Source organism: Nitrospira tepida (assembly GCF_947241125.1).
Lineage (GTDB): Bacteria > Nitrospirota > Nitrospiria > Nitrospirales > Nitrospiraceae > Nitrospira_G > Nitrospira_G tepida.
Genome location: NZ_OX365700.1, coordinates 1,080,814 through 1,138,484, shown reverse-complemented (window position 1 = coordinate 1,138,484; position 57,671 = coordinate 1,080,814). Strand labels below are relative to the sequence as shown.

General features: G+C 61.9%; 52 protein-coding genes and 1 pseudogene (2 of these 53 only partly in view). 17 read left to right on the top strand and 36 right to left on the bottom strand.

The genetic code is table 11. From position 1 onward, the window contains the following. From sucD to QWI75_RS05320, 11 genes are all read right to left on the bottom strand, one after another. Nucleotides 1-99, bottom strand: the beginning of a protein-coding gene (gene sucD / locus QWI75_RS05370) for a succinate--CoA ligase subunit alpha (protein WP_289267666.1). Its footprint begins 774 nt before the window's first position; 99 of the gene's 873 nt are visible here — the first part of the coding sequence; it begins with the start codon at nt 97-99; its stop codon lies beyond the left edge, outside the window. 15 nt (nt 100-114) lie between these two features. After that, on the bottom strand, nt 115-639 hold the full coding sequence (locus QWI75_RS05365; RefSeq protein WP_289267665.1) for a hypothetical protein: 525 nt from the start codon (nt 637-639) through the stop codon (nt 115-117). 262 nt (nt 640-901) lie between these two features. Then, nucleotides 902-2,080 carry an ADP-forming succinate--CoA ligase subunit beta gene (gene sucC, locus QWI75_RS05360; RefSeq protein WP_289267664.1) on the bottom strand — a complete coding sequence of 393 codons (1,179 nt, stop codon included), beginning with the start codon at nt 2,078-2,080 and terminating at the stop codon, nt 902-904. 63 nt (nt 2,081-2,143) lie between these two features. After that, nucleotides 2,144-3,730 (bottom strand): FAD-dependent oxidoreductase, encoded by a 1,587-nt coding sequence (locus QWI75_RS05355; RefSeq protein ID WP_289267663.1) that lies wholly within the window; start codon nt 3,728-3,730, stop codon nt 2,144-2,146. Nucleotides 3,731-3,835: 105 nt separating this feature from the next. Next, nucleotides 3,836-4,555, bottom strand: coding sequence for a 2Fe-2S iron-sulfur cluster-binding protein (locus QWI75_RS05350; RefSeq protein ID WP_289267662.1), 720 nt, complete (start codon nt 4,553-4,555; stop codon nt 3,836-3,838). A 105-nt stretch (nt 4,556-4,660) separates the two neighbouring features. Continuing rightward, nucleotides 4,661-6,892 (bottom strand): NADP-dependent isocitrate dehydrogenase, encoded by a 2,232-nt coding sequence (locus tag QWI75_RS05345; RefSeq protein WP_289267661.1) that lies wholly within the window; start codon nt 6,890-6,892, stop codon nt 4,661-4,663. A gap of 30 nt (nt 6,893-6,922) precedes the next feature. Further along, a complete protein-coding gene (locus QWI75_RS05340) occupies nt 6,923-9,169 on the bottom strand; it encodes an aconitate hydratase (RefSeq protein ID WP_289267660.1) in 2,247 nt (748 codons plus the stop codon). 114 nt (nt 9,170-9,283) lie between these two features. Beyond that, on the bottom strand, nt 9,284-11,110 hold the full coding sequence (locus tag QWI75_RS05335) for a citrate/2-methylcitrate synthase (RefSeq protein ID WP_289267659.1): 1,827 nt from the start codon (nt 11,108-11,110) through the stop codon (nt 9,284-9,286). A 238-nt stretch (nt 11,111-11,348) separates the two neighbouring features. Continuing rightward, entirely contained in the window at nt 11,349-12,548 is a 1,200-nt protein-coding gene (locus tag QWI75_RS05330; RefSeq protein ID WP_289267658.1) for an ATP citrate lyase citrate-binding domain-containing protein, read from the bottom strand. A gap of 219 nt (nt 12,549-12,767) precedes the next feature. After that, complete coding sequence (gene mutM, locus QWI75_RS05325; RefSeq protein ID WP_289267657.1) at nt 12,768-13,595, bottom strand: bifunctional DNA-formamidopyrimidine glycosylase/DNA-(apurinic or apyrimidinic site) lyase; 828 nt, start codon at nt 13,593-13,595, stop codon at nt 12,768-12,770. Nucleotides 13,596-13,825: 230 nt separating this feature from the next. Beyond that, nucleotides 13,826-14,305 carry a dual specificity protein phosphatase family protein gene (locus QWI75_RS05320; RefSeq protein WP_289267656.1) on the bottom strand — a complete coding sequence of 160 codons (480 nt, stop codon included), beginning with the start codon at nt 14,303-14,305 and terminating at the stop codon, nt 13,826-13,828. 213 nt (nt 14,306-14,518) lie between these two features. On the opposite strand from QWI75_RS05320, the gene QWI75_RS05315 reads away from it, so the two are divergent. Beyond that, nucleotides 14,519-14,878, top strand: coding sequence for a hypothetical protein (locus tag QWI75_RS05315; RefSeq protein WP_289267655.1), 360 nt, complete (start codon nt 14,519-14,521; stop codon nt 14,876-14,878). 239 nt (nt 14,879-15,117) lie between these two features. Here QWI75_RS05315 and QWI75_RS05310 read toward each other — a convergent pair whose 3' ends face one another. Next, nucleotides 15,118-16,314, bottom strand: coding sequence for a small ribosomal subunit Rsm22 family protein (locus QWI75_RS05310; RefSeq protein WP_289267654.1), 1,197 nt, complete (start codon nt 16,312-16,314; stop codon nt 15,118-15,120). 73 nt (nt 16,315-16,387) lie between these two features. Here QWI75_RS05310 and QWI75_RS05305 point away from each other — a divergent pair, with 73 nt between their 5' ends. Beyond that, the gene (locus tag QWI75_RS05305; protein WP_289267653.1) at nt 16,388-16,636 is read left to right on the top strand and encodes a hypothetical protein; all 249 of its coding nucleotides are present in this window, start codon (nt 16,388-16,390) and stop codon (nt 16,634-16,636) included. 141 nt (nt 16,637-16,777) lie between these two features. Here QWI75_RS05305 and QWI75_RS05300 read toward each other — a convergent pair whose 3' ends face one another. The 5 genes from QWI75_RS05300 to QWI75_RS05280 all read right to left on the bottom strand — a co-directional run bounded on the left by QWI75_RS05300 (nt 16,778) and on the right by QWI75_RS05280 (nt 20,988). Next, complete coding sequence (locus QWI75_RS05300) at nt 16,778-18,130, bottom strand: transketolase C-terminal domain-containing protein (RefSeq protein WP_289267652.1); 1,353 nt, start codon at nt 18,128-18,130, stop codon at nt 16,778-16,780. A gap of 45 nt (nt 18,131-18,175) precedes the next feature. Next, entirely contained in the window at nt 18,176-18,937 is a 762-nt protein-coding gene (locus QWI75_RS05295) for a carbon monoxide dehydrogenase beta subunit family protein (RefSeq protein ID WP_289267651.1), read from the bottom strand. 19 nt (nt 18,938-18,956) lie between these two features. Continuing rightward, nucleotides 18,957-19,280 (bottom strand): pyruvate ferredoxin oxidoreductase, encoded by a 324-nt coding sequence (locus tag QWI75_RS05290; RefSeq protein ID WP_289267650.1) that lies wholly within the window; start codon nt 19,278-19,280, stop codon nt 18,957-18,959. A 17-nt stretch (nt 19,281-19,297) separates the two neighbouring features. Further along, nucleotides 19,298-20,020 carry a 2-oxoacid:ferredoxin oxidoreductase subunit gamma family protein gene (locus QWI75_RS05285; protein ID WP_289267649.1) on the bottom strand — a complete coding sequence of 241 codons (723 nt, stop codon included), beginning with the start codon at nt 20,018-20,020 and terminating at the stop codon, nt 19,298-19,300. Between the two features lie 77 nt (nt 20,021-20,097). Continuing rightward, a complete protein-coding gene (locus QWI75_RS05280) occupies nt 20,098-20,988 on the bottom strand; it encodes a thiamine pyrophosphate-dependent enzyme (protein ID WP_289267648.1) in 891 nt (296 codons plus the stop codon). A 470-nt stretch (nt 20,989-21,458) separates the two neighbouring features. Between QWI75_RS05280 and QWI75_RS05275 the strand changes: the two genes are divergently transcribed. The 9 genes from QWI75_RS05275 (at nt 21,459) to QWI75_RS05235 (ending at nt 35,886) form a co-directional block, all read left to right on the top strand. Next, nucleotides 21,459-21,707, top strand: coding sequence for a methylenetetrahydrofolate reductase C-terminal domain-containing protein (locus QWI75_RS05275; protein WP_289267647.1), 249 nt, complete (start codon nt 21,459-21,461; stop codon nt 21,705-21,707). Continuing rightward, entirely contained in the window at nt 21,704-22,111 is a 408-nt protein-coding gene (queF, locus tag QWI75_RS05270) for a preQ(1) synthase (RefSeq protein WP_289267646.1), read from the top strand. The genes QWI75_RS05275 and queF overlap by 4 nt, the downstream gene beginning before the upstream one ends. Before the next feature lie 66 nt (nt 22,112-22,177). Continuing rightward, entirely contained in the window at nt 22,178-24,676 is a 2,499-nt protein-coding gene (locus QWI75_RS05265) for a hybrid sensor histidine kinase/response regulator (protein WP_289267645.1), read from the top strand. A 188-nt stretch (nt 24,677-24,864) separates the two neighbouring features. Beyond that, nucleotides 24,865-28,224, top strand: a complete 3,360-nt coding sequence (locus QWI75_RS05260; protein ID WP_289267644.1) for a hybrid sensor histidine kinase/response regulator — start codon at nt 24,865-24,867, stop codon at nt 28,222-28,224. A gap of 14 nt (nt 28,225-28,238) precedes the next feature. Continuing rightward, nucleotides 28,239-30,356 carry a putative bifunctional diguanylate cyclase/phosphodiesterase gene (locus QWI75_RS05255; RefSeq protein ID WP_289267643.1) on the top strand — a complete coding sequence of 706 codons (2,118 nt, stop codon included), beginning with the start codon at nt 28,239-28,241 and terminating at the stop codon, nt 30,354-30,356. A gap of 51 nt (nt 30,357-30,407) precedes the next feature. Continuing rightward, nucleotides 30,408-32,558: a putative bifunctional diguanylate cyclase/phosphodiesterase gene (locus QWI75_RS05250; protein WP_289267642.1), complete on the top strand. Its 2,151-nt coding sequence runs from the start codon at nt 30,408-30,410 to the stop codon at nt 32,556-32,558. Nucleotides 32,559-33,024: 466 nt separating this feature from the next. Then, nucleotides 33,025-33,855 (top strand): symmetrical bis(5'-nucleosyl)-tetraphosphatase, encoded by an 831-nt coding sequence (locus QWI75_RS05245; protein ID WP_289267641.1) that lies wholly within the window; start codon nt 33,025-33,027, stop codon nt 33,853-33,855. Nucleotides 33,856-34,048: 193 nt separating this feature from the next. After that, entirely contained in the window at nt 34,049-34,693 is a 645-nt protein-coding gene (locus QWI75_RS05240; RefSeq protein ID WP_289267640.1) for a PDC sensor domain-containing protein, read from the top strand. 419 nt (nt 34,694-35,112) lie between these two features. Then, nucleotides 35,113-35,886 (top strand): IS5 family transposase, encoded by a 774-nt coding sequence (locus tag QWI75_RS05235; protein ID WP_289267639.1) that lies wholly within the window; start codon nt 35,113-35,115, stop codon nt 35,884-35,886. Nucleotides 35,887-36,597: 711 nt separating this feature from the next. Here the strand turns inward: QWI75_RS05235 and QWI75_RS05230 are convergent. Next, nucleotides 36,598-37,551, bottom strand: a pseudogene (locus QWI75_RS05230) (IS5 family transposase). A gap of 193 nt (nt 37,552-37,744) precedes the next feature. Here QWI75_RS05230 and QWI75_RS05225 point away from each other — a divergent pair. Both QWI75_RS05225 and QWI75_RS05220 read left to right on the top strand, forming a co-directional pair. After that, nucleotides 37,745-37,966, top strand: a complete 222-nt coding sequence (locus tag QWI75_RS05225) for an antitoxin MazE family protein (protein ID WP_289267638.1) — start codon at nt 37,745-37,747, stop codon at nt 37,964-37,966. Then, nucleotides 37,963-38,289: a type II toxin-antitoxin system PemK/MazF family toxin gene (locus QWI75_RS05220; RefSeq protein WP_289267637.1), complete on the top strand. Its 327-nt coding sequence runs from the start codon at nt 37,963-37,965 to the stop codon at nt 38,287-38,289. The genes QWI75_RS05225 and QWI75_RS05220 overlap by 4 nt, the downstream gene beginning before the upstream one ends. 35 nt (nt 38,290-38,324) lie before the next feature. On the opposite strand, the gene QWI75_RS05215 is transcribed toward QWI75_RS05220, so the two are convergent. The 4 genes from QWI75_RS05215 to folD form a co-directional block, all read right to left on the bottom strand. After that, nucleotides 38,325-38,477, bottom strand: a complete 153-nt coding sequence (locus tag QWI75_RS05215; RefSeq protein WP_289267636.1) for a hypothetical protein — start codon at nt 38,475-38,477, stop codon at nt 38,325-38,327. Between the two features lie 280 nt (nt 38,478-38,757). Further along, on the bottom strand, nt 38,758-39,546 hold the full coding sequence (panB, locus tag QWI75_RS05210) for a 3-methyl-2-oxobutanoate hydroxymethyltransferase (RefSeq protein ID WP_289267635.1): 789 nt from the start codon (nt 39,544-39,546) through the stop codon (nt 38,758-38,760). Next, nucleotides 39,546-40,436: a methylenetetrahydrofolate reductase gene (locus QWI75_RS05205; protein WP_289267634.1), complete on the bottom strand. Its 891-nt coding sequence runs from the start codon at nt 40,434-40,436 to the stop codon at nt 39,546-39,548. The genes panB and QWI75_RS05205 overlap by 1 nt, the downstream gene beginning before the upstream one ends. Before the next feature lie 27 nt (nt 40,437-40,463). Next, on the bottom strand, nt 40,464-41,324 hold the full coding sequence (gene folD / locus QWI75_RS05200) for a bifunctional methylenetetrahydrofolate dehydrogenase/methenyltetrahydrofolate cyclohydrolase FolD (protein ID WP_289267633.1): 861 nt from the start codon (nt 41,322-41,324) through the stop codon (nt 40,464-40,466). Between the two features lie 258 nt (nt 41,325-41,582). On the opposite strand from folD, the gene QWI75_RS05195 reads away from it, so the two are divergent. From QWI75_RS05195 to QWI75_RS05185, 3 genes are all read left to right on the top strand, one after another. Then, on the top strand, nt 41,583-42,620 hold the full coding sequence (locus QWI75_RS05195) for an NHL repeat-containing protein (RefSeq protein ID WP_289267632.1): 1,038 nt from the start codon (nt 41,583-41,585) through the stop codon (nt 42,618-42,620). Continuing rightward, nucleotides 42,617-43,318 carry a hypothetical protein gene (locus QWI75_RS05190; RefSeq protein WP_289267631.1) on the top strand — a complete coding sequence of 234 codons (702 nt, stop codon included), beginning with the start codon at nt 42,617-42,619 and terminating at the stop codon, nt 43,316-43,318. Before QWI75_RS05195 ends, QWI75_RS05190 begins: the two co-directional genes overlap by 4 nt. Before the next feature lie 88 nt (nt 43,319-43,406). Continuing rightward, complete coding sequence (locus QWI75_RS05185) at nt 43,407-43,988, top strand: hypothetical protein (RefSeq protein ID WP_289267630.1); 582 nt, start codon at nt 43,407-43,409, stop codon at nt 43,986-43,988. A 31-nt stretch (nt 43,989-44,019) separates the two neighbouring features. Here QWI75_RS05185 and QWI75_RS05180 read toward each other — a convergent pair whose 3' ends face one another. The 14 genes from QWI75_RS05180 to rpsF form a co-directional block, all read right to left on the bottom strand. Beyond that, nucleotides 44,020-44,631, bottom strand: coding sequence for a peptidylprolyl isomerase (locus QWI75_RS05180; protein ID WP_289267629.1), 612 nt, complete (start codon nt 44,629-44,631; stop codon nt 44,020-44,022). Nucleotides 44,632-44,664: 33 nt separating this feature from the next. Next, nucleotides 44,665-45,390 (bottom strand): ribonuclease III, encoded by a 726-nt coding sequence (rnc, locus tag QWI75_RS05175; protein ID WP_289267628.1) that lies wholly within the window; start codon nt 45,388-45,390, stop codon nt 44,665-44,667. A gap of 39 nt (nt 45,391-45,429) precedes the next feature. Then, the gene (gene fabF, locus QWI75_RS05170; RefSeq protein WP_370693550.1) at nt 45,430-46,683 is read right to left on the bottom strand and encodes a beta-ketoacyl-ACP synthase II; all 1,254 of its coding nucleotides are present in this window, start codon (nt 46,681-46,683) and stop codon (nt 45,430-45,432) included. A 29-nt stretch (nt 46,684-46,712) separates the two neighbouring features. Then, a complete protein-coding gene (gene acpP, locus QWI75_RS05165) occupies nt 46,713-46,967 on the bottom strand; it encodes an acyl carrier protein (protein WP_289267626.1) in 255 nt (84 codons plus the stop codon). Between the two features lie 82 nt (nt 46,968-47,049). After that, nucleotides 47,050-47,796: a 3-oxoacyl-[acyl-carrier-protein] reductase gene (gene fabG, locus QWI75_RS05160; protein WP_289267625.1), complete on the bottom strand. Its 747-nt coding sequence runs from the start codon at nt 47,794-47,796 to the stop codon at nt 47,050-47,052. Between the two features lie 79 nt (nt 47,797-47,875). Next, complete coding sequence (gene fabD, locus QWI75_RS05155) at nt 47,876-48,826, bottom strand: ACP S-malonyltransferase (RefSeq protein WP_289267624.1); 951 nt, start codon at nt 48,824-48,826, stop codon at nt 47,876-47,878. Between the two features lie 105 nt (nt 48,827-48,931). Then, a complete protein-coding gene (locus tag QWI75_RS05150; RefSeq protein ID WP_289266904.1) occupies nt 48,932-49,882 on the bottom strand; it encodes an IS110 family RNA-guided transposase in 951 nt (316 codons plus the stop codon). Between the two features lie 433 nt (nt 49,883-50,315). Continuing rightward, nucleotides 50,316-51,290, bottom strand: a complete 975-nt coding sequence (locus tag QWI75_RS05145; RefSeq protein WP_289267623.1) for a beta-ketoacyl-ACP synthase III — start codon at nt 51,288-51,290, stop codon at nt 50,316-50,318. Next, on the bottom strand, nt 51,287-52,318 hold the full coding sequence (gene plsX, locus QWI75_RS05140; RefSeq protein ID WP_289267622.1) for a phosphate acyltransferase PlsX: 1,032 nt from the start codon (nt 52,316-52,318) through the stop codon (nt 51,287-51,289). The genes QWI75_RS05145 and plsX overlap by 4 nt, the downstream gene beginning before the upstream one ends. Nucleotides 52,319-52,453: 135 nt before the next feature. Next, on the bottom strand, nt 52,454-52,639 hold the full coding sequence (gene rpmF / locus QWI75_RS05135) for a 50S ribosomal protein L32 (protein ID WP_289267621.1): 186 nt from the start codon (nt 52,637-52,639) through the stop codon (nt 52,454-52,456). 94 nt (nt 52,640-52,733) lie between these two features. After that, nucleotides 52,734-53,342, bottom strand: a complete 609-nt coding sequence (locus tag QWI75_RS05130) for a YceD family protein (RefSeq protein ID WP_289271634.1) — start codon at nt 53,340-53,342, stop codon at nt 52,734-52,736. Nucleotides 53,343-53,347: 5 nt separating this feature from the next. After that, nucleotides 53,348-53,575, bottom strand: coding sequence for a 30S ribosomal protein S18 (gene rpsR / locus QWI75_RS05125; protein WP_289267620.1), 228 nt, complete (start codon nt 53,573-53,575; stop codon nt 53,348-53,350). 18 nt (nt 53,576-53,593) lie between these two features. Beyond that, entirely contained in the window at nt 53,594-53,998 is a 405-nt protein-coding gene (locus QWI75_RS05120; RefSeq protein WP_289267619.1) for a single-stranded DNA-binding protein, read from the bottom strand. Continuing rightward, nucleotides 53,985-54,326 (bottom strand): 30S ribosomal protein S6, encoded by a 342-nt coding sequence (rpsF, locus tag QWI75_RS05115; RefSeq protein ID WP_289267618.1) that lies wholly within the window; start codon nt 54,324-54,326, stop codon nt 53,985-53,987. The genes QWI75_RS05120 and rpsF overlap by 14 nt, the downstream gene beginning before the upstream one ends. 335 nt (nt 54,327-54,661) lie before the next feature. On the opposite strand from rpsF, the gene QWI75_RS05110 reads away from it, so the two are divergent. Next, nucleotides 54,662-57,671, top strand: partial view of a DEAD/DEAH box helicase gene (locus QWI75_RS05110; protein ID WP_289267617.1) — the 5' portion only. Its footprint extends 542 nt past the window's final position; only the first 3,010 of its 3,552 coding nucleotides appear in the window; the start codon lies at nt 54,662-54,664; the stop codon falls past the right edge of the window.

Sequence of the window (57,671 nt, the reverse complement as noted above, 5' to 3'; positions counted from 1 at the left end):
CGTGCCGTAGGCCTTGCACTGCGTCGCGTGGAACGAGCCTTCCTTGCCCGTGATCCCCTGCACCACCACCCGCGTATTCTTGTTGACGAGAATGCTCATTTATCCCTCTTATCCCTAAAGACGAATGGGGTCTAGCTGCGCCTTCAAAACCATTCGAATTGCCGACCAGTCATTCCACTCGTAGCCTCCCGCTATCAGCAGAAATTCACCGCTAAAGTCTCCCAACCTCTTATCAATTTCTGGAGCAATGGTGTGTTGCGCAATGTTCAAGATCTCGGAAAGGAAGTTTCTTTCAGGGCAGTAAGTAATTAGGACTCTCAAGCGGCTATTAGTGGAGCAAAGCTTTTTTACTTCCGAAAGTATCGTGGTGTAATCATTCTCGTATTCGATCGCTATTGTCTCACCGGGCTTAGACCATGTTTGGTCAAATCGCTGGCCACCATGAGCCTTATGCTCTGTAACGACTTCATACCCAAGACTCCCGGCAAGTCTTCTCAAGAACTCCCGGAAGCCGTCAGTCCACTGAGAATCCGTGAGCTTTGTCTTGTTTTCTAAAGCCTGGATTTTTCCATCCTTGTAATAGGCCTTGTAGAATTCGCTATACCACTGCGAAGCCGTTACCATTTTCAACCTCGGCATGGCCTGACCTGCAGTCGCTACCTCCGCAGATGCTCGGGCTCTGCAGTCCTTGTACCTTTTCCCCTATCCCACTTTCCTGGCGGGACGGCGCAGGCTACCGCGAGCGACTTTGCCGGAGGAGCGGGGACCCACCGAGGCTCGGCCGAGAAGGAAAGCGGAAACTGACCGAGTCCGCGAGGGAATTTCGGAAGGCTTCCGCTCGGACGAGCCCGGAAGGGTCGCTCCGAGAGGTGTGAAAGCGAGCGGCGGCTTACGCCGTCCCCTACGCCGCCTTTCCGGTCATCCCCACGATCTTCTGCGCCGCCTCCCACAAATCGTCCGCCACGTCCAGCTTCAGACCGGACTCCACCAACAGCTTGCGGCCTTCTTCCGCATTGGTTCCTTGCAATCTCACCACCAGGGGCACCTTGAGCTTGACCTCTTTGGCCGCTTCGATCACCCCATGCGCAATCCGCTCGCAGCGGACGATTCCGCCGAAGATGTTGATGAAGATGCCCTTCACATTCTTGTCCTTGAGCAGGATGCGGAACCCCGCCGCCACGGTCTCTTTCGTGGCCCCGCCGCCGACATCCAAAAAATTGGCCGGTTCGCTGCCCGCCAGCTTGATGACGTCCATCGTCGCCATGGCCAGGCCGGCTCCGTTCACCATGCAGCCGATATTCCCGTCCAGCTTGACGTAGTTGAGGTTGTTCTTCCCGGCTTCGATCTCCAGCGGCTCCTCCTCGTGCAAATCGCGCATCTTCTGCACGTCCGCATGCTTGAAGAGCCCGTTGTCGTCAAAGGACACCTTGCCGTCCAGCGCGATGAGCGTCTTTTCCTTCGTGATGACCAGCGGGTTGATCTCCACCAGGGCGCAATTCTTCTCCATGAACAGCCGGTAGAGATTCCCCAGCATCTGGACGAAGGGATTGATGACGGCCGGCTCGATCTGCTGGAGCCCCAACGCAAAGGCGATGTTGCGGCCGTTGTACCCTTGATAACCGACGGCCGGATCGATCGCCTCCTTGATGATCTTCTCGGGCGTCTTGGCAGCTACCTCCTCGATCTCCATCCCGCCTTCCGTGCTGGCGATAAAGACTACCCAGCCCGTGTCGCGATCGACCAGAAGGCTGAGATACAATTCCTTGGCGATATTGGCTCCTTCCTCGACCAGCAAGCGCCTGACCTTGCGGCCCTTCGGCCCCGTCTGGTGCGTGACCAAGACCTTGCCCAACAGTTCCTTCGCGATCTCGGGGACCTGGCTCTGCTCCTTCACCAATTTGACGCCGCCGGCTTTGCCTCGCCCGCCTGCATGGATCTGCGCCTTCACGACATAGACCGGGGTGTTGAGTTTGGCGGCCCACTGACTTGCAGCCTTCGGAGTTTTGACTTCCTTGCCGCGCAAGACCGGCACCCCGAATTGTGCGAACAACTGCTTGGCTTGAAACTCGTGAACGTTCATGTCGCTCCTTCTATCTTCTCCCGCTTCAGGACAGAGTCGGGAGGGCTGGAGACTGAGCCTCGCCTAGACGACTTTCCTCGCGTATGCGGGCAGAATCATGGGGGACACAACCTCGCTCGACGGCACCCCGTGTTTCCTCGCCTCGTCGCGGAAGCGCCGCACATGATGCAAGGTGAGCTTCCCATACGACATCGATTGTGCGCGTGCAGCCGCGGTCAGCCCGGATCGTTTTCCGAAAACCATCAGATCCAGCAAGGAATTGCCCATCAGTCGATTGCGCCCGTGCAGTCCGCCAGAGGCTTCGCCAGCAACAAAAAGATTGGCGATCCCCGTTTCGGCATTGGTATCGATCTTCACGCCTCCGTTTTGATAGTGCAGCGTCGGATAGATCAACACGGGGTCCTTGCTGATATCGATGCCGAACCGTTCGAACTGCCTGACCATGGCGGGAAAATGCTTCTGCACCGTCCCAGGCCCATGTTCCACGTCCAGCAGCGGCGTGTCGAGCCATACCCCGACTCGCCCGGCCATGGTCCTGATGCCCCGTCCCTCCTCGCATTCCCTGATGATCGAAGACGAGACTACATCTCGCGTGTCGAGTTCGTTGACGAATCGATCGCCTTTGGCATTGACAAGGTGGCCGCCCTCCGAGCGGATCCCTTCCGTGACCAGCGCGCCGATGAGCTGTTCGGGATAGACGGCGCCGGAGGGATGGTACTGGAAGGTGTCGATGTGGACGAGCTTCGCGCCCATCCGATAGGCCAGGCACAAGCCGTCTCCCGTCGCGCCGAAATGATTGCTCGTCGGAAACCCTTGGATGTGCAGCCGGCCGATGCCGCCGGTGGCGAGAATCACCGCCTTGGCCGACACCACGACGAACCGCCCGTTGTCGAGGTCCTTGAATACCGCGCCCGTGCAACGGCCCTGATCGTCGCTCAGCAATTCGACCGCGGCGCAAAACTCCAGCAACTGAATCTTCTGATTCAGCACCTCGTCCTTGAGCACCCGCATGATTTCAAGGCCGGTGTAGTCGGAGCAGGTCAGCAGGCGGGGCTTGGAGCTGCCGCCGCCCTTCTTGACGTGCAGATTCCCGTCCTGGTCCCGGTCGAACAGCACGCCCAGCTTGATCAGCCAGTCGGCGATGGCGGGGCCCTCCTCGACCATCACCTTGAGCAACTGATGGTCGTTGTGCATCAGCCCGCCCTTGAGGGTGTCGAGGAAGTGCGTCACCGGCGAATCTTCAGGGGCCACGGAAATCTGCATGCCGCCCTGGGCCATGACGCTGTTCGAATCGCCGAGTCGCAGCTTCGTCGCCAGGATCACCTTGGCCCCGGCCGCATGGGCATGCAGCGCGGCCGCGCACCCGGCTCCCCCGCCGCCGACCACCAGCACGTCGGTCACATAGGAGGGCGTCAGGTCTAAATCGTCGGGCACCTGGCTCATCCCTTCGAGCAAGGCGGCCAGCTCGACGACGGTCTTGTCGCCGGCGTTCGGTCCGAATCGAATCGTCCGGTAGGCGTGCTCACGAAAATCCGGATGATACTTCTTGATCAGGGTGTCGCGTTCGGCGAGCGACAGCTTGGGGAGGGTCTGTTTGCGACGAGCGTCTCTCGTCTTATGCACGACCTGTTGTAAAACGTGAATGTCCATGGTGTCAGTCGCCGCCAATCGTCAATGGTCGTTCGTCAGGAGCGCACCCGCAAAGACCGGCCTCCGGCTTGATCATGAGCGAGTGATGGGGCACGAACGAGGCTGTCACTTCAGCGTCGCGCAGAGCTCCGTCAGTTCCTTCTGGCTCATCGCGAGGACGCGGTTCCACTCGTCGTCGTACTGGCCTTCCTTGATCTCCTGGATGCGGTGCGCCAGGCCTTGCGGTTTCTCGGTGAAATGGGCGCCTTGCGCCCGGCTGGCGTAGAGGGCCACGAGGTTCGGCGCGATGTCCGCGATACAGACCGGCGCGCACAGCCCGCACATGACGCAATCCATGAACATGTCGGCGACCCCTTTGAAATCGCCGAATGCGGCCTTCCAGACCCCTTCCCGCACGTTGATTTTCTGAGGGCAGGCTTCCGTGCAAGCGTTGCAATTCCGGCAGAGCGGGGCTTCCGGATAGAGATCGAATAGGTCCTGTTTGGGGTCTTTCAGCTCCTGGATCTGGTAGACGGCCTTCCTGGCCGGAAAGGGCGGCATCATCGTGAAGGACATGCCGTCCTGCACCGCCGTCTGACAAGCTAGGCAGGTTTTCACCTTGGGATCGTCCTTCACCCGATAATAGGTCGCGCAGGCGCCGCAGAATCCGCCGAGACAGCCGACGCCGCGGACCACATCCTGTCCGGTGTACCAGAGCGCCTTGATGACCGTAATGCCCTCTGGCACTTCGTACCGTTTCCCCGCGATCTCCACCGTGACCATGCGCGGGCGAAGCACCTCTTCCTGGTCGATTACGTTCTGGGTATCGAAAGTTTCGGTGGTCATGGTTCGCCGTGGACGTGAAATCCAGCGCCTGACGGCCGGGACAGGTCCCGACCATCAGCTCGATTCGTGAGATTTTTTGTGCGCATCAAAGGCGCCGGCCGTCCTTTACGCGATCGCGTCCACGATCGCGTTCAAGGTGGCGCTGGGACGCATCGCCTTCGACGCCTTCTCGTCGTTCGGATGATAATACCCGCCGATATCGACCGGCTTCCCTTGAGCGGCAAGCAGCTCGGCCGAAATCTTCGTTTCATTGTCCGCCAGATCCTTGGCGATCTTGGCAAAGCGCTCGGCCAATTTCTTATCCTGCGTCTGCTGGGCCAAGGCCTGCGCCCAATACAAGGCCAGATAGAAATGGCTGCCGCGATTGTCGATCTCGCCCACCTTGCGGGCCGGCGACTTGTTGCTCTCCAGGAACTTGGCGTTGGCCTGGTCGAGCGTGTCGGCTAAAATTTGCGCGGTCTGGTTGTTGGAGACCTTGGCCAGATGCTCCAAGGAAGCGGCCAGCGCCAGGAACTCGCCGAGCGAATCCCACCGCAGATAGCCTTCCTCCTGGAACTGCTGCACGTGTTTGGGCGCGGAACCTCCCGCCCCGGTCTCGAACAGGCCGCCGCCGTTCAACAGCGGCACGATCGAAAGCATCTTGGCGCTGGTGCCGATTTCCAGAATCGGGAACAGGTCGGTAAGGTAGTCGCGCAACACGTTGCCCGTGACGGAGATCGTATCTTTGCCCTCCTTCATCCGCTCCAGCGAGAAACGACAGGCCTCCGCCGGAGGCATGATGCGGATGTCGAGCCCCGTCGTATCGTGCTTCGGCAGGTACTGGTTGACCTTCTTGATCAGCTCCGCATCGTGAGCCCGGTCCTTGTTCAACCAGAAGACCGCGGGCACGCCCGTGGCCTTCGCGCGATTGACGGCGAGCTTCACCCAATCCTGAATCGGCGCATCCTTCACCTGGCACATGCGCCAGATGTCGCCTTCTTCGACCTGATGCTCGAGCAAGGTTTTTCCGGACGCATCGACGACGCGGATCGTGCCATTGCTTGGGGCCTTGAAGGTCTTGTCGTGCGAGCCGTATTCCTCGGCCGCTTGAGCCATCAACCCGACGTTGGGAATGCTCCCCATGGTTCGCGGATCAAAGGCGCCGTGTTTCTTACAGAACTCCACCACCTCATGGTAGACCGGCGCGTAGCTGGCATCGGGGATGACGCACTTCGTATCCGCCAGCTTGCCGTCCGGCCCCCACATCTTTCCGCCGTCGCGAATGACCGGCGGCATGGACGCATCGATAATGACGTCGCTGGGTACGTGGAGATTGGTGATGCCCTTGTCGGAGTTCACCATCGCCATCGGCGGACGCTTCTGATAGACGGCCTGAATATCCGCTTCGATGGCCTTGCGCTGATCGTCCGGCAGGGCCTTGATCTTGATGTACAAATCGCCGAGGCCGTTGTCCGGATCGACGCCGAGCTTCTGGAACGTGGCGGCGTGCTTCTCGAACACGTCCTTGTAATAGACGGACACGGCATGACCGAAGATCTTCGGGTCCGAGACCTTCATCATCGTGGCCTTCATATGGAGGGAGAACAACACGCCCTGCCGCTTGGCATCCTCGATCTGCTCTTCGAGGAACTGGCGTAAGGCACGCTTGCTCATGAACGTGGCATCGATGACTTCCCCGGCCTGGAGCGCGACCTTGGGCTTGAGCACCGTGGTCTTGCCGTCCTGTCCGACGAACTCGATGCGCGCCTCGGTGGCCGCCGGCACCGTCAGGGACTTTTCGTTGGACCGGAAATCCCCGCCCTTCATATGGGCCACGTGCGTCTTGGAATCCGGGCTCCAGGGCGCCATCTTGTGCGGATGTTTCTTGGCGTAGTTCTTCACCGACAACGGCGCGCGGCGGTCGGAGTTCCCCTCGCGCAGCACGGGATTCACGGCGCTGCCTTTAACCTTGTCGTACCGCGCCTTGATCTCCCTCTCCTTGTCGTCCTTCGGATCCTCTGGATAATCGGGAATCTTGTAGCCCTGGCTTTGCAATTCCTTGATGGCCGCCTTGATCTGCGGAATCGAGGCGCTGATGTTCGGCAGCTTGATGATGTTGGCTTCCGTCGTCTTGGCAAGCTCGCCGAGTTCGCTCAAGGCATCCGACTGCTTTTGTTCCGCCGTCAGATACTCGGGGAACACGGCGAGAATACGTCCCGCCAGGGAGATATCCCGCAATTCAACGGTCACGCCGGCCGCCTTGGTAAAGGCGTTGATGATCGGAAGAAACGAGTACGTCGCCAACATCGGCGCTTCATCGGTCTTGGTATAGATGATTTTGGATGCGTTGGTGGCCATGATTTATCCTCTTCTCTCCGCTGTTCTGATTTAGTTCAGCGCGTTCAACGCCGACCCTGCCTTGAACCATCCGATCTGCTGCTCTGTCATACTATGATTCGCCTGGAGCGTCCAGGTGGAGCCGTCGGCCCTGTGCACCGTCACGGTCACCGGCTTGCCCGGCGCGAGCCCGGCCAGCCCGCCCACGCTGAATCGATCCGTCTGCTCGATCTTGTCGTAATCCTTCGGATCAGCGAAGGTGAGCGGAAGGATGCCCTGTTTCTTCAGATTGGTTTCGTGGATGCGGGCGAAACTTTTCGTCAACACCACCCGCACGTTGAGAAAACGGGGCGACATCGCGGCATGCTCGCGGCTGCTGCCTTCGCCGTAATTCTCGTCGCCCACGACGAAGGAGCCGATGCCCTTGGCCTTGTACCGGCGGGCGATCTGGGCGATCGTCAATCCGGCTTCTCCGGTCAAGACGTCCGTCCCCTTGCCCGGCTCGGTCGAGAAGGCGTTGTTGGCCCCGAGAAACATGTTGTCACTGATCTTGTCGAGATGGCCACGGAACTTGAGCCACGGGCCGGCCGGAGAAATATGGTCGGTCGTGGTCTTTCCCTTCGTCTTGATCAGGAGTGGGAGCTTCTCGAAGTCCTTTCCATCCCACCGGGGGAAGGGTTGCAGCAACTGCAGCCGTTCGCTGGTCGGCGGGATATCGACCGTCAACCCTTCGCCGTTCTCCGCGGGGGGCACGAACCCCTCTTCGCCCTTGGCAAACCCCTTGGCCGGCAACTCCTCGCCTTTCGGCGGCTCCAGCTTGAATTCCTTCCCGTCGGCTCCTTTCAGCGTTTGGTTCACGGGATCAAACCCAAGATCGCCTGTCAGCGCGTAGGCCGTCACGACTTCCGGGCTGGCCAGAAACGACAGGGTCTCGTTGATGCCGTCGTTGCGGCCCGGGAAATTCCGGTTGAAGGAGCTGACGATGGAATCCGCCCGGCCCTTGACCCCGTCGGCCCGCTTCCACTGGCCGATACAGGGACCGCAGGAGTTCGACAGGACCGTGCCGCCGAGTTTCTCAAAGGTGTCCAGGAACCCGTCCCGCTTCATCGTGTGGTAGATCCGCTCGGAGCCGGGGGAAACGAGGAAGGCCGTCTTCGCCTTCAATCCCGCCTTCAATCCCTGCTGGGCGATGTGGGCGGACCGGCTGATGTCCTCATACGACGAATTCGTGCAGCTTCCGATGAGCGCCGCCTTGAGCTCGACCGGATAGCCCTTTTCCTTTGCCTCCGCCGCCAGTTTTGAAATCGGCCTGGCGAGGTCCGGCGTGTGGGGCCCCACCACGTGGGGCTCAAGCATCGACAAGTCGATCTCCACGATCTGATCGTAATACTTTTCCGGCGATTGATAAACCTCGGGATCGGCCACGAGGAGGTCCTTATGCGACTGGGCCAGGTTTGCCAACTCCGCCCGGTCCGTGATGTTCATGTAGGCGACCATCTTCTGATCAAAGGGGAACACGGAGGTGGTGGCGCCGAGTTCCGCGCCCATGTTGCAGATGGTGCCCTTGCCGGTCGCGCTGATCGTCTCCGCGCCTGGGCCGAAATACTCGACGATTTTATTCGTCCCGCCCTTCACGGTCAGGAGCCCGCAGAGGTAGAGGATCACATCCTTCGGCGAGGCCCAGCCACTGAGCTTGCCGGTGAGCCGGACGCCGATCAATTTCGGGTGCAGCACTTCCCAGGGAAGGCCCGCCATGACTTCGCCGGCGTCGGCCCCCCCGACGCCGATCGCGAGCATCCCGAGGCCGCCCCCGTTGGGCGTATGTGAATCGGTCCCGATGATCAGGCCGCAGGGGAAGGCATAGTTTTCCAGCACGACTTGGTGGATGATGCCCGCGCCCGGCTTCCAAAATCCGATTCCGTACTTCTTCGCGGCCGACGCGAGGAAGTTGTAGACTTCCTTGTTCTCGTCCATTGCGCGGAGCAGGTCCTTCTCGGACCCCATCTCGGCGCGAATCAGGTGGTCGCAGTGAATCGTGCTCGGCACGGCCACCTTCTTCTTGCCCGCCTGCATGAACTGCAACATGGCCATCTGGGCCGTCGCGTCCTGCATGGCGACGCGGTCAGGACGGAGCGACAACATCGCCTTGCCCCGCTCCCAGGTCTGCGTATCAAAGTTGTCCGCGTGAGCGACCAGAATTTTTTCGGCCAGCGTCAGGCCGCGGCCGAACTTCTTTCTGGCCTTGGCGAACACTTCCGGCATCTTGGCATACAGCTTCTTGGCAAGGTCTATCGACATGATAATCACTCCTTCAAGTTCTAAGTGCTGGGTGCTGAGTGCGGAGACAAGACCCCCAACTCAGGACTCAGCACTCGTTACCCGGCACTATTTGAGCGGCGGGACTTCCCGCAACTATTTCAACGGCGGGACTTCCCGCCGCTTGGGCGCGGCATAGTTCACCAGGTAATCGAACAGCCGTATCAACCGACTCTCCTGCCGTCTCTGGTCAGTCCAGTGGCCGATCAACCCGATGGTCCGCGACAGGATAAAGAACCCATTCAAACTATCGACCGGGAACCCGATATCGACGAGCACCGCGGCCATGGTGCCGTCCACGTTCAGAATCAAATTATCCTTCTTGGCCGCCGTCACTTTTTCGACTTCGAGCGCGAAGTCGAGGTGCGGCGTCTTGATACCCAGGCTTTTCACGTACCCGACCAATTCCTTGACGCGCTTGTCCGGATTGCGGAGGCTCTTCACGCGGTGACCGATGCCGGGCACCGGTCCGACGTTCTTCTTCATGTATGCCAGGAACTCGTCCACCGACATCTTGTTTTCCACGGCATACTTGAAATACCGGCCCGCGTCGGTGACGGCGCCGCCGAAGCGAGGGCCGATCATGATCAACCCAGCCGCGACGGCCTGCGACATCCCAATTCCGGCGCAGGCGGCGATGATCGTGGTCAAGGCGCCGCTGACGCAGGGACCGTGATCGGCCGAGAGCATCATGATCCGCTTGATGATCTCCGCTTCCTGCTTGGAGATCAGGCGCTTGTCCCAGAGCAATCCGATCACGTGGGGGATGTCGTAGCCCTTGTTGATCAGTTCGGAGGCGGGATAGCCGTCGTAACAGGGTTCGTCGCCTCGGTCGTCGCTGATCGTCGTCTTGATCAGCGGCACGACCTGCACGTCTCCGGTCTTCATGGCCTCATCGACGCTCTTCGGAAGCTTTGGCAGTTCTTCAGGCCGCAGGTCCGCCACCGGAACGATGGCCCCGCTCTTCACCAACTCATCATAGGTTTGCTTGATGGCCGGTCCCAGGGCGCCGAATGTCGGAGGGACGATGGCTCCCGCCTTCTTGAGCGCTTCCGATTTGGAACGGGCCGAGCCTTCGCCCTTCATGCCTTCCTTGGCGCCGGCATGGCCGAACTTCATCCCTTTCGGCAGGCTTTCCTGGCAGAAGCCGGATACCACGCCGATGAGCTTGATCCGGCGCTTCTTGGCCCCGTACCATTCGGCCGCCCGCTCTTCGAGGTCTCCGCCCATCTCGCCGACGATGACGACCGCCTTCGTTTGAGGGTCCTGTTCGAATTTTTCGAGGTAGCTCACGTAATCGGTCCCGGGATAGGCGTCGCCGCCGATGCCGATCGCGGTGGTGATGCCGTCCGCGAACTGCGAACAGAGCCAGATGATCTCGTTGGACAAACCGCCCGATTTGGTGATCACGCCGAACGAGCCCTCGCGATACAGCTTGCACGCCACCAAGTTGTCGTACGCGCCACCGATCACACCGAGCCGGCAGGACCCGGCTGAAATCACGCCGATCGACGAGGGGCCGTTAAAGGTCTTGCCCAGCTTGATGGCATGCCGACTCAGCAGCTTGGCGTCCTTTTCCGGCACGCCCTCAGTGATCATCGACACGACTTGAATCTTGGGATCGTTCAGGGCTTCCATTCCGCCCGCGCAGGCGCGATCCGCTCCGATGTAGACCAGGCTGGTGTTGATCTGGGGATGGTGCGCGGTCGCTTCGGCAATGCTCTTGTAGACGGGAATCTGCATCAGGCTGCCGCCGTAGGGAATCTCGTTGGTCTTGCCGGCGTCGGGCGGATAGACGAAGGCGAGCACATTCAGCGGGCGCTTGATCAGATAGCAGAACTCCGCCATCCGGCGCGCCGCGTTCACGCCAGCCGCGCCGCCCTGGATGACGACATAGGTGTCTTTATTGGCAACAATACTCATCGGGATCCCCTCTCCGTCGTTCCCATCGCGCTGCTTAGCAGGATGTTGAAAAAGTCCGCCAGCTTTCTTCTCGTGTCACTCAGAGGCTCAACGTACGGAAAAGAGTACACTTCGCCTCCTCGCTCGCTGCGGCCGCGCTGGACGACCTTTCTGAACATCCTGCGGCCTATTCTATGTTCGTCAGTACCTACTCGCTGCTTCGTTTTCGCCCTACAAAACTAGTTCGTCATCGCGCTGCTTAGTTGGCCTGAAGTGCTTTGTCGACGATATCGGTCAGCGGCGTGTTGCGGTCGAACACGTGGATGTCAAACCCCTCGTCCTTGAGCGCCCGCATCGCCTCGAGTCCTTCTTTTTCGCGCGGACCGCCGCGCCGCACCCAAATTTTGACGCCGTTCAACTTCCCTTCTGATTTGGCTTTCCGGAAGCCGGCGATGATACCCCCGAAGGTCTTCTTCACGTCCGTAAAGTTGGCGATCGCGCCCCCGACGATGATGTGCTTGATGTCCGGCAGCGAACAGACCTTGTCGGTCAGCACCTCCACGGCCCAATCCGGAGGATCGCCGGAATACTCGGCATAATTGGCGAGCTTGCCGCCTCGTGCGACGACGGCGTCGCAATAGTAGACGCTGGCTCCGCCGCCGGCCGGCAGCATCGCAATCTGCCCGCCGGGAATTTCGATGAGTTTCACCGAGCCTTTGATCTTCGCATCGACCGCCTGCACCTCAAGCTCGCTCTTGGTATAGGCCCGTCCGAACTCCGCGGCAAAGGGGAAATTCCAGTCCGGGTGGCGGAACTTGGCGTCGCCGTCCAGCAGAGTCACCGCATCGAGCGCCACCAATTGCCCATCCCCTTCCCTCGCCACGACGGGATTCACTTCCAGATATTGCGCATCCTCGTTGTCGTAGCAGGCGAACATTTTCCCCGCGAAGTCCGCCATCTGCGCGACCAGATTCCCCGTGAAGCCCGCGTCCTTTGCCAACTTTTCAAGCGCCTCGCGGGTCGGCGCAGCCCCGACCTCGACCGGCAGCTTCTTGACCCGATCCCAATTGGACTCGACCTCAATCCCGCCGCAGTTGGCGACGATGATCTCCGCTCCCTCCCGAGTCGATTTGACCGCGCAATAGTATTCTTCCTTATGCGGCACCATCTCCGAGACGATGACCTGCGACACCGTGATGGAGCCGACTTGGCGTCCCAGCATCTCTTTCGCCGCAGCTTCGGCGCCCTTATGGTCGAGGCCCACCTTGACAAGGCCGAGCTTGAACCGGGAACCAAGCGCCTCATGGGCCTTGACCACCAGCTTGGACTGCTTGAGCCAGTCGTTGGCCGCCGCCAGCTTGCTGAACTCCTCGAGCGACGTCACCACGAGATAGTTCGGAACAGTGATGCCCCATTTTTTCATCAGTCCCATCCCGGGACCTTCCAGCACCTTGGCCATGACAGGCACTCCTTCTGGTGGATTCAGGGAAACGATTGCGATTAAGGGAGCGAAAGATTAGCGGATTCCGGCAAGGACCTCAAGGCCCCAAAGGGCCTAACGATTTTGAGCAGAAGTCCTAACGGAAGGCGGGAATTGGAAGTCCCCCACAGGCGAAAAACATAACCAATTGATTTTAAGAGTATTACGATCCTGGACTCGCAGAGCCTCCCGCTCGCGTTACCGGCTCTGACACAGGGGGCAGTAAAAAGATGTGCGTTCCCCTTTTCTGGTCCGAATGGAACCTCCACAGGCACGCGGACATGGTTCGCCTTCCCGACCATACACCCGATGATCGTGTCTGTAGAGTCCCGGTCTTCCGTCCGGCGCCACAAAGTCCCTTATGCTGGAGCCGCCTTGGGCAATCGCCTGCCCGAGCACGGCCTGCATGGCTTGATAGAGCACCTGCGCCCGCGCTTTCGAGATACGGTTCGCCGGTTGATGGGGATGAAGTCTGGCCGCAAACAGGATCTCGTTCGCGTAGATATTGCCGATGCCTGCGATGACTTGCTGGTGCATGAGCAGCGCCTTGAGGCGGCCGCGGCGGCCATGCAGGATCTGCCAAAAGGACTCCCAGTCCACCGCTAGGGGGTCGCATCCGAAGCGGCGGCTGGTAAATCCGAGCAATCCGGCCTGATCGAGCAGATACAGTCGGCCGAATCGCCGGGCATTCCAGTAGTACAGGCTCGGCTCGCGCCCTCCTTCGAAACAGAGCTTGACGTGGGTGTGCTTGGTTCGGGAGACCACCGCCTCCTCGAACAGTAACAGGCCGGTCATTCCCAGTTCAGCGACGAGGTATCGGTTGTGCTCTTTCCCCGAAAAGGCCAGAACCACGCTCTTCCCCCATCGCTCAACCGATTCCAACGTGGCGCCCCGGTACCAGGGAAAGCTGTTCAGCCCTTCCCGAACGATGTCGTCGCGCAGAACTCGGTAATCGGCCAGTCGTGCTCCGAGCAATCGGTCACGGATGTGCCTGGCGACCACCTCCGCCTCTGGCAGTTCCGGCATGAGCGTAGAACTCCTCGACTCAACAGGTGCTCCACCTTAGTCGATGTGCCAGTCTGAAGGAAAGAGCCACGGATCGACGACAGATAGGACTGGGCCGCGCCACCTCGCCGGGTCAGCAAGCAGGAACAGCAGAGGGTTGCAACTGCTCGGAGGACCGATGAGACGACCAACCATGGGGGATAACCACAGGAGGCGGCGGAAAAGAGCCGTTGGGAGATGGGATGGGGCCGTCAGGCGATCTTCTTGTGCGTTCGGGCCGGTCTGCCGCCCGGCCTGTCCGGGGAATTCGCTTCGTGGGCCAGCGCCGCCTGCTCGGCGCGCAGTTGCTTAACGAGCGCGATGGTTTCCTCCAGAGACGGCAAGGGGAGCGCACCAGGCCGTCTGGCGCTCACCAGCTTGAGCGCTTCGCCGTAGCTCATCCCCTCCACGCAACAGAGGTACGCGATGATGATCGAGGCTGACCGTCCCATGCCCGCCCGGCAACAGACCAGCACCCGGTTGCTGCCGATCTTCCGCTCGATCCATTCGACCGCTTCACGGACCTGTTGCGGGTCAGCCGCCGTGAATTCTTTGAGAGGAATCTTGGCATAATCCACCCAGGATGGCGGCGTGACGTCATATTCTTGCGCCACGAGCAGGAGGGCACCGATCGCCGGATGGACCTCTCGCGCCGCTTCGATGTTGCCGACCAGCAGTTGTTTGGAGATCATGTGCATAGTGTCAGTATAGGGAGGGACCGACAGGGGTCAAGAAAAAACTCTGAGCCCGTGAACAGTCTGCGCGCGAATTGGCCGCAGGCATGGTCGGGGGAATCGCTGGAGCCGATTCGGCGCGTTAGCAATCGGCCTTGTGCACCCTTCGATCCAGCCGGTATACTGTCCTGCACCGGATCATTCATTCATTGTTGTGAACGTGAAACGCGTATGACGCTCCCGGCGGTCGAAACAGTTGAGGCTCGGCTCTCATCGGTTCGCTGCGCCATCTGTAAAGCCAATACGTTTGCCATCGACCGCCGCAGACTCCACGCCGACGGGGAATGGAAAGGGCTGTGCATGAAGTGCCGCTACACCTTCCCGGTCCATGTCGACATGGAGTTTTACCAGCGCACCCAGCCGGATGTGCCCTATTTTCTCCGCTCCGTGCCGTGCCCGAAATGTGCCGCGCGCGGGGTCGCTCTCGACTTCCGGGCAACCCTCTCCGTTCGAGAGGCCTATTATTTCGTCACGTGCCAAACCTGCAAACATTCATTCCCTGAACGAAGCTCATTCGAGGCGTTTGAATAGCCGAACCCAAGCCCTTACGCAACAACGACCATGACCGAACACAAGCCACCGACCCCACCTTCTCCGCCTTCACCACCTTCGTCGGAGGACCAACCGAAGCCGAAGAAGCTGTTGCCGATGGTTTCGGTTCCCGATGATGCCGAGGTCATGGCCGAAGAAATGCAGGAACTGTTCGACGAGGACCGGGTCACGCATCAACACGGCGGAACGGAACCGGAGGCCGACTGACCGGTCGACCGCTATCCCGTCGGTCGCTCGATTGTGATAAGGTCCGAGGTTCGGACACGCAGGACCCGCCCCATTCCCGTTGTGAGCGCGTCGTCGTCGGCCTGTCTCCATCGCATGATCGCGCCGCGCTCGGCTTGATCGAACTCCGCATTGCTCCCCGACCGTTCGCGATCCAGGCGCCCGACTTCCAGGCGGCCCGCCCCGCTGCAGGTCCAGACCCGCGTCTCGCCCTTGAACTCGCGGCGCTCGCTGACGATCCGCAAAAGCTGGCGATCGCGCCGGACGACCGTCCTGCCGTCTTTTCGGAGAATCAAGTAGGAAAACTTCAGCGAGTCTTTGATGAACCCCACCTGCCGGTCCAACCGGCTGATCTCCGCCGGCGGCGACCAGGCGCGTTCTTCATGGCACCAGTCCTCCGGGTGGTGGAGCGCCGGACAGGCATCTTCATGGAGACAGGGGCTATAGATGGTGCAAGCGCTTGTCTTGAGCAAGAGGTCTCGCAACCGGTGCAGGGCCCGCGTGGGATCGCGAAGCGCCGGCTCCATGATGATCAACGATCCGTCCGGACGAAGCACCTCCAGCAGCCGCTGGATCATCTGACAGCGGCGTTCAACGGGGTCTCGCGCATCGTTGAACAGCTCATTAAGGCTGTTGGCCAGGCACACCAGGTGAAAGCGACCCGATTTGCCGGAACAGAGGGCGCGTAGCTCCGCCGTCCGTTCCAGGTTCATCCTCCGGGCGGCCAAACGGGCCGCCCGGACCTGTTGGTGTCGCACATACAGATCCCAGACTGTTCTGGCCTCGGAGAGTGCCGCGGAAGAGTGGTCACAGGCCACCGTCTCCACCTCGACAGCCTCAGCCTTCCTCTCGACAAGCCAATCCAACAAAGCGAGGGACGCGGTGCCGGGACCGGACCCGATATCCAGGAGTCTCAACGGAGCCGCTTCTTGATCCGTCAGAGCATCCCCCGGAAGCTCATCCAGCAGGGACTGCACTTTGGCCAAATTGACCGGCAGATAGTACCTGAGATACGCGGGGAGCAGATCCGGCTGATCGAGATACCGCTGTCCGCAGAGTCGGGGAGCTTTTGTGAAACCTTGGGATAAGGCTGTCACCCCTGCGGCCAGGAGCGCCCTATCCGAGTCCGGCCGTTGGCCGAAAGCCGTCTCGATAGCCCAAAGAACGGCGGTGGAAACGGTCCGCGTCATAGTCCGGCATCACCACGTGTTGACGCTCATTGCTCCCCGGTGTAAGGTGACACAGCGAGTGGAGGAGACCGCCATGACCAACGCCATCATGCAAGCCTATCTGGACGTCGAACAGGCGATGGAGCGCTATAACAAGCTGCTCGTCGAGTACGTGGATTTCCTCCAATCATCCGAAGGGGCCGACGCGGCCAATTTGGAACGGATGACGCATGGAGCCCGAGCCATGCGGGACAGCAGCATCATCTACCTGTCCTATGCCAAGTTCATCGCGTCCGGGATGCCCGAAAGCGAGGAGCTGATTCGCGACGACGTGCAGGGTTGACGGCCGTTCAACGTGAATCGTTAACCGTCAATCCTCCGGAGGCCCCGTCTTCCGTTTAACGAGCAACGACTAACGGCGCTGCAAAAGAAAAGGGCCTGATCCCAGGTTGGGATCAGGCCCTTTCATTTAGGAGCCAGCCGCTCAGATACTGCGCATGAAGTGGGCCATGGCGGAGGGGTCCGTCTCCGCATTGCCCATGACCTGAGACAGCGGCACATTGGTGGACTTCTTACCGGTCAACCCGGACTCGACCTCATCCACAATCAACTCGACCGGCATGGATTGGCCGCCATAGACGTGCGGACCTGCAATGATCTTGGCCTTCGAATGGCCATAGATCGACGCCGCGACATCCTTGGCCAGCCAGCCCACGTAGTTGAACTCCGGGATCACGATCAACTTGGCCTTGGCACAAAGTTTCCTGAGCTCCATCGTGGGGAACGGCCGGAGGGACCGGATCTTAATCAGCCCGACCTTGATGCCTTTCTCCGCGCAGAGACGGATGGCTTCGCGCGACTGGGCCGCAGCGCTGCCGGACGCGACCAGAATCGCGTCTGCATCTTCGACTCCCTCGGCCGTGCACAAGCCGCCCATGTACTTATCAATATACTTCCGCGACCGTTCAACAGCGGCCCACACCTCCTGTTGCCAGACCGCATGGATGTTGTAGGCCATGAAGTTGGACTTCTGAACCGGGGCGTCCCGGGACAACCGGGCCGGCGGGTTTTCCGCATCCAGCACCGGCACGGCCCCGCGCCAAGCCTCCCGAGGAGGAAGTTTGAGACCCCGATCCTGCATGGACACATAGCCTCGGGCGTGGGTCACAAAGAAGCCGTCGCAGCAGACCGCTACCGGGAGGGTCACATCGTTTTTCTCGCTGATGGTAAAGCCCTTCATGATGAAATCGAAGACGTCTTGCTGGTTCTCGGCATGGAAGACGACCATGCCGCAATTTAAGAGATACGCGATCTCGATGTTGTCAGGCTGAATCGCCAAGGGAGCATTCACGACGCGGCAGGTGAAAAAGGCCACAGCGGGCAACCGGTGACCCGGCCATGACGCAATGCCTTCCAAGCCACGGAGCGTTCCCGGCCCAGCCGTGGCGGTAAAGCAACGCACCCCGGCCCGCGACCCGCCGGCAATGGCCGCCATCACTCCGACTTCCTCTTCGCCGCGATAATACTCCTTGACGTAGCCTTCACCGTAGAGCACGCCGACCAATTGCATCGTTTCGCTTTGCGGTGTGATCGGATAGGCAATGGCCAGATCGACGTTGCTGCGCCGAACGGCCTCCTTGGCCGCCTCGCTGCCGGTGATGAATTCCCGCACCCGCGGCGCCTCCAGGAACATGTGCTCGGGCGTCACCACGCGCTGCTTTTTCGCCTCCGCGTGCGGGTCCTTCTTCATCTCCCCCGCCGGTTTCGGAGCCGCCACGCTGGTGATCGGATCGCCCTGCGGGTTGGTCTTGACCTCTGTGTCCAGCGCTTCGCTCATAACATCACCTCTCCGGGTTTATCGGTCCGGCCTGGAGTCACGCCCTCAGGCTTCTTTTTGCATTTGCTCCGGTTTGTGACCAAACGCAGCGGCGCTTGAGAGCCCCGCCGCGGTGGGAACAAAATCGAGCGGATTGGTGTGAGTTTTCCCGCCGTGCACCCGCGACTGCGTTCCCGTAAACCGAACGTTCCGACCGTCAGCCGGCAACTTGATACCCATGCTCTCCCTGACGCGCTTGAAGATTTGGGCGACTTTCTTGATCTTGGCGGTGTCCGAATCGCGAATCGTCAGCATCGCATCCTCATGCCCCTGCTCCGCACAGACCGCCATGGTGCAGCAATTCGTCCCCGCGCGGATCATCTTGAGGGTCAGGTTGGCATAGTGGCAATGCACGCCGATGAAGATGCAGGCCTCGATCCGATTCCCCCAAATGGTCAGATTGGGGTGGTTCGGATTGATGACTTCCTCGTGATCGATCTTGGGATATTTCGGCCGGTAATCGGGCATGGGGATGATCATGACGTCCGGAATCTGCGCTGCGATCTCCAGCGTGGCCTTCGCCTTCTCAATCGCGTGTTCGTTCCACGCCCAGAGAATCATGGGGCCGGGGAAGAGGGTCGGGTTCGGGCTCGTTAACATGACGCGAGCCATTTCCTCGATCACCTTGTCTTCTTCTTCGTCGTTCCCGTACCAGAGTCCGTGCCCCGGATCCGGCAACGCAACGCCCAACTGAGCGGCCGAGGGAGGATGAAAACCCGCCGGGCCCGGAACGATGATCTTTTCTCTTACCTGCGCTGTGGTCGCCACTCGTGCCGTCTCCTTCGCCTCAACCGACCGTCGGACTGGTCAAGACCGCCGTCGTTGACTTCTCGCCATAGGTCACATTGTCGGTCAGCGCCGCCTGGGGGAGCTGATCGATCATGATCATCTTGATGGCGTTGTTCTTCGCCATGTTGTCGCACACCCACACGCATTGCGCGCAGCCCTTACAGCGATCGACCGCCACATAGGCCGACCCATACTTGTACCCCTTGTCCTTGCCCATCTCCTCGCTATAGAGAATGGTGTTGGCTTCCGGGCAATACTGCGTGCAAAGCTTGCAGCTCTTCTGCGCACAAATGTTCACGTCGATATCGGCAACAAGATACATCGTTTACCTCTCTTGAATCAGGCCTTGGCCGCGGCGGCAGCCGCTTCCGCCTTCTTGGCGGCCTTGCTGATTTCATCCCACCCGTTCTTGGCCGCGAAGTCCCACCCGGCCTTGATGACCGCGACATTCTTTTCGATGAGCTCCTGCTTCTTCTTGAACTTCCGCTCGACCACGCTATCCAACGCCGCGGTGCCGCCCGACACCACGAACCCTTTGCCGAGGAACCGGTCCTTCACCGCCTGTTCTAGCGCTTCAATCGTCGTCAGGCCGGTGATGCAGCCGATGGCTCCCATCAAGGCCATGTTCGTGGCGAGGTCCATGCCCGAGACTTCGAGTGAAATCTTGGTGGCCGGCAAGTAATAGAGTTTGGCGCGCCGCTCTTCCAATTCACGGGCTTGATCCTTGTGAAGCCGCATCGGCCCGTCATGGTTGATGAGCGCCACCCCGTCTTCCTTGAGGCCGAAATAGAAGGGCATGGTGTAGGACTTGCCGTGGGTGATCACCTGCGGATGGAAGATGATGATGATGTGAGGAAAGGTGATCTCGCCGATCTCATAGATCGGCTCGTCCGACACGCGGACGTAGCTTTCAACCGGCGCCATCCGCTTTTCCGATCCGTAGAACGGCACGATGGTGCTTTCTCCGCCGGCGTTGATCACCGCGGTGCTCAAGATGTGCGACGCGGTCACCACGCCTTGCCCGCCGACGCCCGCCATTCGAATGTTAAAGCGCTTTGACATGGTTTGATCTCCTCGCTCGGCGGGCCCCAACCCGCCACGTTCACGACCTGCTGCTCGGGTGCTCGGACCAGAGACGGTCAGCCCTTGGGAATTGCCGCCGCCGGCTTCTGCGCGAACTCCTTATAGCCGTAGCGCTCGGTCAGGTATTGCTTGGCTTCGTCGGAGACGAACTCGGAGAACGCATACCGGTCGTTCTCGACATTCTTGGCATCTTCCATGACCTTGTCGGTCGGAATGGCATATTCGATGTTGCAGGAGGTATACGCCTGGATGTAAGTGGGGCCGACTTCGCGCGCGATCAGCACGGCTTTCTTGATCACGCTTTCGACGCGACGTGGATTGTTCGGCACCACCGTGGCCACATAGGAGCAACCGGCCACTTTCGCCATTTGGACCATATCCATCTTCTCGAACTTCTTTCCGAGCGGGGCCATTTTCAAGACGGCCCCCCGGTTGGTCATGCCGCTCTCCTGACCGCCGGTATTCCCATACACTTCATTGTCCAGCATGATGGTCGTGAACTTCTCCTTCCGGAACCAGGAATGGAGGACTGCGGAGAACCCGATATCCGCGGTGCCGCCGTCTCCGGCCATCACGACCACATCCTTCGGCTTGTCACCGAACCGCAGGCGAAGCCCGCGCGACAACCCGCTCGCCACGCCATTCTGGTCCCCGTAGTTGCCGTACACAAAGGGGATCGCGGCCTGAGAGATGGCGAGGCGGCCGCACCCGGCCGTTCCGACGGTAATCGTGTCTTCCGGATTGGGAAAAGAAATCATGGCCAGGCGGATGAACAACGTCATGGCACAACCGGCGCACATGGGATGCTCTTCAAGCACTTCCTTGAAGCTTCCCATCTGGGAAACCGACACCTTCTTGCCAAAGGGGCCATGTTCCACCATGTCCCGATATTCTTTCGGCATGAACTTGTCGAAGCCGCTTGTAAACTTGACGTAATCAAGGCTCATCGGTCACCCTCCTCTGAATATTTTGACAGCACCTGCGGCGCTGTTCGCTGACGGTCATGAAAAAGCCGCAATGAGCGGCCTGCAGATTCAAACCTGAAACGATTCTTCGCTGAGCAAAGGGCGGCTATTGTCTTGATTTTTCGACTGAAGTCTAACAAAGCCGGAAAAAAACTGTCAACGGCAATGTTCCCGATCCCACCACTGCCACCCGGTGCAGACGAAGTCTAGTCTTTCCCGCTCCTCCATTGCAATCTTTCAGAAGCCCCACCCACCACGAAAGAAGGCCTAGGCCGTTCCGGTGCCCTAGGCCATTGGTCCTACCGGCGACGACGAGCCCGCATTCGAGCTGATTCGTCGTTCACGGCTTCCACTCCACTGTATGGATTTCCTTCCGCCAGACCGGGTTCCTCGCAGCCATGGAAACGATCTGAAATTGCCGTTTGTCTCCTCCTCGGTATAGACTAGGCCCCATGCCATTACGCGTCTTGATCCCCGGCGAAGAAGAGGGCGGCCAATATACGGGCGGCGTGCACAACCGCCCTCCCGTGCCCGATGGAACGGCCAAGGCCGAATGCCCCAAGTTTATGAGCCATGGTCCTTGCGGCGGAGTCCGCAAAGGCGGGTTCTGCGAGGTCTACCCGGAGATGAAATGTCCCTGGGTCGCCCTGTATTTTAAACTTGAAGAGACCGGACAGGTTGAGTGGATGACCCAACTATGAAACGCACCAAGACCGCCATGAAGACTTCCTTGGGCTATAGCGAGGACCACGCCAAGAGCGGCCTCTCCACCACCCTGCCGGAATTGGAAACCTGGCCGAATCAATACAAGGGATACGAGATCACCATCGACATTCCGGAATATACGGCGATTTGCCCCAAGACGGGCCTGCCCGATTTTGGAACCATTCGGATCCACTACATGCCGGACCAACATTGCGTGGAACTGAAGTCGCTCAAGCTTTATATCCATGCCTATCGCAATGTCGGCATCTTCTACGAGAATGCCGTCAATCGCATTCTTCAGGACTTCGTCAAGGCCTGCCGCCCCGTCCGCGCAACCGTCACCGGGGAATTCACCGCGCGCGGCGGCCTGCGCAGCCTCATCGAAGCCAGATATCCGTAAGTCGCCCTCCGCCCTCTTGGTTGCTTGCGCTCCGTCCCGCCCGTTCCTGCCGCAGGAGTATCGACGATGGCTGCTGCCTGGCTGACGCCGATCGATCGCCAGCTCCAAACACTCATGCTGGTTGTATCGGGCGCCGCCTTGTTGCTGATGGGAATCCTTCTGGTCTGCCTCGATCTATATCTCGCCAAAGAAGGCGCCACCAGAGAACTGTCTCGACAGGCGGACCTCGTGGCCATCCTGAGCAGGGAGGCGGTGCTGGCTCAAGATCGGGCAGCGGGGGAATGGGCGCTGAGCACACTTCGTCTCTCTCCCATCGTGACGACCGCCATCCTGTACGATGATCAGGGGCGGGAACTGGCGCGATATGACCGGCCCGGTCCCGGGCCGATTCACTCTGCTGCAAATCGAACCTTGCGAGCCGCCATCGGAGCCGATGCGGTGGCGCTTCGCCGGCCCGTCCCAATTGGGACCGGCGCCTCCGGGATGATCCTGCTCCAAGCCGACCTGTCTCCGATTTACGAGCGCGCCCGGCGCTATGCCGCGCTGGTCTTGGCCATCCTCGTCTGTGGGTTGACGGTGGCCTGGCTCTTGGGAAGCCGCTTCCAACGTCTGATCACCGGCCCGATTCTCGACCTCATCGCCCTGACCGGGACGGCTCTCGCAGAACGGGATTATTCCCTCCGCATCCAGAAGCCGGGAGAGGGCGACCTCGGCATCCTGTCCGAACGATTCAATGCGTTACTGCATCAGATTCAAGACCAACAACGGGCCCTGGCCGAGCAACGAGGTCAATTCGAGAAGGAATGGCGCCGCCGGGAAGATGAATCGGCGCTCGCCCATGCCGCGTTGCATGATGCCCTCGCCGAGCGGACGCAGGCTGAAGATCAGCGTGAACAGACGGCGGCCGAACCGGAGGCGAACCGCCAGGAATCACAGCCCACATCTCATCCCGTGCAGGATTCCGCCGCGCTTCAGCTTCAATTCCGGTCCCACCTCAGTCATGAAATCCGGACACCCATGAATAGTCTCCTGGGCAAGATCGACCACTTGCTGCATGGACCCCTGACCGAACAACAACGGCGCCACGCGACCAACGCGCTTGCGTCCGGCAAGGCGCTCCTATCCCGCTTGAACGACCTGGCGGCGCTTTCCGACCTCGAAACCGGGTCGTTGGCGCTCCACCCGATGGAATTCGATCTTCGGGACACGGTGGAAGAAGTCCTCGATCTCGTCCGCGGCCAGGCGCAAGCCAAGGGACTCCGCCTCACGAGCACGATTCTCTCGACCTGTCCAGACCTGCTGGTCGGCGACCCCTACTGGCTCCGGAAAATCCTCGGCCACCTGCTCGGCAACGCGGTTCAGTTCACCCAGCAGGGAGAGATCGAACTCCGCGTCTCTGCCGCTCCGCTCGACGAGGGTCTGGTAGAAGTCCAGTTTGACATCACAGATACGGGTATCGGCATCGCGCAGGAGGACCGGGCCTACCTGGTCGCTCCCTCCCCGCCAAGCCGCAGATCGCCGTCAGGGACATTCAGAGGAACGGGGCTCGGCCTTCCCGTTGTTATCCGCCTGGTCCGGCTCATGGGAGGAACGGTCGGCTTGGACAGCGAGGTCGGTCGCGGTTCCACCTTTTGGGTAAAGCTCCCGCTGTCGATCGGATCGGCGACGCCACAGTTCCTTGGTGAACCCTCGGCAACCGTTCCGCCGAGAATCTTGATCGTCGAAAGCCACGCCGCCAGCCGACAGGTCCTGAAGCACACGCTCAAGGGATGGGGCTTCCATCCGGAGGAAGCCTCCGCCGGAGCGAAGGCGTTGGAGCTCGTCAGACAGGCTGCATCCTCCGAGGCTCCCTTCGCCCTCCTGATCTTGGATCTGGCCTTGGAGGACGCGGATGGACTGTCTCTGATCAAGACCCTCAAGAGCGAAGCGGGCGGACCGTCACTTGCCGTGATCTTGCTCGCGCCGCCCGAGTTCGACCGCGAAATCGCGCGAGAGGCCGGCGCGGACCTGGTCCTGACGAAGCCGGTCCGCTATCAAGCCCTCTATCGAGCCTTGGCCAGGCGGCTGAATCGTCTCACACCGTCGTCGTCCCCCTCTATAATTCCGTCTACTTCACCAGCCGGCATGATCAATCCAGGCGCCATCCCTCCACAGTTCACCGGCTGCATCCTCGTGGTGGAGGACAACAGCGTGAATCAGGAGGTGGCCCGCACGATGTTGGAGCAACTCGGCTGTTCGGTCGAGGTCGCCGGGAACGGAAGGGAGGCGCTCGAAGCGACCGGCCGGGCTCGATACGATCTGGTCTTGATGGATTGTCAGATGCCGGAGATGGACGGGTTCGAAGCCACGCGCCGCATTCGGGCCCGCGAGGCCGTATCCACGACAGGAACACCCCGCCTCCCGATCGTCGCCCTGACGGCCCATGTGCTTGAAAGCGATCGTCAGGCTTGCCTCGCGGCCGGCATGGACGACTACCTGTCTAAGCCCTTCACGCGCCTGCAACTTGAGCGCTTGCTCACCCGTTGGCTGCCGCGCCCCGAGCGGCCGTTGCGTAGCGGGACGTGACGCCATCGCTCCTTCTCGGCTCAGCTTCCGTCAAACCTCATATTCGTTGACTGTACCGGGGCGCCTGCTACCTTTGACTCGAACCCGAAGACGGCGCCATCGGTGCGCATCCGTCTCAACGGGCGCATGGACCAGCCACCATGGGCTCGATCCGGCCCTGACCGGGCCCCAGTCCCTGACGAACAGCCATGTCCGTGTCATCGCTCTTCTCCCGAATATCGATCCGGGCCAAGCTCCTGACCGCCCTGCTGGTCTTGGCCCTCGTCCCGCTGATCGTGGTCGGCATCATCGTCTATGAAACCAGCCAGGACATCCTCAAGCAGAATGCAAGTGAGAAATTGGAGGAATTGGCCGCCCAAACCATGGGCAAGATCGACCGGGTGCTCTTCGCCAGCACGCAGGACCTCCAAGCCTGGGCCTCGATGGAAGCGATGCAGGATGTGGCCGCCGACGATCCGCGTGGCCGCATCACGTTGAGCCTGCTGCGCCTGTGGAGCCAATACGGACACTACTCCTCCATTTATTGCGTCAACGCCCAGGGCACGATCGTCTCCTCCAGCGAAGTTTCCTTGATCGGCCACGTCGTCTCGAACGAGCCCTGGTTCCGCGCCGCAATGCAGAGCGCGACCGTGACCACCACCGATTTGGCCGACGACCCCCTCACGAAATCGATCAGCCTCCGCATCATGACGCCGATCACTAGGCCGAACGGCGGGCGCAAGCCGATCGGCTATCTCGTCGCCCACTTGCCGCAGAGCGAACTCCAGGAGATCACGGCCCAGGTCAAGGTCCAAGGGGAGAGCGGAGAACGGCAGGGTTCTGTGCTGCTGGCCAATGTGGCTGGGGGAGTCCTGGCAGGCCCCCCGTCCTTGCTAAGCCGGTCGGAGACCCGGTCGTTTCCCGCGGCCACCCTCTCGCAGCTCGGCTACCGGCTGCCGGAGTCATCGCGTGCTCGGGATCGCGGATCGTTTCTGGCCGATCACGACGAACTGTTGATCGGTTTCGCGAAGTCCACTGGCTTCCGCACGTTCGAGGGACTGGGATGGACGATCCTCGTGGCCCAGGATCGGGAAGACGCCTTCGGTCAGGTCAAGACGCTCCGGCGCGTGTTTCTCGGACTGCTGGTCATCACGACCCTGCTTGTGCTCGCGGTGGCCTACCTGCTCTCCCGCCACATTTCCATTCCTATCCAATCCTTGACCCACCTGGCCGACCGCATCGCCGCCGGGGACCTCTCCCAAACCATCGGCGTCATGGGCACCGACGAGGTGGGGACCTTGGCCCGTTCCTTCAACCGGATGACGGAGGATCTCCGCCGCTCGCGCGACGAATTGGTGCGGGCGAATGAGGCGATGGAGTCGGCCCGCGACCGAGCCCTCGAAGTCAGCCGTTTGAAATCCCAGTTCGTGGCGAACATGAGCCATGAGATTCGCACGCCCATGAACGGCGTGCTGGGCATGACCGAATTGTTGCTGACAACCGCGCTCACGGACCGGCAACGGCATTTCGTCGACACCATCCACCGTTCGGCCACGGCGCTGCTCCACACCATCAACGACATTCTGGACTTCTCGAAGATCGAGGCGGGCAAGCTCGAACTGGAGACGGTGTCCTTCGATGTCGGAGAAACGGTCGAGGATGTGGTCGAGCTGGTCGCGGAGCGGGCCCAGCGCAAGGGGTTGGAACTCCTCTGCTCCATTCCGCGCACGGTCCCGTCCACGCTCGAAGGCGATCCGGGGAGGCTCCGCCAAATCCTGATCAACCTGCTCGGCAACGCGATCAAGTTCACCGAGCGCGGCGAAGTCGGTCTCTCCGTCTCCGTGCTGGAGGATCACTCGTCAACCGTCAAGCTTCGCGTGGAGATCACCGATACCGGGATCGGCATCTCGCCGGAGGCGCAGCGGCAGATCTTCGAGCCGTTTTGCCAGGCCGACAACTCGTCCACCAGAAAGTACGGCGGCACCGGCCTCGGCCTCTCCATCGCCAAACAACTCGTAGAGCTGATGCAAGGAGAGATCGGCGTCGAGAGCACAGAAGGGCGAGGCACCACCTTCTGGTTCACCTCCCGGTTTGCCAAGCCGGAAACCAGGGAGCCCGCGTCCGCCTTCGACCAATCGGAATTGCCGGATTTGACCGGCCGCCGTATTCTGGTCGTGGATGACAACCGGTCCAACCGTGAGATCTTGCAGGACCGGATCGCCGAGTGGAACCTCTCCCCGTCCGGCGCCTCAACCGGCGAGGAGGCCTTCGCGGTCCTCAAGGAAGCGGCTCAGTCGGGCAGACCATTTCACGTGGCGCTGCTTGACCATCCGATGCCCGAATCGGACGGCGTTGAGTTGGCCCGGCGTATAAAGGCAGATCCGGAACTGGCCGGCACCGGCCTGATCCTGTTGGCGTCCGTCACGGGACTTGGCGACCACCAACCGGTCATGGAAACCGGAGTTGAAGCGGTCCTGGTCAAGCCGGTTCGTCGATCGTTATTGATCCGGGCTCTGTTGAACCTACTGCGGCGTCCCGGCGCTGATGGGCCGGATTCCCGCCGGACGGCCGGCGCGCCGGTCTCGGAGGCCGGGACGTCGCCTCCGTCCGAGACGTTCCCCCTCAAGGTCCTCGTGGCGGAGGATAACTCGGTCAACCAGGAAGTGGCCCGGCTGATGCTGGAGGACCTCGGCTGCTCGGTCGAGATCGTCCAGAACGGGGTCGAGGCGCTCGAAGCGGCGACCCGCTCCCGCCACGACCTGATCTTCATGGACTGTCAGATGCCCGACATGGACGGCTTTGCCGCCACCCGCGCTATTCGACTGCGCGAAGACAGTCAAAGGTCAATGGTCAACCGTCAATCGTCTGAGAAGGCGGGACCCACCGGTCCTTCGTCACCCATGACCCATGACCGATCACCCATGACTCCTCCTCGCGTGCCGATCATCGCCCTCACGGCTCATGCCATTCAGGGGGACCGCGAGCGCTGCCTCGCCGCCGGCATGGACGACTACCTGGCCAAGCCCTTCACCCGCCGCCAACTCGCCGAGGTGATGCGACGCTGGCACCGGCCGCAGATCACGGCCGCTGCGGGAGCGTCTGAGTCTGAGGCCGCGGTCATTCAGGAGCCGCTCACAGAGGCGGCGCCGCCGGCATCTGCCGCGCCAGCCTCCCCGGCGGCTGAGGAGCCCCCCGTCGTCCAAGAAGAAGCGGCGATCGATCAAAAAGTGTGGAAAGACATCCTGGCATTGCAGCGGCCGGGCCGGCCCGACGTGCTCGTCTCGATGCTCTCGATGTTTCTCACGGATTCGGATCAGATTGTGGAGCAACTCCGGGCCGCGGTCCAGGGCAACACGGCCGATCGCCTCTTTTCGCTCGCGCACGGGTTCAAATCACGTTGCGGCGTGTTGGGCGCGTTCAAGCTGGCCGCCTTGAGCAAGGACCTCGAGCAATGCGGGCGGACCAAGCAACTCTCGGAGGCGGCAGCGATCTTCTCCTGCTTCGAACGGGAGTATCAGGCCGTAAAGTCCTCCTTCCGGATCGAAATCGATCGGCGGCGCGCCGCATGACTGGAGCGCCGCCGGTGAAACGCCCGCTCGTGCTGGTGGTGGACGACGAGCCGGGCATCCAATCGTTGATCGGCGAGACCCTCTCACAGGCCGGCTTCGAGGTCGAAGCGGTCTCGACCGGCCAGGAGGCGGTCACCCGCTTCCCTTTGCTCAAGCCCGATCTGGTCCTGATGGACGTGCTCTTGCCCGGCATGAACGGGTTTGCCGCCTGTTCGCTGTTGAGACGGCTCCCCCAGGCCGCCCATGTGCCCATCGTGTTCATGACGTCATTTGAGGATACGGAGTCCGTCGAGCGCGCCTACGAAGCCGGCGCGACGGATTTCATGTCCAAGCCGTTCAATCCGCTCATCCTGGGCCATCGCGTCCGGTACCTCCTCCGGGCCGGCGCCGCCCTGCGCGAGCTGTCCCGCAGCAAGGAACACCTGGCCCATGCGCAGCATCTGGCTCAGGTGGGCAGTTGGGAATGGGATCTCGCGAAGCGCCAATTGCGGGTCTCCGAGCGGGCGGCGATCATTCTCGGACTGTCCATCCGGGAGTTCTCCGGCTCGCTGGACGAGTTCCTGTCGCTCGCCCCCGCGGCGGTCGGCGGGCTGTTCAAGAGCGTGCTGGAGGGCAGCTTCGTTCCACATCATCCTTCGCGCCAGGACCATACGCTGACGATGCCGGACGGAGAGCAACGGACGGTCAGCCTTCAAGCCCGCGCGTTGCCAGCCGAGGACGGCCGCACGGTCGTCAGCTTGACGGGGACGGTGCAAGACATTACGGAGCGCCGCCGGATCGAAGAGCACATCCATCATCTGGCCTACTACGACAGCCTGACCGGGCTGCCCAACCGATTGCTGTTCCGGGATCGGGCCCAGCAGGCCTTGGCCGCCGCGAAGCGGCACGAGGCCATGTTGGGGATTCTGTTTCTGGATATCGACCGGTTCAAGTTCATCAACGACTCGCTGGGCCATTCGGCCGGCGATGCCCTCCTGAAACAGGTCGCCGAGCGGATCATGGAAGCGATCCGGGCCTCGGATTCGGTCGTCCGGCCCGGCACTTCGGAGACAGCCGGCGCGGTGGCACGGCTGGGCGGGGACGAGTTCACGATTCTGCTCCCGGACCTGCGCCAGCCCGACCATGCGAGCGGGATCGCGCGCCGCATCCTGAGCGCGATCGCCAACCCGTTCCTGGTGGAAGGGCGGGAGGTCTTCATCACAGGCAGCATCGGGATCTCACTCCATCCGAGCGACGGCGAGAATCTGGAAGAGTTGCTGAAGAACGCCGACACGGCGATGTATCAGGCTAAGAACGAAGGCCGCAACAACTACCAGTTCTATTCCCGATCGATGAACGAGATGGCGGCCGATCGGCTGGCGCTGGAGAACGATCTGCGGCGGGCCATCGAACGCCATGAGCTGCGCCTCCATTATCAGCCGCTGGTGGACATTCACACGGGACTGGTCATCGGCGTCGAAGCCCTGTTGCGCTGGGCCCACCCGACCAGGGGCCTGCTTCCGCCGGGGCGGTTTGTCGACCTCGTCGAGGAGATCGGCCTGGGACAGGCCGTGGGCGAGTGGGTCCTGGAGACGGCCTGCCGGGAAACCGCGCCCTGGCAGTCCGCGGACGGACGCCCACTCATCGTGGCGGTGAATGTGTCCAACGCGCAGTTCAGCGACCGGGGGCTGGTCACACGGCTTTCCCGCCTGCTGCGCGAGACCGGGTTCGCCTCCTCGCGGCTCGAGTTGGAACTCACCGAAACGATCATGATGCCCCAGCCGGAGGAAGCGGCGGCGGTTCTGCAACAGTTGAAAGGCATGGGCCTGCGCCTGGCTCTGGACGATTTTGGAACCGGCTACTCGTCGATCGGCCACCTGCGCACGCTGCCGTTCGATACGGTCAAGATCGACCGCTCCTTCATCACGGAGGTGGCGACGAACGCCACGGACGCCACGATCGCCGAGGCCATGATCACCATGGCCCACGCGCGCGACCTGCGGGTGCTGGCCGAGGGCATCGAGACCGTCCCCCAACTGTCGCTGCTTCGGCAATTGGGTTGCGACGAAGTCCAGGGATACCTCTTCAGCCCGCCGGTGCCGGCTGATTCTATCCCTCCGCTCTTGACAGGGCCGATCGTCCCGCGAGGATGATCACGCAGGCCCGACGGCCCAACATGCGGATTCAGAGGAGGTTCGCCCTCAATGAATGATGAGCACCCCACCCGTCAGGCGATCGCCCTGATCGTGGACGATGATCCCACGATGCGGATGTTGGCCCGCCAGGTGCTCGAACAGATCGGGCTGGAGGTGGAAGAGGCGGGCGACGGACAGGAAGCCGTCCGGCTTTTCAAGCAGGTTCGCCCGGCCATCGTGCTGCTGGATGTCCTGATGCCCGTGATGGACGGCTTTGAAGCCTGCCATGCGATCCGACACCTGCCGGGCGGCAGCCACACGCCCATCTTGATCATGACCGGCCTGGACGACATCGAGTCCATCGAAAAGGCCTACGAGGTCGGCGCGACCGACTTCATCGCCAAGCCCTGGCAGATTCTGATCCTGAGTCATCGGGTCCGGTACATGTTGCGGACCGGCCGCGTGTTGGAGGCCTTGCGCGAGAGCCAGGCCGGCCTGGCCCGCGCCCAGCAACTGGCCCACCTCGGCAGTTGGACCTGGACGCTCAGAACCAACCAGTTCACCGTGTCCGACGAGGTGGTCCGAATTCTCGGGCTCTCGTCCGATCAGTTCGACCGGACCCCCGAGGCCTATCTCCGGAACGTCCATCCCGACGACCAGGAACTGGTCCGCCAATCGTTGGAGGAGGCCCTGGCGCTGCGGCGGGATTATGAAGTGGATTACCGGGTCATCCGTCCCGATGGAGAAGAGCGGATCGTGACCGAACGGGGGGCGCCCGCTTGCGACGAGCAGGGGCGCGTGGTGACGGTCACGGGCACCATCCAGGACATCACGGTCAGGCGCAACGCGGAAGCACAGATGTTCCTCTCCACGTTTTACGATCGGCTCACCAATTTGCCGAACCGCGTCCTGTTCGAAGAACGGCTCCGACAGGCCCTGGAGTCGGCGCAGCAGACCGGCGAGACCGGGGCGGTCCTGATGCTCAACCTGGATCACTTTCGCCGGATCAACGAGACGATGGGACTGATGGCCGGGGACGAGGTGCTCCATGCCGTGGCGGACCGCCTCCAAGATTGTGTCCGCAAGGACGACGTTCGTACCGGACCCACCCACCACCCGTCCCCTTACACCCTGGCCCGTCTGGTCGCCGATACCTTTTCCATCCTGATGCCCCACCTTCGGACAACGCGCGACGCAGCCAAGATGGCCCGCCGATTGCTTGCGGCGATCCAACAGCCGTTTTCGATTGCGCAGAAAGATATCACCCTCTCCGCCAGCATCGGCATCACGCTCTTTCCCTCCAATGCCGCAGACGTCCCGACCCTGCTCCAGCAGGCCGATGCCGCGCTCCAGAGCGCCAAGGCCAAAGGAGGCACCCGCTTCGTCTATTTCGCCCAAGCGCTGAGCGCCAACCAGACCGAGCGGCTGGCGCTCGAAGCCGACTTGCGCCGCGCGATCCAACAGAACGAATTCGTGCTGCACTATCAACCGCAGGTGGACGTCAGACGGTGGGCGATCAGAGGGGTCGAGGCCTTTCTGCGGTGGCGCCATCCCACGCGCGGGCTGCTGGGGCCGGGCCAGTTTCTTTCTTGCGCCGAAGAGGCCGGATTGACGGTGGCGATCGGCGAATGGGTGATCGGGGCCGCCTGCCGTCAACAGAAGGCCTGGCATGAGGCCGGCCTGCCTCCCGTCCGAGTGGCCGTCAATCTGTCGCCGGCCCATTTCCGGCATCAGGGGCTGGTCGAAACGATCAGCCTGGCCGTGCAGGACATGGGACGCAGCTCGGAACATCTGGAGTTGGAGGTGACGGAGAGCATGATCATGCGGGACCTCGACCATTCACTGAAGGTCCTGAAGCACCTCAAGGCGCTGGGCGTCCGCATCGCCCTGGACGATTTCGGCACCGGCTTCACCTCGCTCCGAGAACTGCGCCTGCTGCCGATGGATGCCGTGAAGATCGATGCGTCGTTTATCCAGGAGGCGGGCGCCATGGAAGGATCGCCCGGCTTCACCGCGGCATTGATCACGCTGGCCCATAGTTTGAAGTGCCGCGCCATTGCGGAAGGGGTCGAAACGCAGGCGCAGCTCGAGGCCCTGCAGCGGGCCGGCTGCGAGGAGGTGCAGGGCTTTCTCTACAGTCCCCCGAGGACGGCGGAGGAGACGACGCAACTTCTCACCAAGAAACCCGATCCGCAAGCCCGCAATCGACCCGCAGCCTAACCCGCATTATTCATGAACGCTTCTGCTGCTTTGGCCCATTGCAACAGACAAGCAATGGGCACCCCGATTCGCCGCTGCGACAGAGCCAAAATATGCGAAGTCGAAGGCAAAGTACTTCTCCGCCGCGAGATGATCGAACGCGGCGGCTCAAGCGAAGCTTGGTATGGCGGGCGTGCTCGCCGCTTAGTCCTCGACGTACTGTTTCAAGTACGCCTTCGCGGCTGTGCTTGGGGGTACCTATTGCTCTTTTTCATTGCAATGGGTGCAACGCGTGGCGACTCCCGGGTACCCGTTGCTCTTCGCGATGCAACGGGTGTAACGCGACGAACCGTCATGAATAATGGGGGCTGATGTGCAGCGGCCGGCAATCGGGGTAATTCCTGCTCAGTTCCGCTCCGGTTCCACAACCTTGTAAAATCGCGCGGGTGACGTTAGGCTCGGGCGCTTCTCGTTCAACCAAGGACTCATGGCTATTTACGCCTTCGGAGACATTCAAGGTTGCTATACGGCCCTGCGGCAACTCGTCGCCGACCTCCCATGGAGCCCGGAAACGGACCGGCTCTGGTTCGTCGGGGACCTCGTCAATCGCGGCTCGGAGTCCTTGGCCGTCCTCCGGTACGTCAAGCAGCTCGGCGACCGGGCCGTGGTCGTGCTGGGCAACCACGACCTCTATTTGCTGGCGGTGGCCGAGGGGATTCTCCCGCTTCGCCCCCGAGACACGTTCAAGGATGTCCTCACCGCGCCGGATCGCGAGGAACTGCTCCATTGGCTGCGGCACCGGCCGTTGCTGCATCAAGAACAGCACCATGTCCTCGTTCACGCGGGTCTGCTACCGCAGTGGACGATCACGGAAGCTGCGGCGCTGGCCCGAGAGGTTGAGGAAGCTCTACGCGGTCCCGCCTATCGATCGGTGCTCCACGGCCTCTTCATGCAGGAACGACGCCCCTGGTCGGACAACTTGGCAGGGCAGGTCCGCATGAAGACCATCACGGACGCCTTGACCCGATTGAGGATCTGCACCCCTGCCGGCGAGATCCACTACACCTTCAAGGGAGAAGTGAAGGACATCCCCCCCGGGTACAAACCCTGGTTTGAGCTCGAACAGCGGAAGCAGGACGAAGCGACCTTGGTCTGCGGCCATTGGTCGGCGTTGGGGCTGCACCTCACCCCGCGATTCCTCGGGCTCGACAGTGGATGCGTCTGGGGCCGATCCCTCACCGCCCTGCGCCTGGATGATCGGACGGTTTTTCAAGTCCGGTGCGATGCAACCGGAATGCCGGTTACCCCCTCGACATAGTCAGCCCCAACCCTACAACGGCCTTTTCTTCGACGCCCGAATGATCGTGATGATGTTTCCCGCGAAGGAATTGCTTCTCGCGCAGACATGACCGTCCGTCGCTTTGCCGCGATTCGTTGACACTCGATTCCCTTCTGTTAGGTTTAACCGGAAGCCCTAGCCAGCCCTGGACTACCGCTGGAGGAGATCCGATATGAAGAAGCAAGCGGTGACCTGTCCCTCCGTCGCAGGCCTCTGCGCCATGACGATCCTGTTCGTGCTCGCGGCGACCGCCTTCCTCTTGTACTACCAGGATCAGGCGCTTGTCTCCGGTCTACAACAACGAGGGGAGGGCTTTGCACAACAGCTCGCAGCCACGGGCGCGCTGATGCAGGAAGATCCTGCAACCCTTCAGCAAGTCTTGGATCGGCTCGTGCCCGCCCCGCACCTGGCGTCGGCGGAAGTCGCCGATGCCACGGGCCGCATCATCGCCGCCACCGATCGGGGCGCGATCGGACGTCCGTTCGACGGACCGGAGTGGAACGGCGCCAAAGCAAGCCAATCCCCCTCCGTATTTTCGGCTTCCGGCGAGCAGGGTGAACTCATGGCGACGCTGTTCTCACCGATCTCCGACGGGCCACACCTTGTCGGATGGAGCCGGATGACGCTGGTCATGCCTTTCAAGGAACGGCTGGAACCGGCCATTCGCACCGCGGGCGCCATGCTCGTCCTCCTGGTCATGCTGCTGGTCTCGATCGTCCGGCACCACGCCAGAATGAAAGCCGCGGTGGACGATATTCAGGAGCAAGTTCGGACGATTGTCCAGCAGGTCACGGGCGTGAAAGACGAAGCGGCGTGATGGTCCCGCCCGGTTCAGATACTCACCAAAGCTGTTCAAAGTGCATCAGGGAATCGTGAGGGAGCACTCCGCTAGGCCCGGTGAGTGGCCGCACTCAAAAAGACGGCCTGCTCCCCTACTGCCTCGTCGCCAGCAGGCTTCTCCGAAAAGCACAATGTCACCTTAAATTCCCCCATGGCGGTCGTGGACGGACGCATCTCCTCCATGAAACTCGTTTGCGCGACAGTTCCCCCCGCGATGTCGGGTTCGTTCCTGCTAGTGTCCCGATTCTGAAGTTCGCAGAATAATTGCTGCCCATTATGCTACTGATTTCTCTGAGGTTGATATGTCGAATTTCGTCACGGGATTTCAGACTCAGGACACTAGAACCTATCTCAAAATTGTTGACAAGCTGAACATACCTAGGCATAAACACGCTCATGCTTCGCTTGAGCGACGACCAGTGGGAACGGATTCGCAGCCATTTCCCCGAAGAGCACCTGCCAGAGGGCCGGCGTGGGCGCAAACCGATCCCGACTCGCGCGGTGCTGGAGGTCGTTCTGTGGATTCTCAACACGGGCGCCCAGTGGCACATGCTGCCGCAGTGTTACCCCAACGACAACACCGTCCACCGTCGGTTTCAGCACTGGTGTCACCAGGAAGTCCTGCGCGCCGTGCTGACCGACCTGGCCAATACGCTGCGGGAGGACGGGGCGCTGGATGAGGCGGAATGCTTTATCGATGCGACGTTTGCGTCCGCCAAGGGCGGCGGGGAGCAGATCGGCCCCACGAAGCGAGGAAAAGGCGTGAAGATCTTGGCGATTGTGGACCGCCACGGGCTGCCCCTGTCGGTGAGCACACATGCGGCGAACCATCATGAAGTGACGTTGGTGCAACTGAGCTTCGACTTTTACATGATCGAAGCCAAGCCCGAACACCTGATTGGCGATCGCGCGTACGACAGCGACAAGCTCGATGACGCCCTGAAGCAACAAGGCGTGGAGATGATCGCGCCCCACCGCGCGAATCGGAGAAAGCGCAAAACCCAGGATGGCCGGCGGCTTCGCCGCGACGAACGCCGCTGGCTGGTGGAACGGTTCTTCGCCTGGATGCAATGGCGACGTCGGCTCCTGGTGCGCTGGGAATACTACGCCACCAATTTCCTGGGCTTCGTCCAACTGGCGGTCATGGTTATCCTGCTCAGGCAATTTTGAGATAGGTTCTAGCGGCCGCGCGCCTTTCCGGCTTTACGGCGCGACTTGCGGGAAGGAGCGCGCTGTCTGGGGGTGACCTTCCGTCCGGGTATCGCGGAGATTAACTTCGTTGCGATGTCGCTAAACGCCTCATCGTTGGGATGAATCTCGTCATACCAGCGTCCATCCGTCATGCCTCGTAAGTCCACGTAAATCATTCCGGTGCTAGAGCATGTGCGGGAATACGTTTCGTTGGCCCGATCAATTATCAATGTCGCAATCTGCCGGCGGAGGGGGCCGTTGTTCGGTACTCCGACCATGTCCATTTGCGGGCCAACCCAGGCGCCAAATGGCCCCGAAGTTTTCGGCTCGAACCAATCGTAACAATGCGTAATGATGGGTAGCTTCGGCCGCTTGCTTCGAATATCACTAGAAGTTATTTCAAAACCTTATGACCGTGCTTCGACAAGCTCAGCACGAACGGACAACTATCGATGTTTGCGAGAGAATTTCCGTTCGCCCTGAGCCCGTCGAAGGGGGAACAGAGGGTTTTGAAACAACTTCTAGCAAACTCGCCTAAGGAAGGTCTGATTTATTCACGGTTTCGTTCAGAATTCTGTTTTTGGGCTGGCCACCAGGGTGAATTCGGTGGACATCTGCTGGTCCGAGCCCCTATTTCTGGGGGCCTTTCACCGTCTGATGGCCCACGGTCAGCCTCCAGGCACATCTGTTCTACGTGCCCGCCAACAGCCGCCGACGCACCATGTACAGATTCGCCAAGCCGCAGCTGATCTGGAGCCAGTGGGTGTTCTTCGCCAGTCCGCGATAACGGACTTTGGCCCACCCGAAGATCCGCTTGATCACCAAGAACGCATGTTCGACCTTCGCCCGGACCTTCGACTTCGTCCGATTCTTGGTCCGCTCCTCTTCACTCAGCGGTCGATGCCGATGCGCTTTGGTCTGGATGAAACTCTTGGCCTTCGGCGCGTGCTGCCGGATCACGGCGTGTTGTCCGCTGTAGGCGGCATCGCCCCACACCCGCGTCTCCTGGCCATGCAGTCATTTCGGTAACACCTGACTGTCATGCACATTGGCTGCGGTGGCCGCCACGGAATGAATCACTTTGCTCTGGCTATCCACGCCAATATGGGCCTTCATGCCGAAGTACCACTGGTTGCCCTTCTTCGTCTGATGCATCTCGGGATCCCGCTCCTTCGTCTGATTCTTCGTCGAACTGGGCGCACTGATGATGGTCGCATCCACAATCGTCCCCCGGTTCACCTGCAGCCCCTGCTTCGTCAAATACTCCCCAATTCGGGCAAAGAGTTGCGGCCCCAGTTGGTGGGCTTCCAACAGATGCCGAAACTTGCAGATGGTCGTCTCATCAGGCACAGGCTCACGGCCCAGATCAATCCCCACGAACTGCCGCAGGGCGCGGGAGTCGTACAACGCTTCCTCCACAGCTGGATCTGACAGATTGAACCACTGTTGCAGACACAGCACCCGCAGCATGCGTTCAATCCCGACCGGCGGGCGGCCCGGTCCGTCAGCCTTGGGATACACCGGCTCGATGACCGTCACCAATTCCGCCCACGGCACCACACGGTTCATCTCGTGGAGGAACCGCTCACGGCGGGTAGTCTTGCGATACTGCTCGAAGCTCGCTTCCGCAAAGGTCTGCTGCATGGATGTGCCTCCCATTCGGTGCTGCGTTTCTCATAGCACATCAGACGAGAGGAATAAATCAGACCTTCCCTTATTCTGCGCATCGCCAAACGCTCACAACCAGATGGTCACCGCGCTTCCTCATAGGATTCAGTAACATGTTACGCGAGAATGTGCTAACCTATTGTTGGGAGACAACGGAAAGGGAAGCTCTATGGCCTCTGAGACATTCCTGACCCCAAAGGAAAAGCAGAGCCGCTACCGGCGCCGGTTGCGCCGCAAAGGCCTGCGTCCCGTGCAGATCTGGGTCCCTGATACGCGCGCAACCGGGTTTTCGGCTGAATGCCGCCGCCAGGCGCGCCTCGCGGCCCGTTCTCCGCAGGAGAAGCGCGTTCTTAACTTCATCTCGGAGATCGCTGCTTGGGACAACGGATGAAACGCGGCGACATTGTCGCCGTGGCCGCCAAGGGCCATTATAGCGGGAAGCCGCGGCCCGCCCTGATCCTGCAATCCGATCTCTTCTCTGCTCTTGGGAGCGTTACTATCTGCCTGCTGACGACCGAAATCATTGATGCGCCCCTTTTCCGCATTTCCGTTGAGCCCTCACCGGAGAGCGGCCTCAAGCAGCCCTCGCAGATCATGATTGACAAAATCGTTACGGTTCCCCGTGACGCGATTGGCGCCCGCATCGGCTCGCTCGATCACGATGTGATGGTCCGCGTTGGCCGTTCCCTTGCCGTCTTTCTCGGGGTCGTCTGACCTTCGTTCCCTGCGCCGTTGTTCAAGCGCTCTCATCACACCATCAGGATCAAGGCATCGGAGCGATCCTCTTGGAGGATCGGCTCCAGCCCCTCGTACCTTGCCGAGAAGTTTAGGGTTAGATCTTGCCTGGTGCATTTCCCATCATCCGCCTCTATCTGGCCTTGCTTCTCTTCCAACAGGCTCAACTTTACCCTCCTGCCGACTTGAAGAGGCGAAGGGATCGCACTTGTTGGTCAGCGGCAGGCTTTCGTCGCTCGCAAGCTCGTCCATCAAATAAGTCAATACGCATGCCAGACCCCACATCGGAAGACCAGTCAATACGCATGCCAGACCCCACATCGGAAGACCCCACATCGGATGGAACCAGATTCCTTTCCCTGGACGATTGACGGATGACGCTTGACGATTGGCGACAGCCGGGAATGACGCAACCACCCGCCTGGCGGATACCCGGCTTACGGGCAGCTAATGGTAGCTTTCTTGATCGGTGGGAAACCGCCCCTGCTCGACTTCTTCCTTATACTGCTTGAGGGCGCGCAAGGCGTCGGTTTTGAGGTGTGCGTAGGGCTTCACGAACTTCGGCACGAAGGCGTCGAAGAGGCCCAGCAGATCATAGAGGACCAAGACCTGACCGTCGCATGACGCCCCGGCGCCGATCCCGATCGTGGGGATCGCCAGCTCGTGGGTGATGCGGGCCGCCAACTCGGACGGCATGGCTTCGAGGACGACGGCAAAGGCTCCGGCCTCCTGCAAGGCCTTGGCATCCTCGACCAGCCGATTGGCCTGCTCCGCCCCCTTCCCCTGCACCTTGTACCCGCCATAGGAGCGGACCGACTGCGGCGTCATCCCCACATGCCCCATGACCGGGATGCCGAAGCTGGTCATCGCCTGGACCCTCTCAACCACATTGGCTCCGCCTTCCAGCTTGACCGCCGCGGCGCCGGCCTGGATCAGCCGGCCGGCGTTCCGCACCGCTTCTTCGTTGCTGACCTGATAGGACAGGAAGGGCATGTCGGCCACAACGAGCGCCCGTTCCGCCGCCCCGGCCACCATGCGCGTGTGGTAGAGCATGTCCTCCATCGTCACGGTCAGGGTATCGTGCTTTCCCTGCACCACCACGCCCAACGAATCGCCGACGAGAATGACCTCGATCCCCGCCTGCTCGATGATGCGGGCAAACAGGGCGTCGTACCCGGTCACGACGACGATCTTCTTCCCTTCGCGCTTCGCGCGCTGGAAGTCGGGAATTTTCATCAGCCAAGAGCGGCGTTGGTGAGGATCTGCGGGAGGCGGTCGGTGGCCTTGATGGCCATGATGTGGACGCCGTCGCAATGCGGACGGACGGCCTTGATCGTGCGGACGGCGATCTCCACGCCGGCCTCGATGGCATGTTTGTCGCCGGCGGCCCTGAGCTCATCGATCATCTCCTGCGGCACCGAGACGCCGGGGATGTTTGCGTTCATGAACTCGGCCATTTTCGCATTGCGCAACAGCAGGATGCCGGCCAGCACCTTCACCTTGAACTTGCGCACCGCCTGCATGAAGCTCGCAAACTGCTCGGGGTGGTAGATGGCTTGGGTTTGAAAGAACTGGGCGCCGGCTTTGACCTTCGTTTCGAACTTCGCCAGCATCGGCCCCAGCGGATCGGCTTCCGGCGTGACCGCTCCGCCGGCGGTGAAATCGGTCGGGCCGTCCAGCTTGTTGCCGGCCCAGTCCCGCCCGTTATTGAGCCCCTGGACGATCTGCATGATCTGGACGGAGTCCAGGTCATAGACGGGCTTTGCATCCTTGTGGTCTCCCACCGTGGGATAATCGCCGGTCAGGCAGAGAATGTTCCGGATGCCCAGCAAGTGGCCGCCCAAGAGATCGGCCTGGATCGCGATCCGGTTGCGGTCGCGGCAGGTCATCTGCATGACCGGATCGTGGCCCAACTCGTAGAGAATCCGGCAGACCGAGAGCGAACTGGCCCGCATGATCGCTGCCGTGCAGTCCGTGACGTTCACGCCGTGCACACGCCCCACCAGGCCCTTGGCACTCTCGACCAAACCGCTGATGTTGGTGCCCTTCGGCGGGTTGTACTCGATCGTGACGGCAAACTGCCCTTGGTCGAGGACTTCCTTCAGCCGTCGTGGTTCGCGCATCATGTCGTCAGGTGTCTCGCGAGGTCGGTGTTACGCCAGCCCGGCCGCCCGCTTGGCCGACTCCAAGGTATTGTCGAGCAACATGGCGATCGTCATCGGCCCCACCCCGCCCGGAACCGGGCTGATCCATCCGGCCTTCCGGCTCACCGGCTCGTAGTCCACGTCGCCGACCACTTTCCCTTCAGCCGTGCGGTTGGTCCCGACGTCTATGACCATGGCGCCCTCGCGAACCATGTCGGCGGTCACGAACTTGGCCTTGCCGATGGCCACGACCAGAATCTCCGCCTCCCGGCAGACGGCCGGCAGGTCCTTGGTCTTGCTGTGACAGATCGTGACCGTCGCGTGGCGATGCAGCAGCATGAGCGCCGCGGGCTTGCCGACGATGTTGCTGCGGCCCAGGACGACGGCCCGCTTGCCCTCGATGGTGACGCCGGTGGATTCGATCATCTTGATCACGCCTTTGGGCGTGCAGGCCTCGAAGATCGGGTTCCCTTCGACCAGCCGGCCGAAATTGTAGGGATGGAATCCGTCCGCATCCTTGAGGGGAGACACCGAATCCAGAATGACCTTGCTGTCGATGTGCTTCGGCAGCGGAAGCTGGACCAGAATACCATGAATCTTGGGATCGGCATTCACTTTTTCAATTAGCCGCAACAGCTCCGCTTGGGTCGTGGAGGCCGGCAGCTTGTTCTCGTCCACGTAGATTCCGGCCGCGTCGCAGGCCTTCTGTTTGTTGCGCACATAGATATGCGAGGCGGGATCGTCCCCCACCAGGATCGCCGCCAAACCAGGGCGCACGCCCTTCTGGGCGACCAGGTCCACGACGTCCTTGGCGATCCGTTCCCGAATCTGCTGCGCGAGCGCTTTGCCGTCGATGATCTGAGCTGCCACGTTCTTCTCCTCCCTGAACGAAAGTACGCCGCGATGGGCGCGCCACGCCCCCTCTGGAGATCGTCTCCGTCGAACGCAGGCGCGCAAAATCGATATCAAAATGCGACCATAACAGGGGTTTCCGCGGCAAGTCAACGCGCGCAGGGACGCGTAGGCACTGATGCTCCCGCCCCGGTTCCTTGACACCTGATTTGACCGTCCGATACGATGCGGGACGGTTCCATCACACACCACTGTGCGCAACCACCGTCCGTCCTGATGCGTCAACGATTCCATAGGCCCACATCGTCCCGGCAGGGGACCTCCCGCCGTAGGCTGGTCCTGTGTGCCGTCACGCTGGCGGCATGGCTCTGTTTCGGCGCGGTCCCGGCCTTCCCCTTGCAGATTTTGGAACTCAACGGGCCGTACAGTTTCGTCGTCGATCCGGTCACCAAGGAATACTTCATCTCCAGCATCAACGGCGACGAGAGCGCGCGGGACAACAACGGCTTCATCACCAAGCTGGACGAGTCCGGGAAGGTCGTCGGGCTCAAGTTCATCGAAGGGGGCCGCGACGGCGTCATCCTGCACGCGCCCAGAGGACTCGCGATCGTCGGGCAGACCCTGTATGTGGCGGATCTGGACCAGGTGCGCGGCTTCGACAAATCCACGGGCAAGCTGCTCCTGACGCTCCCGCTGGGGTCCGGCGCGATCCCGCAGGCCGGCTACTCAAGCCAGCTCATGGACATTGCCTATGACGGCAAGAGTCTGTTGTATGTGTCCGACCGGACCGGGCAGGCCATCTTCCGCATCGATGTGCCGCACGATCATCAGATTTCGACTTTGGTGCGGGATCCGCAACTGAGCGGCCCGGCGGGATTGGCCGTCCATCCGAAGGGAGATCGGCTGATCGTGGTCAGTTGGGACAAGGGCAACATTGTCGAAGTGCGGCTGGACGGCACCCTCACGGAATTGATGTCGAACGGATTCTTCTCCGCACGGTTCGGCAATCTGTCCGGGGTGGATTTTGACCGGTGGGGCAACATGTATGTCTCGGACTTCACCAGGGGGAAGATCTGGCGCATGGCGCCGGATCGGAAACTCCAGGTCATCGCCGAATACCTGCCTTCGCCCGCGGACATCGCCATCGACCGGACAAACCACGTGATTCTGGTTCCCTACCACTATGGAGACGCCGCCGAAGTGAACGGCCTGGAATCGCCCGTGAAATCGGCCGACAAGCGACGGACGCTGGCCGACTACGGCTTCAGCGGGCCGCCGAAGGAGGGGCCGCCCAAAGAGGCGCCGCCCAAGTGAGCAAGTGTCTCTATTGCCATCAGCGCAAGGGCAAGCGGAGCTGCCCCGCCCTGGGCGGATTGATTTGCCCCCACTGTTGCGGAGAATCGCGGATCGCTCGGATCGCCTGCCCGTCCGACTGTTCCTATTTGCATGCCGGCATGGATTACCAGCAGAAACGGTTGGGCGAACAGTTGGCCCCGTTACGCCGCGAGTTCTATGGCCAGCTTGCCGAGCTGGGCGGAGACAAGGCCGTGGCCCTGTTCAATCTGGTCGAAGTGGTCGCCTTCGGGTACTTCCAGGACCGGCGGGACGGGCAGGATGCGGAAGTCGTCGCGGGGCTCCAGGCTCTGCGCCGCAGCCTGAGCCCCCTGCATGTGCCGGGCGCGCCGCTTCCCGTCTTCGCCGAGCACCTGAAAAAGGAGTACGAGACGTTCAAGAAGCAGCAGCCGCAGGAGATGGTCGAATTGCAAAGCGCACCGGAGGTGCTCGACCGGGCGGTGAAGTTTGTGTCGGAGTTTTCCGGCGACGCGTTTCAATCGCAGCGGTTTCTCCAGGCGCTCATCGGGTACGTGCGCACCGCCCATCCGGAGATCGCCGAGCACCTGGCCCGTCATGGCGACCGCAAGAGCATCATTATCCCCGGACAATTCACGCCGCCTCCCGGCGGTTCCACCCCGCACGTCCATGGTCCCGGCTGCGAACATCATCACCATTGATCCGGATCTTTCGATGACCGTCATCCGCGATCGATTCTGCTGAGGACCGCTTGAACAACGGGGGGGGGGACTTCAGTACGGTGAGGGCATGATCGCCGGCATCGGCATGATACGCGGAAGAATCCGATTCCTTCTCACGGCCGCGATGGCGGCCTGGATCGCGGGGCCCTTGGCCGTGCCCCGGCCGGCCCTCAGCCAGAGTCTTGAGGACACGTCCCAATTCCTCACGGACTTCACCAGTGCGCAGGCTGTCGTCCGGGCGCTCGGTTGTAAAGACGAGGACGTCGGCAAGTTGCCGTTGGTCACCAGGATTTACGCCGTCATTCCGACCGGCGCCAATGCGGGGCTGATCGAATTGAACCACGGCTCCTGGAGCGCCCGCACCGGCTCGACGCGATTCGACTTGCACGATGTGGAACGCATCGACTCCACCGGCGAGAAAACGCTGGCCGATGGCCGGGTTTACCACGCCGTCCGTTTCGCCTGCAGCGGGAAGGCGCGCTGCGTGGAAAAAGTTGTGTTGTGCCAAGGCAAGGTGAATGAGCGCCGCGCCCAGTTTGCCGAAGAGATCCTCCTGTTCCAGGGCGCCTCCTCCGCCGAGCGGACCACCAAGGCCTTTCAACATCTCCTTCAATTGATCCAGGCCAAACAGGGCACCTCGCCGTTCTGACAGGGGGCGGAAGCGTCCCGACGGAACCGGGCTATTCCAGGATCGTCACGGTGATTTCCACCCGTTCGATCGGATTGTCCCTGGCGTCGCGCGGCAGGTTCACGATCTTGTCGGCCACTCCGATGCCCTTCGTCACCTCTCCGAAGACGGAATACTGCCGGTCGAGAAAGCGGGAATCCTCCACGACGATGAAGAACTGCGACCCGGCGGTGTCGGGACTGTCGCCCCGGCGCGCCATCGAGACGATCCCGCGCTTGTGCGGCACCTCGCTGAACTCCGCCTTGAGATAGACGGGGTTGCCCTTGTCATCCTTGGGTCCGCCCATGCCGTAGGTGTCCTTCCTGGCGAGATCCTTCGTATTGGGGTCTCCGCCTTGAATCATGAATCCGGGAATGACCCGATGAAAGATGGTGCCGTTATAAAACCCGGACTTCGCCAGCTTGACGAAATTCTCCACGTGCTTCGGCGCCACGTCGGGATACAACTTGATCTCGATCTCTCCGTATTTGGTTTTGATGAGCGCCCGCGGAGCCTGTTTCGAAGCATCCGCCGCCGCGGCGTCCTGCCGCGCGTCGATTCCTCCCATGACCAGTCCCGCCGCCATGACCGCGATGCAGAGTCCTTTGATGATCGTCGCCATCATATCCTCCCTGATTGTTGAGGCCGTGAGTCCGCTTCATTCTCCTTCGCCAGCCGGAATGTCCCCGCTTTCGATGCGGCCCAAGGCCTCCCGGGCGGCCTCTTGCTCGGCCGCTTTCTTGGTATGGCCGCGCCCGACCCCATAGGCCCGCCCGCCGATGGTGAGTTCTACCTCGAAGACCTTCCGGTGGTCGGGGCCCGATTCGCCGGTCACGGTATACTGCGGCAGGACATCGAGCCGGCTCTGGCAATATTCCTGAAGCCGCGTCTTGAAATCCTCCTGGTCCGGATGGCCTCCGGCCCGATCGAGCGCCAGCAGGTCCGTGTCTAGCACGCGTAACGCGAACGCCCGGGCCTCGTCAAGTCCGCCGTCCCGATAAATCGCGGCCAGCACCGCTTCGAAGGCGTCGGCCAGCACCGACTGCTTCTCGCGGCCCTGCGTGACCTCTTCTCCCCGGCCCAGCTTCAGAAACCGCCCCAGCTCCAGTCGCTGCGCCGCCCTGGCCAGGACCTGGGCGCTGACCAGGCGGGCCTTGAGCTTCGAGAGGCGGCCCTCGTCGAGCTGCGGAAACCGCTCAGTGAGGTAATCGGTGACGACCAGGGCCAGCACCGCGTCGCCCAGCAGTTCAAGCCGCTCGTTGTGCCGCCCCGATTTCAGCCGCTGTTCGTTGAGAAACGACTTGTGGGTCAGGGCCTCGTCGAGCCAAGCCGGCCGGCGGAACACGTAGCCCAGCGCGGCCTCAATGCCGTTCCGCCTATCCATGTCGTCATGTCCGGGTTGAAAGGAGGGGGATACGGCGTCTCATGCATCCATGCGCCGGAACAGGACGCAGGCGTTGACCCCGCCGAACCCGAACGAATTCGACAAGGCCACGGACGGCGACGCGGACCGGACCTGGTTCGGCACGTAGTCCAGATCACAGGCCGGATCGGGATGTTCCAGATTGATCGTGGGAGGCAACAGGCCATGATGAATCGCCAGGATGGAGAAAATGGCCTCAATCCCTCCCGCGGCGCCGAGCAGATGACCCGTCATCGACTTGGTCGAGCTGACCGGAATCCGGTAGGCCTGTTCGCCGAACACCTGTTTGATCGCCTTGGTTTCAATGGCGTCCGCCATCGTGGAGGTGCCGTGGGCGTTGATGTATCCGACCTGGTCCTTGGCGACGCCGGCGTCCTTGAGCGCCAGCTCCATGCAGCGCACCGCCCCTTCCCCCTCTTCGGGCGGCGCCGTGATGTGGTAGGCGTCGCTGTTCATCGCGTAGCCGATGACCTCGGCGTAGATCCGGGCCCCTCGCCGGCGCGCATGGTCCAATTCCTCCAGCACCAGCACCCCGGCTCCCTCGCCCAGCACGAACCCGTCGCGATCCCGGTCGAACGGCCGGCTGGCTCTGGTCGGCTCGTCGTTTCGAAACGACAGGGCTTTCGCCGACGCGAATCCGGCCACGCCGAGCGGCGTGATGGCTGCCTCGGTCCCGCCCGCCACCATGACGTCAGCTTCATCCCGCTGGATGAGGCGGAAGGCGTCGCCGATGCAATGGTTGCCGGTCGCGCAGGCCGTGACCGCGCAGGAATTCGGGCCCTTGGCCCCCATGCGGATCGCCACCTGACCCGACGCCAGGTTGATGATGGTCATGGGGATGAAGAAGGGCGAGACCCGCCCCGGCCCCTTCTCCTGCAAAATCTTATGGTAGTACTCGATGGACCCCAGGCCGCCGATTCCCGAGCCGATATAGACCCCGACGCGGGTCGCCTCTTCCGGAGCGATCTTGTATCCGGCGTCATCCACCGCCATCTGGGCGGCGCCCACGGCATAGTGGATGAAGGCGTCCATTTTCTTGATCTCTTTTTTCTCGATGAACTGCGCGGGATCGAAGTCCTTGACCTCGCCGGCGATCTGCGCGTCGTATCCGGCCGGGTCGAAGCGCGTGATTCGCGCGATGCCCGATTGCCCGGCACAAATGGCGTTCCAGGTCTTCTCCACGCCGGTGCCCAACGGGGTCACCGCCCCCAACCCGGTCACCACCACGCGCCGTCTTGGTCCTTGCACGTTCATAGGAGTGCCAACGAATCGGCTCGGCCTGCTCAGACCTTCTCTTTAATATAATCGAGCGCCTTGCCCACCGTCAGGATTTTTTCGGCGTCCTCGTCGGGGATTTCGATCTCGAATTCCTCTTCCAGCGCCATCACCAATTCGACCGTGTCGAGCGAATCGGCGCCGAGATCCTCGACGAACGACGCTTCCGGAGTCACTTCATCTTCCTCGACTCCGAGCTGCTCCGCAATGATTTTCTTGACCCGCTCGTCCACCGTCGTCGCTTTGCGTCCTTCGTCCGCCATAACGTCTCCCTCCTGTTGCTCCGACTCATCCGCGCCAACGAGATCGCTGCCGCGCAAGATTGTGCGTGACTCTCTCTGCGAATTACACCATCAACATGCCGCCGTTGACGTGCAGCACCTGACCGGTGATGTACCCGGCCCCATCCGATACCAGGAATCGGACCGCTTCTGCAATATCCGCCGGTTGTCCCAGCCGCCCGAGCGGAATCTGCTTTTGCAACTGGTCCTTGACCTCCGGCGACAGGCCCTGCGTCATCGGCGTGTCGATGAAGCCCGGCGCGACCGCGTTGACCGTCACATTGCGGCTCGCGTATTCCCGGGCGGCGGTTTTCGTGAAGCCGATCACCGCGCCCTTCGAGGCCGCGTAATTGGCCTGGCCCACGTTGCCCATCACCCCGACGATCGAGGCGATATTGACGATCCGGCCGTACCGTTGTTTCGTCATCGGCATCAGCACGGCTTTGGTGCAGTAAAACGTCCCGGTGAGGTTCACCTGGAGGACCAGGTTCCAATCCTCTTCGCGCATGCGCAGCAGCAACCCGTCCCGCGTGATCCCGGCGTTGTTGACCAGGATATCCACCTTGCCCCAGTCCGTCACGACCCGGTCGGCCATGCCCTTGACCTCATCCCAGTTCGCGACGTTCACCTTGACCGCCAGGGCCCTCCGCCCCAGGTGGGTGACGGCCGCGGCGGTTTCTTCCGCCCGGCCCGGGTCCATATCGGCCACCACGATATCCGCCCCTTGACGGGCGAGCGTTTCTGCGATGGCGCGGCCGATCCCTTGAGCGGCTCCTGTGACGATGGCGACTTTCCCTGTTAAAGACGACATGCAGCTCTTCCTTTGTCAACAAACATGCAACCCCTAAGACTGAGTCGTGAATGGCCGTCGCGTGTGCGATCGGGCAGCCTCACCCGGAGGATCGGGCCTCCAGCGCGGCGCGGGTGGCGTCCAGTGAAGCCGGGTCCTGGACATTGAAGGTGGCGGCATTCGGGACGATGCGCTTGATCAAGCCCGTGAGCACCGTGCCGGGCCCCACTTCGACGAAGGTGGTCACGCCCATGGAAACCATCTTCCGGACCGACTCTTCCCACCGCACCGGCGACGGCAATTGCTTCACCAGCGACGGCCGGATGTCCGCAGCCGAGCGGATCACGGCCGCCTCCGCGTTGTTCACCAGCGGGATCCGGAGATCGGTCCAGCGGGCTTCCGCCAGATCCTTCGACAAACGATCCGCCGCCTGTTTCATCAACGGCGTATGGACCGGCACACTCACGGGAAGCGGCAGGGCCCGCTTGGCTCCCTTGGCCTTGGCCAATTCAATGGCCCGTTCCACCGCCGCCTTTTCCCCGGCAATGACGATCTGCCCGGGACAGTTGAAATTGGCCGGAGCCACCAGGCCGACCGACGAGGCCTCCTGACAGGCAGCCTGCGTCAGTTCCGACGACAGGCCCAACAGGGCCGCCACCAATCCGGTCCCGGCGGGGACCGATTCGGCCATGTAGCGGCCGCGTTTCTGCACCAACGACACGCCTTCGCGAAAGGACAGGGCGCCGGCCGCGACCAGCGCCGTATATTCTCCCAGACTGTGGCCGGCCACCGCGACCGCCTGGATGCCGTCAAAGGCGCAGGCGCGCCAGGCCGCGATGCTCGCGGTCAGCAGGGCCGGTTGCGTGAACTCCGTCAGGTTGAGCCGCTCGGCCGGTCCCTCGAAACAGAGGGCGGCCGCGTCGTATCCGAGCACGGCGGACGCTTCCTCGTACGTTCGGCGGGCGGCTTCAGATGCCTCGTAAAAAAGGCGTCCCATGCCGACCGATTGGGACCCCTGCCCGGGAAACACGAATCCGATTCCTGCACTCATGGCGCGCTAGCCCACCCTACTCATGGCAGTTCGTGACGAAACCGCCAAGACGCCGACGAGACAGGCACGCGGAGCCCCCGAGAGGCCGAGCAACTGTCTTGAATGTCAAGCTCTCCGTGCAGCGGCCGGTTGCCATGGAGTCCCATGATGTACCATCGCATTGAGAATGGTCAGCAGCTTGCGCATCGCGGCGACCAGCGCGACCTTGGATGCTTTGCCGGCGGTACGCAGTCGCTGGTAGAACTGCCGGATGACGGGGTTCCAGCGCGTCGCCACCAAGGTCGCCATGTACAGCGCGGTGCGGACGGGGGCCCGCCCACCCCAGATGGTGCGTCGGCCGCGCAGCCGCCCACTGTCCCGATTGAAGGGCGCGACGCCCACCAAGGCCGCAATTTGCTTGCGATTCAGCAAGCCCAACTCCGGCAGCTCGGCCAAGACCGTGCGACTCATTACCGGTCCGATGCCGGGCACGCTCTGCAACAAATCTTCGCGTGCACGCCAGATGGGGCTCTCTTCAATCATGTCATCGAGGTCCTCGTCGAGCCGGGCCAGTTCGGTGCGCAACCAGCGCAGATGGGCTTCAATCCGCTTCCGCACGCGGGCTGGAGCTCGGTCCAACCGGTTCTGCTCGGCCCGCTGCATCGCCAGCACTTGGCGGCGTCGCGCCAACAGGGCCGCCAGTTCCGCGGTCTGCGGATCGGGGAGCGCCCGCACTTCCGGTTGGATGACCTCTGCGAAGCGGGCCAACACCTGCGCGTCCAGCGTATCGGTCTTCGCCAACCGGCCCGTCGCTTTGGCAAAGTCCCGGACCTGGCGCGGATTGACCGCGATCACGGGCAAGGCGGCGTCCACCAGCGCCCGCAGCAACGGCCGTTCCAAGCCCCCGGTGGCTTCCACGACAATCCGTATCGGCGATACCTGGCTCAGCCGTGCGATCACCGTGCTGATTCCCTGGGCATCATACGGGACGCTCAGCGGCGTGCCAGCCGGCCGCATGGCGACGTCCAGCTGCGCTTTCGAGATATCAATTCCGACACACACCGACGATGTCTGCATCGCCTCCTCCTTGGTGAAGCCCGTCCTTGTCTTGATGCGGGCTCGGTGGCCCAGGCAACTGTGCGGGCTTATGGAATAGGGAATGTGACGACCCGGCTCGGCCGCGGTCTCTTCGGACCGGAGGCGTATCGATCTGTCACATTCCGTATGTCTCATGTACCACAATTCCAAGATACAAGGCGTACTTGAACCAGCACGTCGAGGCCACGAGGGGCGAGCCTGCCTGTCAGCATGTTTTCGAAGTCGCATGCTGGCTTGTCGCAGCGGCGTATCGGCGGTTGCAGTAGAAGGGCTCATGAATAATGTGGGCTAAGATATGGTGGAAAGGCCGGTCCTTGTCAACGAGAAAAACTGCCGGTTCGGGCCGGCGTCGCTTGCATGGGCGCCGGCGGAAGCGTAATGACCCTGCGCCGCATTGCCATCGTCGAACTAGTCACCATCGAATCAACGCGGAGGCCCAGGTGAGGCCCGCTCCGAACGCCCCCAGCAGCACCAGACTCCCCGCCTGAATCCGCCCTCCTCGCACCGCTTCATCGAGCGCGATCGGGATCGAGGCGGCCGAGGTATTTCCGTAGCGATCCACGTTCATCATGATCTTGTGGGCCGGCAGCCCCAACCGCTCCGCCACGGCCTTGAGGATCCTGGCATTGGCCTGGTGCGGCACATAGAGATCGATCTGCTCGACCGACACGTGATGGTGCGCGAGGGTTTCGCGGGCCACCTCCTCGAGGGTCCGCACCGCGACCTTGAAGGTCTCGTTGCCCTTCATCTTGATGTACTGTTGGCGCGCCTCCAGCATCTTTTCGGAGGGCGGGATGCGGGAGCCGCCGCCCGGCACATGGATCAAGTCCCAGAGGGAACCATCCGAATGGAGGTGCGTGGACAGCACCCCGCGGGCTTCCTCTGTCGCGCTCAGGACCACAGCCCCGGCGCCGTCTCCGAAGAGGACGCAGGTATTGCGGTCGGTCCAATCGGTGATCGCGGACATCACCTCCGACCCAATGACCAGCACGTGGCGAAACCCGGTCTTGATATACGCGTTGGCAACCCCAAGCGCATAGACGAACCCACAGCAGGCCGCGGAAATATCAAACGCCGCCGCGCGAGTCGCTCTCAAGCGGTGCTGGATCAGACAGGCTGTGGCGGGCAACAGCGAATCGGGGGTGCAGGTCGCGACGAGGATGAGGTCCAGATCGCCGGCGGACAGGCCGGACGCCTTGAGCGCCTGCTCCGCCGCCTGCAGCCCCAAATCGGAGCAGGCTTCGCCGGTCGCCGCAATGCGGCGTTCGCGAATGCCGGTTCGCTCGCTGATCCAGTGATCCGAGGTGGCGACCATCTGCTCCAGATGAGCATTGGTCATGACCCGGGCTGGGACGTAGGATCCGGTGCCGGTGATGCGGGCGTTCATGCGCTGGCTTCGTGCTGCGCCTCCTGCCGATGGCGGCCGAGGCTTTCTTCAATATCTTGGCGGATCAGATCCGTCATCCGGCTTTCCGCCAGGGATTTCGCCCGGCGAATGGCGTTCTTGATCGCTTTGGCCGAGGACCGTCCATGGCAAATCATACAGATGCCGTTCACGCCCAGCAACGGCGCCCCGCCGAACTCCGCATAATCGATCTTGCGCTTGAGCTTGAGCAGGGGGGCCGCGATGAGCGGATAGGCCAGCCGCCCGAGGAACGACCCGCCGATCTCCTTGAGCAACAGCTTCTTGATCGTGTCCGCCACCCCTTCGGAGATCTTGAGCGCCACGTTGCCGATGAAGCCGTCGCATACGACCACGTCGGCCTCGCCGCTGTAGACGTCGCGGCCCTCCACGTTGCCGATGAAGTTGATCGGGCTCGCCTTGAGCAGCTTGAAAGCTTCTTTCGTGACCTCGTTCCCCTTGGAATCCTCTTCCCCGATGCTCAACAGGCCGACGCGCGGGTTGACCTTGCCGAGCACGTGCTTGGCGTACTCGTTGCCCATCAAGGCGAATTGTTCGAGATGGTTGGCGGTGCAATCGACATTGGCGCCCACGTCGAGCATCACGGCATGGCCGGTGAGCGTCGGCAGCATCGTGGCGATAGCCGGACGTTCGACCCCCTTGGTCAGCTCCAGCACGAAAAAGGCGGCGACCATCGCCGCGCCGGTATTGCCGGCGCTGATGACCGCCTCGGCCTCTCCGGCCTTGACCAGCTCCGTGGCGATCCAGACGGAGGATTGGCGCTTTTTTCGCGCCACCTGGGCGGGAGATTCGTGCATCTCCACCACTTGCGGCGCGTGGCGGATGGTGATGCGGGGATCGCGGCAGCCCATACGCTGAAGCTGCGCCTGAAGCCGGGCTTCATCCCCGACCAGGACGACCGCGACGTTCAACTCGGCCGCAGCCTGGATGGCACCTTCGACGTTGGGGGCAGGACCATGGTCCCCCCCCATCGCATCAACAGCAATCTTCATGGGATCGACGGAAGGCCTGCGCTCGTCCCCGGCATAAGGGGCGCGTGAGGGCCGGACGATGACCGTCAGCGGCGCTTTGTCGCCTCACGCGCGAGTCGCCCCTTCTGGAGACAGACGTTCAGTACGACGTTCCGACTACGATTCTTCGACGGCGATGATCGCCTTGCCCTTATAGGTCCCGCAGTTGAGGCACACGCGGTGGGGCAATTTGAGCTCGTGGCACTGCGGGCAGAGGGAGAAGCCCGGCGGAACGATCTTTACCTTGGCCGTTCGCCGTTGATCCCGCCGCGCACGCGAATGTTTGTGTTTTGGATTTGGCATGGTGGTCTCGCTTCAGCTTTCTTGTCCGTTCTTCACCCGTTCACGATCGGTCCGGCTTTCCGCATGGCAATGACGGCGGAAGCCGGAGGCCGCGCTACGATCGTTTCAGCGATCGCTGCGCCGATCGAATCTTCTCGGCCAGATTCCCTTCGCCCGGTTCTTTGCAGCCGCAAGGGGCCAGGTTCCGGTCCCGCCCGCAGACCGGGCAGAGTCCGAGGCAGTCCTCGCGGCAGAGCGGATGCATCGGTTCCGCCAGGATCACCTGCTCGCGCAGCATAGGGACCAGGTCGATCTCATCGCCCGCATATTCATAGGCGTCTTCCATGGCATCACCGGCGGCCTCCGGTTCGGACGCGCCCCCGGATGCCTGGCGCGTCGGTTTCCGGCCCTTGGCCTGCTTCTTGACATAATCGGCCGAGAAGCGCACGGCCAGGGTGTCGACGAATTCCTTGAGGCAACGGACGCACTGGCGGGTCGCTCCGCCGGTGATCGAGCCCTGCACCGACACATGGGCGTCGTCGCGAGAAAGATCCATCCGAAGGTGCAACGCCCCCGTGATCGGCGTGTCGCCCTGGCTCAAATCGAGGTCCGTCCCCGCGAGCGTCTCGTCCACATGCAGACCCTCCGCCAGAATCTCGGAGACCGTATAGGTCAGATCGTTGCGCTCCATGGTCGCGGCACCCTGACAGTCCAGCACCGGCATCACACTCAGCGTTCCTCGGCGAAGGACACGAGCGCGATGTGGCGGGCGCGCTTCACCGCGGTGGTCAATTCCCGCTGATGGCGCAGGCAGTTGCCCGACATCCGCCGGGGCACGATCCGGCCGCGCTCCGTCAAGAAGCTCTTCATCATCGGCACGTCCTTGAAATCGATCGGCACCTTCTCCACACAAAACCGGCAATTCTTGCGACGAAGTAACCGTCCGCCTCGCTCCATGCTCGCGTCCTCCTGACCTTACAATTGTTCTTCGTATTCGTAGGCCGGCGCATCGTCCGGCGCGCCCGGTTCGTGGCCGCCTCCGCCGCCGTCCTGCCGCTTGGGGAGGAAGGTCACGGATTGGGCCACGACTTCGTGCTTGCTCCGCTTCTGGCCGTCTTCCGTCTCCCAGCGGCGCTGCTGGAGCCGGCCTTCGACGATCACGCCGCTCCCCTTGCTGAGGTACTGCCCGCAGTGCTCCGCCTGCTTGCCGAACACCACGATGTCGATGTAACAGACCTCGTCCTTCAGCTCCTCGCCCTGCCGGAACCGGCGGTTCACCGCCAGCGCGAAACTCGCCACCGGCGTCCCGCTCGGCGTATAGCGCAGCTCGGGGTTGCGCGTCAGATTTCCGATCAGAATGACCTTATTAAACCCGTTCACTGTGGCTCTCCTGCGGCTGGCTCGGCGCCGGCGCCGCAAGTTCCTTTTCCAGTCGCACACTCAAGAACTTCAGGATCGAATCTTCCAGGCGATAGGCCCGTTCCAACTCGCCGACGACCGGCCCCGGTCCTTTGAAATAGAAATAGGCGTAGGTGCCCTTGCGCTCGCGCTTTACTTCATAGGCGAGCTTCCGGCGGCCCCAGTTTTCGACTTTCTGAAAGGTGGCGCCGGCCCGCTCCGCCACGCCCTTCATCTTCTCGATGAGCGCGGTGGTTTCCTCGTCGGTCAGCGACGGACGAATAATAAACAGAGACTCGTAGAGCTCCATGCAGTCATCCTCCTGGACAAATGGCCCCACTTCATGGAGTGGAGCGAGGGATAGGGATCGGCTATGTCAAAAAATCATGCGACGGTAGCACAGGCCTCCGCGGGCTGTCAAACAAGCGGCGGCGGCCCCGCTCGCTCATTTCTCTCTCCCGCATCTTGATGGGACACAGTCTTTTTTTATAGGGTGGCCCGATGGGGAAAAAGCCCTCGTCCAGCCAACCGCGCACAGCGCACATCTCTGAAGAGGAGGCGCGTCCCCTGCGCCCCCGCCCCGGTTCCGAATCGTCCCCGCTGCTCGCCGCGTGTCGCGCCTTATCGGCCAACGACATCTATACGATGGCCCCGAAGGACGTCGTCCTCCGAGGCTACGGGTATTACGAGCGGCAACGGCTTCAACAGTATCGATGGAGCCCGGATCGAGCCACGTTGACGGCTGAAGTGCTGGGAACCCGTCTCTATGAAGTCATCTTTTCCCTGGACGACGGGTTTCTCGCCCCCTCCTGCGATTGCCCGGCCTGGAGTCCCGAGTGGCTCTGCAAACATGTCCTGTGCGCCTGCTTCACGACCAAGAACCTCCTCTCGCCGGACACATTCAGGCTGGCGACCTGGCAGCAAACCCGCTTGCCCTTGCTCCGGGACGAGCTGCTTGGCGACGATGCTGAGACGACCGAGCCGGTTAATCCACACCTAGTCGGCCCTGCCGCCAAAAAACCTGCCTGCAAGCGTCCCTCCTACGAGATCGTCATCGACATGCGACAGGCCTATCCGGAACTTCTGATCCGCCGGAACGGTACGCCGCTCACCGGAGGATGGGTCCCCGCCCTTCCGCCCGAACTGGTTCCCCTTCTGAATACATCGTGGTTTTCGTCCGGCTTCGGCGAAGATCCCTTGCTGCGCTATCTGAGGCGCGAGCGCCAGCCCTACCCGATCGTTCTGGAGTCGGGCCGAAAATCGATCCCGCTCCAATGGACCCCGTCGGTCACATGCCGAACCAAGACGGAGATGGACCTGGTCGATGGCAAGGTATGGATTCGCGCCCTCTGTCTCGCCGACGGAGCGGCGCTCGAACGGATCGTGCGCTTCAGAACCTTCGTCATCGATCCGAGCGGCGGCCGGCTGCTCTATCTGGAGGACGAACGAGGGTGGGCTTCGTTCCGTTCGCTCCACCAACGATTCAACGAAATCGATCCGTTCCTCGATCCCTATGATGATTTCGGGGAGGAAACCCGCGCGGTCACGTTGCCGGACGGCTCCGGATACGGCGGATGGCATGGCACCGGCCAGGAGACGGAGTTCACCGTCCCGTTGGATACGTTCCGGTCCGTACAGATCGATCTGATTCAAAAGCGAGCCGACGGGACCTTGGACGACCTCCTGCTGAAGGTGGGAGGAAAACAGGGACCGGTTCAAGGCCTCGAATCTTCCCCGGAAGGAGAGGCGTGCCCGTACCGCCTGATCCTCACGCCTCCTCCCGGCCCAATGGACTCACCCGATGCGGTCTGGACCCTTCAGGCGGAATGCCGGCACGGAAACCTTCGATTCGCCCCCAGCGCTTCGACCTTTGCGTTCATCTCCGCGCTGAATCAAGGCTTCGACGTCTCGAGTCCGTTGCGCGCGCAGAAACGAAAAGCCGTGCTCTACGCCATGTTCTTCGCACTCCTCTCGGTGCGCGAGGTCAAGGAGCGGAACCAACGTATCAGGACGGCCCTCGCGCGGGAGTGTTGGGCGCGGACCGTCACCGACGAAGCCGCGCGATGGTTGAAACACCGGCTGTCCGTCTATGCCAGGCCGGATGTACGTCTCCAGGTCACCGGGGAGGCTTGGGCGCTCATGCCGATCGACAAGGCCCGCGAAGCCTTGTTGTACCGGATCCCGTTCGAGGTCTTCGGCCCGGACGCGTTTCGCCAGATGCGGGACTACGACCGGATGGCGATCCCCGGCGGACTGCTCTTCCAGCGATTGCCGGACCTCTTGGAGAAGCTGACGGCGGCCGGGATCGAGATGTTGTACGACGACAAGCCGCTCACCTCTTCTCGATGGGACTGTTCCGTCCAGGTGGAACAGAGCGATCGAGACGGAACGGGCATCGATTGGTTCGAAATTCGGCCGGAGATCCGCTGCGACGGTCTGGCGCTGAATGAGGCGGAATGGCTGACGGCCCTGAGACAAGGCGGACTGGTCAAGACCGCGCGCGGTCTGAAGGTCCTGGATGGCGACACATTGGAGCGGCTGCGCGCGATCGTCGGCCTCACGGGGGAGGTGCCGTCGGATCGGAACCGGGCGCGGATCGTACGCGTGCCCCGACTCCACGTGCTCGACTGGCTGGCCCTGCGCGAGCAGGGGATCACGGTCTCGCTTCCCGCCGAGGACGAGGCCCTGCTCGGCCGGCTCATGGGGTTCACACGAATCACGACGCCGCCCCTGCCAACAGACTTGCATGCGGTCTTGCGCCCGTATCAGCGGGACGGCTATGCCTGGCTGGCGTTTCTCTACGAACACCGATTCGGCGCCTGCCTCGCCGACGACATGGGACTGGGCAAAACCCTCCAGGCCATCTGCCTGCTGGCCGCCATCCAGGGAGGGCGCGTCAAGCCATCCGTCCATGTCGAACCAGGCGAGCAGGCTGAGCGAACCCAACCCGCCGAGCGAGCGCGGGGGCCCCACCTGGTTGTCGTGCCGACGAGCCTGCTGTTCAACTGGGAGCAGGAACTCGCGCGGTTCGCCCCTGGATTGAAGGTCCAGGTCTACAGTGGAAGCGAGCGGACGCTCGACGCCATGGACGGCGACGTGGTGCTCACGACCTATGGATTGGTCCGCCGGGACATCGACACTCTGGAACGCACGGCGTTTCACGTCATCGTCTTCGATGAGGCGCAGGCGGTGAAGAATATTCTATCGGACACGACCGGCGCGGTCCGACGGCTCAAGGGACGCTTCAAGCTCGCGCTGACCGGAACTCCGCTGGAGAATCACCTGGGCGAGTACTTCTCGGTGATCGATCTCTGTCTGCCCGGCCTCCTCGGGGAATACGATCGGTTCAAGCGGGAGATCAAACGTGTCGAGGAACGTACGCTGACCCGCCTGCTTCACCGGACGAGGCCTTTCATTCTGCGGCGGACGAAGGCCCAGATCCTCCACGACTTGCCGCCCAAGACGGAAAGCGAAGTCTTTCTCGACCTCACCGAACGGCAAAAGGCGCTCTATCAGCACACGGTCGCCCAAGTCCGCTCCACGATCGACGACGCCTACCGGACCAAAACCTCCGGCCAGGCGCAGTTCATCGCGCTGACGGCGATCCTCAAGTTGCGCCAGGTCTGTTTGTCGCCTCGCCTGCTGACGCACCGCG

Coding starts and splice junctions, on each gene's coding strand:
- QWI75_RS05365 (WP_289267665.1), bottom strand. CDS start 639: ATGCCGAGGTTGAAAATGGTAACGGCTTCGCAGTGGTATAGCGAATTC.
- sucC (WP_289267664.1), bottom strand. CDS start 2,080: ATGAACGTTCACGAGTTTCAAGCCAAGCAGTTGTTCGCACAATTCGGG.
- QWI75_RS05355 (WP_289267663.1), bottom strand. CDS start 3,730: ATGGACATTCACGTTTTACAACAGGTCGTGCATAAGACGAGAGACGCT.
- QWI75_RS05350 (WP_289267662.1), bottom strand. CDS start 4,555: ATGACCACCGAAACTTTCGATACCCAGAACGTAATCGACCAGGAAGAG.
- QWI75_RS05345 (WP_289267661.1), bottom strand. CDS start 6,892: ATGGCCACCAACGCATCCAAAATCATCTATACCAAGACCGATGAAGCG.
- QWI75_RS05340 (WP_289267660.1), bottom strand. CDS start 9,169: ATGTCGATAGACCTTGCCAAGAAGCTGTATGCCAAGATGCCGGAAGTG.
- QWI75_RS05335 (WP_289267659.1), bottom strand. CDS start 11,110: ATGAGTATTGTTGCCAATAAAGACACCTATGTCGTCATCCAGGGCGGC.
- QWI75_RS05330 (WP_289267658.1), bottom strand. CDS start 12,548: ATGGCCAAGGTGCTGGAAGGTCCCGGGATGGGACTGATGAAAAAATGG.
- mutM (WP_289267657.1), bottom strand. CDS start 13,595: ATGCCGGAACTGCCAGAGGCGGAGGTGGTCGCCAGGCACATCCGTGAC.
- QWI75_RS05320 (WP_289267656.1), bottom strand. CDS start 14,305: ATGATCTCCAAACAACTGCTGGTCGGCAACATCGAAGCGGCGCGAGAG.
- QWI75_RS05315 (WP_289267655.1), top strand. CDS start 14,519: ATGACGCTCCCGGCGGTCGAAACAGTTGAGGCTCGGCTCTCATCGGTT.
- QWI75_RS05310 (WP_289267654.1), bottom strand. CDS start 16,314: ATGACGCGGACCGTTTCCACCGCCGTTCTTTGGGCTATCGAGACGGCT.
- QWI75_RS05305 (WP_289267653.1), top strand. CDS start 16,388: ATGACCAACGCCATCATGCAAGCCTATCTGGACGTCGAACAGGCGATG.
- QWI75_RS05300 (WP_289267652.1), bottom strand. CDS start 18,130: ATGAGCGAAGCGCTGGACACAGAGGTCAAGACCAACCCGCAGGGCGAT.
- QWI75_RS05290 (WP_289267650.1), bottom strand. CDS start 19,280: ATGTATCTTGTTGCCGATATCGACGTGAACATTTGTGCGCAGAAGAGC.
- QWI75_RS05285 (WP_289267649.1), bottom strand. CDS start 20,020: ATGTCAAAGCGCTTTAACATTCGAATGGCGGGCGTCGGCGGGCAAGGC.
- QWI75_RS05280 (WP_289267648.1), bottom strand. CDS start 20,988: ATGAGCCTTGATTACGTCAAGTTTACAAGCGGCTTCGACAAGTTCATG.
- QWI75_RS05275 (WP_289267647.1), top strand. CDS start 21,459: ATGCCATTACGCGTCTTGATCCCCGGCGAAGAAGAGGGCGGCCAATAT.
- queF (WP_289267646.1), top strand. CDS start 21,704: ATGAAACGCACCAAGACCGCCATGAAGACTTCCTTGGGCTATAGCGAG.
- QWI75_RS05265 (WP_289267645.1), top strand. CDS start 22,178: ATGGCTGCTGCCTGGCTGACGCCGATCGATCGCCAGCTCCAAACACTC.
- QWI75_RS05260 (WP_289267644.1), top strand. CDS start 24,865: ATGTCCGTGTCATCGCTCTTCTCCCGAATATCGATCCGGGCCAAGCTC.
- QWI75_RS05250 (WP_289267642.1), top strand. CDS start 30,408: ATGAATGATGAGCACCCCACCCGTCAGGCGATCGCCCTGATCGTGGAC.
- QWI75_RS05245 (WP_289267641.1), top strand. CDS start 33,025: ATGGCTATTTACGCCTTCGGAGACATTCAAGGTTGCTATACGGCCCTG.
- QWI75_RS05240 (WP_289267640.1), top strand. CDS start 34,049: ATGAAGAAGCAAGCGGTGACCTGTCCCTCCGTCGCAGGCCTCTGCGCC.
- QWI75_RS05235 (WP_289267639.1), top strand. CDS start 35,113: ATGCTTCGCTTGAGCGACGACCAGTGGGAACGGATTCGCAGCCATTTC.
- QWI75_RS05225 (WP_289267638.1), top strand. CDS start 37,745: ATGGCCTCTGAGACATTCCTGACCCCAAAGGAAAAGCAGAGCCGCTAC.
- QWI75_RS05220 (WP_289267637.1), top strand. CDS start 37,963: ATGAAACGCGGCGACATTGTCGCCGTGGCCGCCAAGGGCCATTATAGC.
- panB (WP_289267635.1), bottom strand. CDS start 39,546: ATGAAAATTCCCGACTTCCAGCGCGCGAAGCGCGAAGGGAAGAAGATC.
- QWI75_RS05205 (WP_289267634.1), bottom strand. CDS start 40,436: ATGATGCGCGAACCACGACGGCTGAAGGAAGTCCTCGACCAAGGGCAG.
- QWI75_RS05195 (WP_289267632.1), top strand. CDS start 41,583: ATGCGTCAACGATTCCATAGGCCCACATCGTCCCGGCAGGGGACCTCC.
- QWI75_RS05185 (WP_289267630.1), top strand. CDS start 43,407: ATGATCGCCGGCATCGGCATGATACGCGGAAGAATCCGATTCCTTCTC.
- QWI75_RS05180 (WP_289267629.1), bottom strand. CDS start 44,631: ATGATGGCGACGATCATCAAAGGACTCTGCATCGCGGTCATGGCGGCG.
- rnc (WP_289267628.1), bottom strand. CDS start 45,390: ATGGATAGGCGGAACGGCATTGAGGCCGCGCTGGGCTACGTGTTCCGC.
- fabF (WP_370693550.1), bottom strand. CDS start 46,683: ATGAACGTGCAAGGACCAAGACGGCGCGTGGTGGTGACCGGGTTGGGG.
- acpP (WP_289267626.1), bottom strand. CDS start 46,967: ATGGCGGACGAAGGACGCAAAGCGACGACGGTGGACGAGCGGGTCAAG.
- fabG (WP_289267625.1), bottom strand. CDS start 47,796: ATGTCGTCTTTAACAGGGAAAGTCGCCATCGTCACAGGAGCCGCTCAA.
- fabD (WP_289267624.1), bottom strand. CDS start 48,826: ATGAGTGCAGGAATCGGATTCGTGTTTCCCGGGCAGGGGTCCCAATCG.
- QWI75_RS05150 (WP_289266904.1), bottom strand. CDS start 49,882: ATGCAGACATCGTCGGTGTGTGTCGGAATTGATATCTCGAAAGCGCAG.
- QWI75_RS05145 (WP_289267623.1), bottom strand. CDS start 51,290: ATGAACGCCCGCATCACCGGCACCGGATCCTACGTCCCAGCCCGGGTC.
- plsX (WP_289267622.1), bottom strand. CDS start 52,318: ATGAAGATTGCTGTTGATGCGATGGGGGGGGACCATGGTCCTGCCCCC.
- rpmF (WP_289267621.1), bottom strand. CDS start 52,639: ATGCCAAATCCAAAACACAAACATTCGCGTGCGCGGCGGGATCAACGG.
- QWI75_RS05130 (WP_289271634.1), bottom strand. CDS start 53,342: ATGCCGGTGCTGGACTGTCAGGGTGCCGCGACCATGGAGCGCAACGAT.
- rpsR (WP_289267620.1), bottom strand. CDS start 53,575: ATGGAGCGAGGCGGACGGTTACTTCGTCGCAAGAATTGCCGGTTTTGT.
- rpsF (WP_289267618.1), bottom strand. CDS start 54,326: ATGGAGCTCTACGAGTCTCTGTTTATTATTCGTCCGTCGCTGACCGAC.